Source organism: Paenarthrobacter sp. NPDC057355 (genome assembly GCF_042667405.1).
GTDB lineage: Bacteria > Actinomycetota > Actinomycetes > Actinomycetales > Micrococcaceae > Arthrobacter.
In genome coordinates this window covers 1-57,156 of record NZ_JBHVAL010000016.1, presented here as the reverse complement: position 1 = coordinate 57,156, position 57,156 = coordinate 1, and the positions used below count along the sequence as shown (strand labels likewise).

Here is a 57,156-nt window from a genome sequence, read left to right as displayed (position 1 = left end):
TGGCCTGCGGAGGGTGGCGTATACCTCCCCGTCCTGGTCGATGTCCTGGAAGCTGACATCGAAGACATCCGTGTAGAAGGACCGGGCTGCGACGTCGTCCCGGGTATGAAGCTCGTTCCAGCAGAGGGTGCCGTGCTCGTTGACGCGTTCAGCGCCGATGTGGTTCCCCGCTTGCCAGATGCCGAACACGGCTCCGATGCTGTCCATGGCCAGCGCCATCCGACCCGAATCCATGACGTCGAAGGGTGGCGCGATCACCTGGCCGCCGGACGCAACCACCTTCTTCGCCGTGACATCGACGTCGTCCGAGGCCAAGTAAGTGGTCCAAACGGTGGGAGCCGCCGGGTCCTGCTTCGGTCCGATTCCGGCTACCGCGCGTCCGTCCAGGGTCGCCAGGAGGTAGCCGCCTGAATCCTCGCCGCCGGAGAGGTACTCCCAGCCGAAAAGCCCGGAATAGAAGGCCTTCGCGGCTTCGGGATCTTCCACTCCGAGATCAACCCACATGGGCGTTGCTGCGGGCCAGGCGGAGATTTTGGTGGACATGCGACTCCTTGGATAGGACTGATGGGCACAGCTGCCTCCCCGGTTGCCCCATGCGCTGGGCTTCCGGGGAGGCAGCCACTCTTAAAGTGCGTCAGCTACCCAATTCGTGACACGGTTCAGGCTGCCAGGTCCTCCAGGACGGCCATCGCAGCATTGTGTCCACCGAGCCCGCTTACGCCTCCGCCACGACGAGCGCCTGCGCCACACAGGAAGACCCTGGGGTGCCCTGTGGCCACTCCCCACCGTTCGGCCGGCGAAGTGCGTGGTTCGTCGTCTTCCAGGAAGGGCCACTGCAGGCTCCCGTGGAAGATGTTCCCACCGGACATGTTCAGTGCGTGTTCCAGGTCCAGGGTCGTTTTGGCCTCAACGCAGGGATTTCCGTCGGCATCGGTCAGCAGCAGATCCTCAATGGGTTCGGCCAGGACGGAGTTCAGCGAGGCCAGGACTGCTGCGAGCAGTTCACCCCGCAACTGCTCATTGTTTTCCTCCGTGACCAGCCGGTGGGGAGTGTGCAGCCCGAAAATGGTCAGCGTCTGCGCGCCCGCCTGGACGAGCTCGTCGGAGAGGATGCTGGGATCGGTAAGGGAGTGGCAGTAGATCTCGCAGGGCAGCGGGTCCGGGATGGCACCCTTCAGCGCTGACTGGTAGGCATCTTCCAACTGTCCATAGTCCTCGTTGATATGGAAGGTGCCCCCGAAAGCCGCTTCCGGGGCCACCGACTCGTCGCGGAGCTTCGGCAGGCGGCGCAGGAGCAGGTTGACCTTGATCTGTGCGCCTTCCGGAGCGGCTACGGCATCAAGAGGTTCACCCAACAGGCCTTGCAAAACCCACGGGGACACATTGGACAGGACACGCTCGGCGTCGAAGGCGTGCGATACGCCGCCGCGCTGGAACTGGACCATACCGTCGTCGGATATTGCGGTGACCGTTGCCCCGGACAGCAGGGTGGCGCCGGCCTCGCGGGCCACCCGCTCAAGCTCCCTGGTGACCGAGCCCATGCCGCCCAAGGGGATATCCCAGTCGCCGGTTCCGTTGCCAATCACGTGGTAGAGGAAGCAGCGGTTGGCGTCGAGCGATGGGTCATCCAGGGACGTGAAGGTTCCGATCAGCGCATCGGTTGCCACCAGGCCCTTGACCAGCGGGTGGTTCAGTCGCTCGGAGATGGCCTGGCCCAGGGGGTTTTCGATGTAGGCGTCCCACAGCCCGTCATCGCCGACGAGTTCCCGGGCCTCAGAGCGGGTGGGGAGGGGATCGCAGACCGTGGGAAAGAGGGCTTGGGCCAGTTTTCCGGTCTCGGCGTACAGGCCTTCGAGGGCATCGAAGTCCGATGCCGCGTCATCGGCGACGCGGGCAAAGGAGGCGCGGCTTGCCACCGGGTCGCCGCCGTCGATCAGCAGCCCGGTTCCGGGGTCTGCCGGGTTTGGTGTGTAGGACGAGTAGCGCCTGCGGGCGAGGTCGATCTTGAGCCCCAGTTCGCCGATGATCCGCTGCGGAAACAGGCTGACCAGGTAGGAGTAGCGGGACAGGCGGGCATCCACGCCATTAAAGGCGGCGGCGGAAACAGCTGCCCCGCCGAAGTGGTCCTCCCGCTCCAGGACTGCGACGCTCTTGCCGGCGCGGGCGAGGTAGGCCGCGGCTGTCAGGCCGTTGTGGCCACCGCCGACAATGACGACATCAAACTGTGTTTTTTCCATGGCACGAGGGTAGCCATGCATTGCCATTGCTTACTGAAACTGTTTTTTGAAGTAAGAAATGCTTGGGCTAGCGGCACTGGCGCGGCGGGCAAGCGTAAGCCGCCTGCCCGCCGTCGTGCGTTACTGGACGGTCCGGGTCGCCTTGGGGAGGTTCCCCCGAAGTTCGTCGGCGTTCTGCCGGATGACGTAGGCCGGGCGGTCGCGCTCTACGCGCCAGCTGTCTTCCAGTGGGCCGATGTTGACGGTGTCGAAGCCGAATTCGTCGTAAAGCCTGGTGACGAGCTCGGACGCCTCCGGGAAGTCGCTCGCGGTGGCAAGTGCGCGCCGGTTGTCGGTCCCGGCCGGGGTGCCGTCCGTGGTGATGTCCTTGGCGAAGATGTGGTTGAAGCCCTTGGCCACCTTGGACGTGGGGAGGTGCTTCTGGAGCAGTCCGGACGTTGTGGCCTCGCCGTTGTCGAGCTCGGGAATGCGGCCGTCACGTTCCCAGTAATAGTTGTTGGTGTCGATGACGACTTTGCCTTCGAGCGGTTCCGCCGGGATATCACGGTAGTTCTTGAGGGGAACTGTTACGACGGCGAAATCGCCTGCCGCTGCTGCCTCGGCTGCCGTCGCGGCGCGGGCGCGCGGGCCTAGTTCCGCTACGAGCCCACTGAGCGTTTCCGGACCTCGTGAGTTGCTGATCACGACGTCATAGCCAAGTTCCACTGCCTTGCGTGCAACCTGGCTGCCAATGTGTCCTGCACCGATAATTCCGATTGTTGTCATAGTCACGCCAACAAGAAGTTGCAGACGCCTATTTCCCGCGTTACGGATTATTTCCAGGGGACTATACTAAGTAGTCTTACTAAGCTGTTTTTCATCGAACACGAGGAGGTAGTGATGGCCGGGCGCTTGGAACTGGTGGAAACGCCTGATGGGGGATACCGGGTTTTGATGGTGGACGGCACGGATACCTTGATGGGTCTGTCCAAGCGGTTCTCTTCGGTGGATGAGGCCGTGGGAGGGGTGGCTGCCATCCGTGAAGTAGCAGGCACTGGCCTCCTTCAAACCGGCTCCGCAGAACGGTACGCCGTGCTGATGCTGGAAGAACCCGCGATCGATTCCGCGCTGGCGGACCAGGGTGCACGCAAGCAATCGAAGGTGGTCAGCTGTGAGCAGTGAATCGACCGCAAAGACGCGCGGCGTTCTGTTCGACGTGGACGGCACGCTCATTGATTCGAGCTATTTCCACGCCATGGCGTGGTGGCAGGCTTTCCGGCGCGAGGGGTACGACGTCGAAATGTCGGCAATCCACCGCTGCGTGGGAATGGGCGGCGACCGGCTCATCCAGAGCCTGGTTCCCGAATCCACCGAGGAGCTGCAGGAGGCCTTGAAGTCCTCGCACAGCGCAGTCTTCTCCACATTTTGGCCCGCCCTGCGGACTTTCGACGCCGCCCGGGACCTGTTGGCGGCATGCTCCGAAGCCGGACTGGCCGTCGGCCTGGCGTCCTCGGCGCAGGACCGGGACCTGGAGGTCAGCCGAAAGCTGCTCGACGCCGGTTCCTCCATTGATGCGTGGACCAGCTCCAACGATGCCAAGGAAAGCAAGCCCGCGCCGGACATCCTTGAGGCGTGCCTTGAGAAGCTCAAGCTCACGCCGAAGGACGTGGTCTTTGTGGGCGACGCTGTCTGGGATGTGAAAGCCGGCTCTGCGATTGGAATCCCCGTGATTGCCCTCACCTGCGGGGGAATCAGCGAAGCCGAATTGCGTGACGCAGGTGCCGCGGAAGTCTATGACAACCCGCGGCACCTGCTGGAAAACCTGGAGGCCAGCCTTATCGGGAAGCTGGCCTAGCGTTCGTCGTTGATTCCCTTGTCGCGGCCGCGGCGGTTCCGCAGGGTCCAGATGATCAGCGCGAGGATGATCGCGGCTGCGACGCCCGCCAGGACCCAGGGGACGGCGCTGGTCCGGTTCTGCTCCTGCGGATCGGATTCTCCTGTTCCCGGGTTGGCGGGTCCGCTGCCGGCCGGGTTGGGGGTGCTTGGGGCTCCCGAGGAGGGGGCGGGGTTGGTGGGCTTCTGCGTTGAGGGGCCGGATGGGTTGCTGGGTTCCGGCGTCGGCGTCGCCGTGGTGGCGCCGACGCGGCCCTGCGTCTGGACGGCCGTTGGGGTCGTGGCGTTGGCTGCGACGGCGGTGGAGGCCATGAATCCGGTGAAAAGGGTCAGTGCCAGGGTGGTCGTGGCTAATTTACGAAGCATCGGTATCTCCTGAGTAGGGGGCGTGTTCGCGAATCCTCATACTCGTAAGCATACTGACTAAATTGGTGCAATGGATGTTCCGGGGGTGCCGCCTTCGCCAAAAAGCGGCACCCGTGCCCGGCCTAGCGGCTCAGCTTGTCCGCATCCGGCTCCTGGTCGCCAATGTGGCCCGGAGCGTTGGCCGCCAAGACACGCTGCACGAACGCACTGTATTCCGCCATGTAGTGGCGCAACAGCGCAGCGGTACCTTCATCCCGGACCGAACCGTCGGCGTCGTAAGCATCTGCGACAAAGCGGATGTACGCCTCAGGCGCGTTCAGCTGCGGCGCGTCAAGGAAGCTCAGGACGCTGCGCATGGAGGATTGCATCACCGCCGTGCCGATGCCGCCCGGCGAAGCGCCGATGATGCCGGTGGGCTTGCGGGCGAAGGAGTTGGTGCCCCAGGGGCGGGAACCCCAGTCGATCGCGTTCTTGAGGGCCCCGGGGATGGAGCGGTTGTATTCCGGGGAGACAAACAGAATGCCGTCCGAGGCTGCGATCGCGTCCTTCAATGCCTTGCCCGCGGGCGGGAATTCGGCGTCGTAATCGGAGCTGTAGAGGGGGAGGTCCTTGATTTCGATCTCATGGAACTCGAGTTCGGGTGGTGCCACGCTGATCAGCGCTTTGGAGAGTGTCCGGTTGATCGAATTGCTGGCAAGGCTTCCAACGAAGTAACCGATTTTGAAAGTGTCCATAGCGGCGTTCCTTTCCGACGGCACGGCCGGAACCGGCTCGTCGACGGTGTGGTGGCGGGTTGACCCGCTTCAATCGACCCTAGTGGACTTGCGGATATAGCGCAGCCCCTGGCCTGTGCCCGACGCCGTCTCCGGAGTCACGCCGTGAAGGCCAGATCCTTGGCGTGCAGGGCATGCAGCAGTGGCTTGCCGCGGGCAATTCTCAGGGCCTCTTCAATGGTGCTCGCCGCCATTCTTTCAAGTTCGGTTCCCAACGAACCGGCGATATGCGGTGTCAGCAGCACATTGGGGTGGGAGTAGAAGGCGGAGTCCCGCGGCAGGATCCACGGTGTTGTCACGTCCAGGACGGCGTAGAGGGTGCCCTCCTGGATGCGCGCCAGGAGCGCGTCCTGATCCACCAGCTCGCCCCGCGAAGTGTTGATGAACGTCGCGCCGTCCCGCAGTTGATCGATCAGCCCGGCGTGCAGGAGGTTTTCGGTGGACGCCAACGACGGCGCGTGGAGGCTCACGACGTCGGAGGTCGCCACGAGCTCGTCCAAGCCAACGCGTTCGACGCCGATGGCAGCTGCCGCGGCATCGTCCAGATAGGGGTCGCAGACAACGACGTCGAGGTCGTAGGGTGCCAGGAGGCGGATGACATGGCGGCCGATCTTCGAGGCGCCGATGATGCCCACCCGCTTGCCGTAGTTGCCCATGTCGGGGAACGCGCGGTCCGGTTCCACTGCTTCCTTTTCCAAGTGCAGCTTCCGGGCCAACTGCAGGACCCGCTTGTTGGCGAGCAGGATCATGGCCACCGTGTACTCGGCAACGGGGATGGCGTTGACTTCAGCGGCCGTGCTGACCCGGATGCCGCGTTCCCAGCAGGCGTCCGTTACATGGTGCTTGATGGTCCCGCCGGCATGGAGGATGTACCGGAGCCGGGGTGCGGCATCCAGGACCGGTTGGTCGATGACAGGGCAGTTCCAGCCTGTGATGAGGATGTCCGTGGCCGCCAGGATGTCCCGGGAGCTTTGGCTGGTGAATTCTTCCATGGGCTCTTGGTTCAGGAGGAGGAGGTCCGGGGCCAGCTTGGCAAGGGTGCTGGGTGGAAAGATCCGCGGTGCAACGCCCGGCCCCATGGCCAGGGCGACGTTCAACGGGGTGTGGTTCACTTGACGCTCCCTGCAGTAAGGCCGGATTTCCAGAAGCGCTGCAGCAGGATGAAAGCCACCAACAGCGGAATGATGGACAACAGCGAGCCGGTGATCACCATCGGCGTGAACTCCGGCTGTGGGACCGAATAGCCCTGCCAAATGGAAATTCCCACGCTGACGGGAAGCAGTTTCTGGTCCTGCAGCATCACCAGAGGCAGCATGAAGTTGTTCCACACGCCCACGAACTGGAAAAGGGCGATGGTGATGTAACCGGGCATCATCATGGGCAGTCCCAGGGAGAAGAAGCTGCGGATGGGGCCGGCACCATCCATGCGTGCGGCTTCCAGGGTTTCGCCCGGGACGTAGGATGCGGAATACACCCGGGCCAGATAGACCCCGAACGGGTTGCAGAGCACCGGGATGAGGATGGCCCAAACGGTGTTGGTGATGCCGAAAACCGAAGCCAGAAGATACATCGGCAGGACTGTGGCGGTGTTGGGAATGAGCACGCCCACCAGGACGAAGCCGAACAGGGAGTTCTTGCCACGGAATTGGAACTTGTCGAAGGCATAGCCGGCCATCACGGAGATCAGGCCGCCGAACACCGCCCCAACACCTGCGTACAGAACCGAGTTGGCCAGCCAGCGGAAGAACAGCCCATCATCCTGCCGGGCCACCGCCGCGATGTTGTCGAACAGGGAGAAGTTCCCCAAGGCATAAGCGCTGGTGCCGTAGAGGTCCGCAGCGTTCTTGGTGGATGCAAAAACCAGCCAGAGGACGGGCACCACCATGTAGGCGGAGCCGATGACCAGCAGCCCGTTGACGGTGAATTTGCTGGCAAAGCCCGCATTGTGTGGCTTGCGCTTGCTGTTACGTGGCGTGGGCTGCTGTGCCGTACCCCGGGGGCGGGAAAGTGTGGAGGTGCTCATGACTTGTTCATCCTCGAGCTGAAGCGGGTGACTATGAGGGAAAGGACCGCAGCGAGACCGGCGATGATGATGGAAGCAGCTGCCGCCTGGTTAAGGTTGTGCCTGATGAACGCCGCGTCGTAGGCCCAGAGATTGGGGACCCAGGTGCTGGTCACCGATGCCGTTGCCTTGGAGATGATGGATGGCTCCGTGAAGAGTTGCAGGGTGCCGATGATGGTGAAGAGCATGATGACGCTGAGGGCTGGCAGGATCAGAGGGAACTTGATGCTGACGGCCGCACGGATCTCGCCGGCGCCGTCAACGCGGGCTGCTTCAAGGATTTCCCGCGGAACAGCCTGAAGCGCGGTGAAGAGGATGATCACGTTGTAACCAGTCCACTCCCACACGCCGATGTTGACGATGGAAGGCAGTACCAGGTGCGCGTCCAGGAAGTTGAGTTGAATGCCGCCGCCTTGCAGCACCTGGACCAGGGGGCTGATACCCGGAGTGTAAAGGTAGGCCCAGATCAGGGCAGCGATCACGCCTGGAACAGCGTGGGGGAGGAAGACCAGGAGCTGGAACAGTTTCCTGGCTTTGGCCACTGTGGCATCCAGCAGCAAGGAGAACACCACGGCGCCGCCCACCATGGCCGGGATATAGATCAGGCAGTACAGGGCAAGCCTGCCGATGCCCTCCATGAAGGTCTCCGACTGGAACACCTGAAGGTAGTTCTCCAGGCCGACAAAGACAGTCTTGGGCTCGCTGAACCCGAGCCCGGACTTTTGCTGTGCGTGGAAGCTCAGCACCAGCGAGTAGATCACCGGGGCGATCATGGCGAGGGCAAAGACGGCAAAGAACGGGACCAGGAACAACGCTGCTGTTGCTCCGCCGGTTCCTGCCAGGGCGCGGCCTTGGCGGCGCTTGGTGGGGGCCTGGATGGCCATGGGATTCTCCTAGCTGGCCGGGAGCCTCTTGTGGGAAGCTCCCGGCGAGGTGGCTACTCGGTAACGGAAAGGCCCGATTGCTTGAGGCCGTCAACTGTTGCTGTCTGGGCGGTGTCCACCGCTTCACGGATAGTGCCACCGGTGGTCAATTTGCCGTAGGCGTCCTTGAGGGCAGTGTTGGTGGAATCCCAGTTGGGTCCCCACTGCCACCCCGGCGTGATGGTGCCGTAGGCCTTATCGAAGACGGCGTAGATGTCGTTGCCGAAGTAGCTGGCGTCGTAGGCCTTCTGTGCCACGGGGGTGAGACCCGGGAAGGCCAGGAATGCCGAGCCTGTGTTGCCGCGGGCCTTGATTGCTTCCGGATTGGTGGTGAGGAACTCGACGAACTTCGCGGCCGCTGCCGGGTTCTTGCTGCTCTTGGTCACGTTGAAGCTGGAGCCGCCATAGAAGGCGCCGGCTTCCGAGCCCCAGTTGGGAAGCTCGGCTGCGATCCACTGGCCTTCCTGGCCACTGGCTTCCGTGCGCTTCTGGATGCCGGTTGCGCTCCAGTTCGCTCCCACGACGCCCACCACGTTGCCGTTGGCCAGGTCCAGGCTCCACTCATCGCTGTAGGCCTGGCTGACCTTGACGATCTTTTGGTCGATCAGCTTCTGCCAGTACGTGGCCACCTTCTTGGTTGCCTGGTCATTGATGCCGACCTTCCAGCTTTCGCCCTCAGTGCCGAACCATTTGGCGCCCGCCTGCCACGCCAGGCCGGTGCTCGCAGCTACTTCGTTCGGATTGAAGCTTGCGAGGTAGGCGCCGGGCTGCGCGGCCTTAAGCTTTTTGCCCGCCTCTTCGAATTCGTCCCAGGTTTTGGGGACCTCGACGCCGGCCTTCGCCAGCATGTCTTTGCGGTACCACATGATCATCGGGGCTGCGTCGTAGGGCAGACCGAAGGTCTTGTCGCCGAACTGGACAAGGGCTTTGGTCTCGTCGGTCAGTTTGTCCACTGTGGAGGCCTTGTCGATCAAGCCATCCATGGGAACTACCTGTCCGTTGCTGACGAACTGTGGCAGCTGGGGGTACTCGATAGTGGAGACGTCCGGACCGTTGCCGGCCGTGATCGCGGTGGAGAGCTTGGCATAGCCGCCATTCGCTCCATTGGGGATGGTCTCGAACGTGACCTGGATCTTGTCCTGGCTGGCGTTGAAGGCCGCGGCCACCTTGTCCATGCCGGCAAGCGATGACCAGAAGGTGATGGAACCGCTGGGGTCCTCGGTGGGTGTTGGCGCTGCTGCAGGGGTTGGGCCTGTGCCGCAGGCTGCGAGCAGGAGCGTGCTGGCGGCGAGGCCTGCCACTCCTGCCAAGAGTTGGCGACGCTTCATGGTGTTCTCCTTTGAAGACTTGCGATGCGAAGGGAGGGTCTGTGGTTGGGGCCACATGTCAGTGAATCCATGAAAGCTTCTGGTTCGAACATCTTCAATGTTTCAAACATTTTCAAACATTCAGCTTGGATTGCTATCCGCGTTTTCTTGAGCAGAAGGTAGGCTCTGTCGCGGCCAATTTTGTTTGAACGAACAAAATTGCTGGACGCGACTCTTTATGGCTGCTAGACCTTTCGGACACGTTCCCAACCCACATCTACGAAACAGGGGTTCCCATGGACACATCGAACATCAGCAGAAGGCTGGTCCTGCAGGCGGGCGGAGCAGCGTCGCTCGCTGCCGCGCTTGGATTGGTGGCCGGCCACCCGGCGTCGGCCTCGGCTCAAGACAAGCCCGGCGGAAAGGCGACGGAGATACTGGACCTGGGCCCCGCCGTCGTGCAGTTCTCGCTCATGAGCGGCCTCCTGGTGGGCGACACGCTGTACATCGGTTCGCGGAACCTGGACCCCGTGCGGATCATCGCGTTCCACGTCCCCAGCGGCAAGGTGACCGGACAAACCGAACTCAGCAACGGACACTCAATCCAGACCCTTGCCGCCGATGCCTCGGGCAAGTACCTGTACGCCGGTGTTCTGCAGAAGGATGCGGGGACCAAGCCCAACCTGTTCCGTTGGGACCTTTCGAACCCCTCCAGCAAAGCGACGGAGCTGGGCCGGATTGGAGACCGGGACGTGCGGGACATCAGTGTCGCACCCAACGGCCGGGTCTATGTGGTCGGGGGCGGGAGTCCCACGGCTCCCGCGCTCTGGGAGTACGATCCCGCAACGGCTCAAATCGCCAGCCTGGGAATTCCCGATCCCGGGGCCACGTTGGCGCGGGCCGTCGCGGCCACCGACATCACCGTTTTCTTCGGTGCGGGCAGCACCCTCAACGGTGGCGGAGGGGCCAGCCGGGCGTGCCTGTTCGCCTACGACCGTGGGACCAAGGCCTTCAAAAACGTCACCCCCAAGGAAATGCTGGTTGACCCAAGCATCCGGGACCTGGGCATTGTGGGGGACAAGCTGATCGTTTCCTCTGCTGGCTCGGTGGAGAACTCCAAGGTCGCGGCACTTAGTGTCACCGATCCGGCGTCGTATGCCGTGGTGGTTTCCCAAGGGAAGACCGCCAAGAACTTCGCAGCCCAGGGTGCGAACGTCTACTTCGCCAACGAGACCGGCCTTCTGGCCTACGATCCCGTGGGCAACGCGATCTCTGCCATGCCGTACCGGGGCCCGTCCCTGGGCGAGATCTGGGGTGTCGACGCGCGCGATGGCAAGCTGCTGGTGACTTCCGGTTACGGCTTCGTGGCGGAAATCGATCCGATCACTGGTGCCACGAAAACCACGGACCTTGGCGAGGCCGGAGCCCCGTCCGATCCCCAGACCGTCATGGGCATCGCAGCCGGAGCGGGCTACGTCTACGTAGGCGGCAACGGCGTCATTTCCCGCCGATCGCTCAAGACCGGAGTGGTGACCAACCTGACGGCACCTGGTGAAGCGAAGGATGCCGTGGTGGTGGATGGCGTTTTGTTCACAGGCCAGTACAGCGGGCAGGGTATCTGGAGCTACGATCCCCGTACTGGCAAGGCGATTTCCCAGGTGGCTGAGTTCCCCAAGGAGCAAAACCGGCCGCTGGATGTGTGCTGGGACGAGGTCAACAAGCTGGTTCTGGTGGCGGCGCAGGCGGACACGGAGGGTGGCGGATCGCTCTGGACCTATGACCCGGCTACCGGAAAGAAGGGCTTCTTCGTCAACCCGATCGACAAGGTGCAGTTGCTGCGTGCCGTGGTTTCCCGGGAGGGGATCGCCTATCTGGGCGGTGGCAATCCCGGGCTCGACGGCGCCGGAACCGTAGTGGCGTTCGACCCCGTGGCAGGCAAGGAGCTGTGGCGCTTGGATGCTGGATCGGGAGCCGGCATCTCCGCGCTGGCTGTGCAGGGGAAGTACCTCTACGGCGTGACGCGCAAGGGCGGGCTCTTTGTGATCGACCTGCCCAAGCGGACGGTGGTGCACCGCTCGGATATCTCCGCCGTCAGCTACGGCTTCGCCGCCCTGGTGACCAACCGTGGGATGGTCTACGGCGTCTCCAATACGCACGTCTTCCGTTTCGATCCCAAGACTTTCGCGGTGGCCACGGTCGTGGCGGATATCGACGGCGGCTGGTACAGCGGCTCGCACATCAACAATGACGAGGACGGTTACCTGTACACGATGCGCGGACGAAACCTGGTTCGGATCGACGACCACCCCCGGAAGTAGTCCGTTGTGAGGCCCGCTCTACATCCCACCGCCTCGGGATAGCGCGTAAAGCGGGCCTCACATCGCGTACATTCGGTCACCTATGCTTGTTTGAACTTCTGTTGTTCGAACTTCACTTCGCTCGGAAAGAGAGTCGGCATGCTCAGCGGGGAACGCCATGGGAAGATCCTGCGCGAGCTGGAACTGCGCGGGACGTTGAGTGTGAACGAGTTTGCCGCCAAAACCGGGCTTTCCACCATGACCATCCGCCGGGACCTGACGCAGTTGGCCGGACAAGGCTTGTTGCGTCGGGTCCACGGAGGAGCGGTGAGGAATGCTTCAGAGCGTTCCGGGGAGGCCGAGTACAGGAGGTCCCGGCAGCCCCTTGCCACGCTCGGGCTGATCGTGCCGACCACGGGCTACTACTTTCCCGAGATCATCCGGGGAGCAGAAGCCGCGGCCCGGACGTTGAATGCCCGGCTCATTCTGGGGGTCAGCAACTATTCCGTGGAGGACGAGTACCGGCAACTGCAGCGGGTGGTCGCCAACTCGGTGGACGGCATCCTCCTGGCCTCGGCCGGTCCCGTAGAGCCGGGATCGCCGACGTTCGAGCTGCTTGCAGGGCTCAAGATCCCCGTGGTCCTGGTAGAGCGGTCCAGCCGGGCATTTGAGTCGGTGATGTCCGATCACAGCTATGGCGCAGAGCTGGCCATGGAGCACCTGGCGGTGCAGGGGCACCGCAAGATTGCACTGGCCGTCGCGACCAGCCCTACGGCGCCGTGGCTCAGGGACAGCCACGCGCGAATGGTCGCCAAGCTGGGACTCGAGAGTGACGCGCCCGTCATGGAATATGACCGGCTCGGCCCGGTTGGCGGAAACAACCAGGCCGAGTTCTCGCGGTTCCTGACGGACTGCCGGCGGACGGGCACCACTGCTGCCCTGGTGCTCCCGGACGAAGAAGCCATCACGCTGATCCACCTTGCGGAGGAGTCTGGAATGGACGTGCCGCAGGACTTCGCCATCGTGGCCTACGACGACGAGGTGGCTGAGCTGGCGGCTGTGCCGTTGACCTCCATCGCGCCGCCCAAGCGGGACGTCGGCCATACCGCCGTCACCATGTGCATGGAGCGGCTGGCCGGCAAACAGGGGAGTGGGCTTACCCCGGCGCTGCGGCGGGTAAACCTGGCACCGAAGCTGATTGTGCGGGAGTCGTCGAGGGCGGCTGAAGAGGACTAGGGCACGCGTAGGCCACTCTATTGCCTTCTCAAAGAAGCTTTACTGCATTGACACAAATGCTGCCATGAGAAAGCATTAGAGTATGTCAAGTCTCGGAGGACTCTCAACGGCAAAGGCCGCGGAACGTCTTGGCATTACCCAGGTATCGGTGCGCCAACTTGTGGAATCGGGGCAGCTCGCTGTCGTAGGACGAGTGGGGCGGTCGATTCTCCTCGACCCCGCCTCCGTCGAGCGGCTGTCCGCAGTTGGCACCCGACGCGGCAGGGCGTGGACAGCCAAGACGGCATGGGCGGCGCTCGCAATGTTGTCCGGGCAGAACCCCGAGTGGATCTCGTCCTCGGAGAAGTCACGGCTCAAGAGCAGACTGAGGCAACTCGATGCCGCCGCGGTCTGTGCCCTGGCCCGGCACAAGGACCGCACCGTCCGGTACAGGGCGACAGTGGAAGCACGGGAGCGGCTCAACGACTACCTGATCGCCAGTGGAGCGGCCGCCATGCGAGACGAAGCTACTGCCAAAAAATTCGGAATGGTAGGCGGAAGCGGCCTTGCTGAAGGCTACGTTATGGCTGGCGACGCCAAGGCCCTGGCTGATTCACTAGGCCTCGTCGAGGACCCGTCCGGTAACGCCATCATCCATGAGGTCGAACTGGAACAGCCATTCGCCGAAGGTCGGACACCCGTTGCCGCCATCGCCGTGGACCTGATGGGATCACTGGCAACCCGGGACCGAAACGCCGGACGACGCATCATTGAGGAGCTGCTGCGTGGCTGAGTTTGACCTCGCCGAAGTGGCCAAGGCGGCGGATGGCCGGGAAATCTGGGAGGTCCCCGTACCGCCGGGAGGCTGGGGCGCCCCCTGGCCACAGTGCGTCGAGTTGGCCCAGGCGCTGCCCTCCACCCAGTGGACGCTTGTGGGTGGCCTCATGGTCCAGCTGCACTCCGCGGCCGCCGGCCTAACTGTCTCCCGGCCGACCGCCGATATAGACATCGTTCTGCACATCGAGACCGGAGCAGCAACGACGTCGTCCGTGACAGCAGTACTCACCAGGCTGGGCTACGCACTGCAGAAGTCGATCGACCACGACGCCCCGGCGCACCGCTTTGTCCGCGGCGAAGAGCAGATCGACGTCATGATCGCCGATCACCTGCCAGAGTCCAAGATTCCCACCATCGGCGGCCGCAAGGCTTTCCAGGTCCCGGCCGGTACGCAGGCCCTGAAACGGACAGTCAACTGCCGTCTGGTAGTCGATGACGACGAGCCCGTCCTCCTCAGCATCCCGAATCAGCTTGGTGCCTTGGTCTTGAAAGGCGCGGCCTACCGGGAGGACTCCCGCGACCGTGACCGGCACCTCGACGACGCCGTAGTCTTGTGCGCCACCATCAAGACGCCACTGTCCACTGCGAAAGCGATGGGCGGCAGCGACAGATCCCGCATCCTGACACTGCAAGCCGTTCTTGAAGATCCGGGCCACCGTTCATGGCAACTTCTGGACGAGGTCGACCGGACGCCCGCCATGGACGCGCTGCGCATTCTCGCCAGCAACCCCCAGCAGTTCCTGCCGGTGAACAGGCTCAAGAAGGGATAGACACATCCCCTGCCCAGGAGCCCTCAGTGCTGGCGCTGCAGCGCCGTCTCCACCTCCGGCGCTTCCACACGTCCACGGATGAAGAACAACGACACCAGGCCCACGACGATCACCACGATGTTCCCCAGCCCGGCAATCGCGGTCAGCGCTCCCTCTGACGGGTGCGCAGTCAAGAGGAAGATACTCGGATCCGTGCTGGCGTGCAGCAGGATCGGCACGATCAACCGCCCCGTCAGCCGGTACGCCAGGTACATGCAGATGCCGAACGCAAAGGTGTACAGCAGCTGGAAGAGCGTCACGAACACGGACTGCCCCGACAAGAGATTGCCGGCATGCAGTCCCGCGAAAACGGCGGCGGATATGACGGCGACCATTAGCTCCCGGTACCGTGCCCTGCGCAGCAATTTGATGACGAAGCCGCGGGTCAGAGTTTCCTCCGCGAAGCCGATGAGAAGGCCGGCCAGCAGCCAAGTGGCCACGACGTCCAGCCCCACGGAGCTGTAGTCGATGGTCGCGAAGCGGAGGAGGTTGAACACGAGCACCACAGCAACGGCGATCCACATCCACCCGCGGCCACCGATCGGCTGGCGGGCAAAGAGCTCACGAAGCCAGCCGACGGACCATCCGAAAAGAACCAGCAGGACGCAACCCACCAGGATCGGCAGCGCGTAGGCAACGAGAATGAACCCGGCACCGTCGGGATCGGAGATTCCCGCGAGCAGCGGTCCGAAGGCCAGGGAGCACAGGTTGTAGAGGACAAAGTAGACGGCGGCCAGCAGCACGGCCCGCCACCAGCCGCCCTTTTCCCAAAATGACTGCCATCGCGACGTGCTTGTATGACTCATGGTGGTGCCCCCTTTGAGCGGTTCCCTCTGCTGAAAACCGGTCCTCCAAACTTACCCGAGCCCAATCACTCCGGCGCGGGCCAGCCGGTGGTAGTCGGCGTGCTCCAGCAGGGCCGCTGCTTCCTCGTCCACGATCACCGTTGCGCGTGGGTGGAGCTGGACGATGGATCCGGGGACAGACGATGAAACAGGCCCTTCCACAGCGGCCGCGACCGCCGGTGCCTTCGCGCCCCCGAACGCCAGCAGAACCAGTTGCCCGGCACGCTGAATGGTGCCGAGACCCTGTGTGACGCAGTGGGTGGGCACGTCGTCGAGGGAGCCGAAGAACCTCGCGTTGTCCGCCCGTGTCTGTGAAGCCAACGCCTTGATCCGTGTGGTTGATGCCAGGGAGGACCCCGGCTCATTGAAGCCCACGTGCCCGTTGGTGCCGATGCCCAGGATCTGGATGTCGATACCACCGGCGGCGAGGATGGCGGACTCGTATTCGTCGCCGGAAGCCTCCACATCCGCACCGAAACCCCTCGGGGTATGGATCAAAGAAGGCGTCAACCCCAGCGGCACAACAACCTCCGAGGTAATGACGGATCGGTAGCTCTGCGGGTGCTCCGGTGGAACTCCCAAGTACTCGTCCAAGGCGAAGCCGCGCACCTGTGAAACGTCCAGCCCCAGCTCCCGGACAGCCGCACCCAGGGCAGCATAGGTGGACAGCGGCGTGGAACCCGTGGCCAGTCCGAGGACGGAATCCGGCTTGCGTTGAAGCTGCGAAACAAACAACGCCGCCGCGACGCTTCCCGCCCCTTCCTGGTCACGGACGATGATGACTTCTGCCATGGACTGTTCTCCCTTGTTACTGGTTATTGAGCTTGACGCAGCGTCTGCATCGCCTGCTGGTCATCGATCCGGACCAGGTTGGGCCCCTGCAGCGTGTAGAGGAGGCCGTCCTCGTCCGCGGTGATGTGCGGGCCGCTGTACCAGCCGCCGTTGATGCCGGCCACCACCACCGACACAGCGAAGGTCCTGGGGTCGATGCGGAAAACGGTGGTGTCCGAGACGCCGTACACAATGCCGCGGCTGGCTTGCAGGGCGTCGAAGTCGGTGCAAACGCTGCTGAGGTCGCCGCGGTGGACCACTTGCCGGGTCTCAAGGTCGACGACGAACAGGCCCGCCGCCCGCCGCGACATGCCGTAGAGGTACTTTCCCTGCACAGCCATGGCGGCGATGCCCGCGGTCTGGCCAGGATCGATCCGCCACAATTCCTGGTTGGCTACTGGATCCCAAGCCACCACGGTGCTGCGTGGGCCGTCGGCGTAGATGTTGTCGCCGCCAAGGTATGCCACTCCGTTCCGGGTGGCTACCGCGCGGACCATTTGGAGGTTGTCGATCGGGTTCACCTTGGTGATGACCTGCGTAGTGGCAGGGTTGTAGGCCGCGAAACAGCCACCGCCGCCGGTGTCGTTCTGGGCGCCGGCGATCACCAAACCGTTCACGCCGTCCCAACAAACATCCAACGGCCGGTTCTGGCCGGCCGGAAGCGCGGCAACCTGGTAGGGGAGCTGACCGGTGGTGGGATCGTAGGCAAGGATTCCGCGGGAGTTGTACTGCCCCGTGAACAGCACACCACCCACCACCACGGCATCCTTCGCTTCACCGGTGGCACGAAGATAGGAGACATTGGACGAAGCCAGTTGGTGCCGTGCAATCACGCCGGTCCCGCCGACGTACACATCCCCGGCACCTGCGGCCAGGCCCATGCACAGCTGCGGCCCACCGGGCGCTCCGGCCTCGGTGAGGTCGTGCTTCACCGCGGTCTTGGCCACGGGGTCGATCTCGATCACGTCGTAAGAGGAAACCGTCAGGGCCTTGCCGAGATAGACGTCCAGGCCCCACATGGCGCCCACGTCCTCGGTGAGGATCTGCGTGATCTTCCTGGTGGTCATGTTGTAGGCCCACACTCCGGGTTCCTTGACGAAGAACACCTGGTTCCCCAACTGCCGGAACATGACACCGGTCTTGGCGATGATCGTGTACTTCGTGTGGTCCGCCAGGCTGATCAGGACCGACTTTCCCGGGCCCTTCACGCCGACGCCAAGCTGGCCGTCCAGCACGCTGAGCGACGTCACGGAAACTCCGGCAGCGACCTCGGCCGGGAGGATGTTGGTGAACGCCTTCGTGGTCCGGTCGAAGGCGAACAGCCGGCCCGGACTGGATCCGTTGCCGCCCCCGAGCGTGCTGCCCGTGCCGAAGTACACGTACCCCGCCGTCGCCGCTACGGCCTGCGCGATGGTCGCACCGGGGTCCGGGATGCCCCAACTGGTGGTGGCATTTGTGGCGGGATCGTATTCCCACAGGGACGGCGCAGTCGTCGTGACACCGCCGCCTGCTGCGTACACCTTGCCGTCCGGGGCAACAGAGAGCGCCCGGATATCGCGGTCGCCCGTCTCGCCCACGCCAACCGCCGGAGAGGAGGGCGTGCTCAAGTCCCAGCGGTAGATGTTCGGTTTGCCGTCGATGCCATCCCGCAGCACACCGGCGTAGAGGAACCGTCCCGAAGAATCGGCGGCAAGGGCCTGGATGCTGTAACCCGAGCCCAGATCGGTCCTTGATGTCACCCGTCCAGTGGGCAGGTGGTAGCCGATGATCCGCACTGGATTCAGGTTGCGGGAACCGATGTACACGGTGTCGCCCACCAGGAGCGAACTCATCAAGGAGAACTGCACGACGGCGGGTCCGAGGTCAGTGATCTGCGGACCTGAGGCGTTCAAGGGCCGGGCGGCGTTGGCCGTTCCAGCGGACATGGAAGCGAAGGCTGCGGCAAGTCCGGCAACTCCGCCGGTCTGCAGCAACTGACGACGATTCAGGGAAAAGGACATGGAAGGTCTCCTCGTTGAGTATCCCGTTGGGGGTCCAGGGGGTGGTAGCTTCCGAGACGTTCCGGATACGTTCAGGGCACCTGCGAACAATGTTCCAGCCATCGGCGTGCGAATTCCAGAATTCGAACATTTTCAAACCTCCGTACGCCTATCGCGGCCCCGCCCACGTGCATAAACTCGTGGCAACCACGTTCTGGTCGGTTCCGGAGAGGGGCGGCGTTGAAAGCAGGCATTGCACGCGAGGCGCTCGTCGGCGAGCGGCGGGTGGCGGCCACCCCGGAAACGGTCAAGCAACTGACGGGGCTGGGGCTCGACGTCGAGATCGAGTCAGGCGCCGGCGTCGCCTCCGGCCACAGCGATGCTGACTACCAAGCGGCCGGGGCCGCCGTCGTACCTTCACTCGATCTCGGGACGCTGGACGTCTACTGCCACGTCCGTCCCATGGATCCGACGACGGCGGGAGCCCTCCGCCGGGGCACCGTCAGCGTGGGTCTGGGGTCGCCGTCGTCGGAGTTGCCGACCGTCCGCGCGCTCGCCGCAGGCGGTATCACCTCGTTCGCGCTGGAGCTGGTGCCGCGCATTTCGCGTGCCCAGTCCATGGACGCGTTGACCTCGCAAGCCTTGGTGGCCGGCTACCGTTGTGTGCTCGAAGCGGCGATGCGGCTGCCGCGGTTCTTCCCTCTCTACATGACCGCCGCCGGAACCATCCCGCCCGCCCGGGTGCTCGTGTTGGGCGCGGGTGTTGCGGGGTTGCAGGCGATCGGCACGGCCAAGCGCCTCGGAGCCCGCGTCTCGGCCAACGACATCCGTCCGGCTTCGGCCGACGAGGTCGCGTCCATGGGTGGCACGTTCATCAAACTGGACCTGGAAACCGCCGAAGCCTCCGGTGGATACGCCCGCGAGCTCAGCGCCGACCGGGGTGCGCTGCAACGGGCCCTCCTCGCACCCCACGTAGCCCAGGCGGATGTCCTCATTACCACCGCTGCTGTACCCGGCAGGAGGGCGCCGCTGCTGGTGAGCCGCGAAATGGTGCAGGGCATGCGGGCCGGTTCCGTGGTGGTTGACCTGGCGGCGGAGTCGGGCGGCAACGTGGAGGGCGTCATTCCCGGGCAGGACCAGCACATTCCCACCGCCGACGGCCAGGGCACCATCACCCTGGTTGGCCTCAAGGATCCCGCGTCCGCCATGCCGGCCGACGCGTCCCGCCTTTATGCCAAGAACGTCTCCAACCTGCTCGCGCTCGTCGCGAAGGACGGGGTGGTCGCCCTTGATTTCGAGGACGAAGTGGTGGCCGGGACCTGCTTGACGCACGACGGCGTCATCCGGCACGCGCCGACGGCGGAGGCCCTCGCCGCGCTCGCCGGGGAGACGGCCGGGGAATCACATGGACCGGAAGGAGCGCACTGATGGATGGCCTGAGCTTGCTGACGATCACTGTTCTGGCGGTTTTCGTGGGGTTCGAGGTGGTCTCCAAGGTCTCCAGCACCCTGCACACGCCTTTGATGTCCGGGGCCAACGCCATCCACGGCATCATCCTGGTGGGTGCGATCATCGTGGCGGGACAGGCAACTGACATCTGGGTCCTCGTGGTTGCCCTCTTGGCCGTGGTCCTGGCGACGGCCAACCTCGTGGGCGGTTTCGTGGTGACCGACCGCATGCTGGAGATGTTCCACGGAAGGCAGCGGCCGCCGTCGGACGTTAACCCGGCAGGCAAGCCGGGCCGGACCGCGGGGGAGCGTCGGTCATGACGCTCCTGAATCCGACGTGGACCGCCCTCCTGTACCTCGCGGCGGCGGTGTGCTTCATCCTCGCACTGAAAGGGCTCAGCTCGCCGAAAACTGCACGCAGAGGCAACCTGATTGGTGCATTCGGGGCGCTGGTGGCTGTGTTGACAGTCTTCCTGTCCGTGAAGCTGGACAACATTCCGTGGATTCTTGGGGCGATTGTGGTGGGCTCCGGGATCGCAGCGCCGGTGGCACGACGCGTGCAAATGACCCAGATGCCGCAGCTTGTTGCCTTGTTCAACGGCGTCGGTGGTGGGGCGGCCGCATTGGTGGCGCTGCTCGAGCTGCCCCACACGGAGGACTCGTGGGTGCGCCTGGCCATTGTGTTCACGTTGCTGGTTGGCGCGGTGTCGTTCGCCGGCTCAGCGGTCACTTTTGCCAAGCTGCAGGGGATCATGACCACTCGGCCTGTCACCTTCCCGGGGCTTCCGGTGCTGATGGCCGCGGTGTTGCTGGCCGCTGTTGCTGCCGGCGTGGTGGTTATTGCCAGCGGTGCGCCAGGCTGGGCGTTGGTGTTGCTGTTCCTGGGACTCGTGACCGGTGTCCTGCTGGTCCTTCCGGTCGGCGGTGCCGACGTGCCGATCGTCATCTCGCTCCTCAACGCTTTTACCGGCCTGGCCGTGGCGGCTTCGGGCCTGGTGCTGGGGAATGTGCTGCTTGTGGTTGCCGGAACGTTGGTGGGCGCCTCCGGTACCATCCTCACCCGCGCCATGGCTGCGGCCATGGGTCGCAGCGTCGCCGGCATCCTGTTTGGCGCCTTCAAGGGAGGTTCGACGGCGGGATCCACCGCCGTGAGCGAGCGTCCAGTGCGCTCGTCCAGCGCCGAGGACGTGGCAGTGCTCCTTGGCTATGCGCAACGGGTGATCATCGTGCCCGGCTACGGTTTGGCTGTGGCCCAGGGACAACACACGGCAGCGGAGCTTGCGTTGGCGCTGGAATCGCGCGGAACGGAAGTGGATTTCGCCATCCACCCGGTGGCCGGACGCATGCCGGGACACATGAATGTGCTGCTCGCTGAGGCGAATGTGCCGTACGAGTCGCTGAAAGAAATGGGCGACATCAACTCCGAGTTCAAGACCGCCGATGTTGCCCTGGTTGTCGGCGCCAACGATGTGGTGAATCCGGCTGCCAAGACCACGTCCGGCTCGCCGATCTACGGGATGCCCATCCTGGAGGTTGCCGATGCCCGGCAAGTGGTGTTCCTCAAGCGCTCCATGCGTCCCGGCTTCGCGGGCATCGAGAACGATCTCCTCTACGAACCCCAAACGACGCTGTTGTTCGGCGACGCCAAGGACTCCCTGACCAAGGTGCTGGGCGCCGTGAAGGCGCTGTAGAACCCATTTAGTTGTGAACGCAAATTAAATACCTCTGCAAATCGCGTCACGCTTTCCGCGTTGACGGCACACCTTCTGTAAAGGGTTTTTAGACGCGAGGGGTGATCCGGTGCAAGAGGGTGCGAAAGAATCGCTGTTCGGGGTGCGCTTTGATCAGGGGTCCGGAAAACGGGTGTACGACTGGAAGTTGCTTGCCGGCCAGACTGTCCAGATCCTTCGCGGGAAGGAAATCGTGGATGAGGGCATCGTGGATGCCGTGACTTTTGACGGCACGGTCCTGTGGCTCCGGCAAAGGGGTGCCATCGGCCGGAGGATGGTGCTGAAGGAGCGGGGCACGGGTATAAGGGTGCGGCTCCTCAGGTAGGGCCAGGCTATTGCGTCCCGCCAGTGTCGACGCTTTCGGAGTGATGGGTCATCGGCATATGGTGAAAGGTAAGAAGCATCCTGTCTTTTGCCAATGCACTCCGAATCGAGGGTTGAGAAAATGACCGTGAAACTCAACAAGAAGGCATTCGAGAACGCGAAGCACCTGATTCGCGACGGCAAGGCTGTCAAGGACGAACGCGATGACTGGAGCGAGCACGCACCCTCCACGAGGGAGGAGAACGCCTTCCTGGACAAGCACGACTTCGCTGACTACGGCAAGTGGTACCTCGGCGTCGACGACGAGCACCCCGACGACCAAAAGGGCCACTACAAGTTCCCGATCGGCGACTTCAAGAAGATCCACCGCTGCGGAGTGATCTCCGCTGAAAGCCGCGCCGGCCAGAACGACTACGACGACATCCGGGACGCCCTGGGCAAGCTGCTCGAGCTGATTGACAAGGACTGAGCAGATCGCGAAGGAGTTGCCCGAGGGCGCCCCGACGCCCTATGCCAGCAGCCGGCCCCACTTCGGGTCCAGCAGCGGCGCCCCCGCCAGCTTCAGGGCGTGCCAGAGGGTGACCGCCACGGAATCGAGAACGGGTACTCCGGTGCGGGCCTCCACCTCCGCCGTGATGTTGGCGCCGTACAGGTTGGTGCAGAGGTATACCAACGCATCGGGATGGGCTGCGGCCAGTTCAAGGGAGCCGGGCAGCATCTCCTGGTCCGTCACCCGGGCAAAGGATTCGTTGTCGCTGAGATCCAGGTGCCTGTGGTCGATCGTCTTGATGCCCTCGCGGTCGTAGGAGGTGATCACGGCGTCGTTCACGTCGGCGGTGTACGGGGTGAACAGCCCGATCCGCTCGGTGTCGAATGCCTCAAACGCGGCCAGATAGGCGAGTGTCGACGTGGTGGCGGGGATGCCGGTGGCTTCGGTGATCTCCCGGACGATCGCGTGGTCGTGTCCCGCTCCGAGCCAGGATCCGGACGTCCCGTTCCAGGCGATGACGTCCACATTTGCGGTGGCGAGGAGCTCCGCGGCGTCGCGCATCACGGTGGCATCGAATTGCTTGTCCGAGGAATCATCCAGGGCAATGCGCGTGACGGGGATACGCGTGGAGTGGACGGTGACATCCCGGCGCTCGCCAAGGATCCGGTAGGTCTGCGGTTCAAGGCAGGTATTGGAGGACGGCACAATCATGCCGATGCGGGTGGGTCGGTCAAGGGTAGGCATGAGGACTCCTTAGCGGGCTGTCGAAGGAACGGGGATGGGCGCGGACAGGGCATCACGGTGTTCCATAAAGCCGTTCCGCTCGACGAAACGGCCCACGGGACCGGGATCGTGGAAGCCCTCGGTATCGAGGACCACGCGTCCGGCGGAAACCACGACGGCGGGCCAACCGTTCAGCGCCTTCCCCTCGAAAGGCGAGAAATCGGTCCCCATGTGCAGCGCACCGCCGTCGACCGTTTGTTCGGTGGTGGGATCGAAGATCACCAGGTCGGCGTCGAAACCTTCGACGATGGCGCCCTTCAACGGGAGCGCGTTGATGCGGGCGGGCCCGGCGGAGAAGACCTCAACGAAGTCCTCCATGGAGCCACCGGCCTCGGTGACCAAGGCGGTGAACGTGACAGGCATGCGGGTCTCGACGCCGGGCAGGCCGTGGGGCATGAACCGGATGTCGTCCGTGCGTTCCCGCTTCTGGGAGAGGTCGTAGCAGGAGTGGTCTGAGGAAACGGTGTGGATGGCACCGGCAGCCAGGCGGTCTTTCAAAGCAGCTACAGTCTCGGCGCTGCGCATGGGCGGGCAGCAGGCATACCACTCAGGGAAGGTTGAGCCGTAAACGGTGTCGTCCAGCGTGAGGTAGTGCGGGCACGTTTCGGAGTATGCCTCCATTCCCCGCGAACGCGCCTCTGAGACCAGATCCACCGCGCCGGGCGTGGACTGGTGCACGAAATACACGGGAGCTCCCGTGTATTCGGCCATGGCCAGGGTTTCCTTGACGGAAATCTCCTCGGCGAGCTCGGGCCGCGTGCGGTGCAGGTGCTCGATCCCGATGAGTCCGTCAGCGGCGTGCTCTTCCGTGCAGTCGGTGATGATGGCGTCGTGCTCGGCGTGGATGTAGGTCAGGCCGTCCAACCGGACCATCTCGCGCATGACCTTCAGGATGGTGTCGTTGTCCGCCATGGTCGATCCGCGGTTGGTGGTGTACATCTTCACCGAGCGGATACCCTCGGCAGCCAGCTGTTCCAATTGCCACGGCACGGTCTCGTCCCAGGAGATCACCGAGCCGTGGAGGGCTACATCGCAGCGGGATTCGGCAGCGAGGCGCTTCTTGTTGAGGGCGGCATCGAGCGGGGTTTCCTGGGCATCGCGGGGAATCCCGAAGTCGATGATGGTGGTGGTTCCGCCCCACAAAGCGGCTGTGGAGGAGATGTTGTAGTCGTCCAAGGTCCGGAAACGGCCGGTCACCTGGGCCACGTGGCAGTGTCCGTCCACGCCGCCGGGAATCACCAGCATGCCTGCCGCATCGACGGTACGAACTGCGGCGGGTACGGGGTCGGTGGCGTCGAGCAGGGCGGTGACTTTACCGGCGTCGACGACGACATGGGCGGCCTGCCGCCCGAAGCTGTTCACCACGGTGCCGTTGGCGATCACGAGGTCTGGGAGTTGGGACATCGTCGTCCTTCTTTCTGAAGAGTCTTAGGCCGTGGGGGAGAGCTGGGCCGATTGCGCGGCCGTCAGCGCGGCGTCGAGGTTGGCGGAGAGGCCGCGTCGCGCCTTCACGGGCGGAGCCGCGAAGGAACCACCGCGGTGAACGCCGGACTTCAGTGACACCACGGCTTCGGCCATGCGGATACCGGCGGAAATGCCGTCCACCACGGGCACGGGGATCTGGCCTTCGAGTTCACGGGCGAGCCCCGCGAGCGGCGCACCTGCCAGGATGACGACGTCGGCTCCGTCCTCCGCGACTGCCTGCCGGCTCAGTGCCAGGAGGGTTTCCTTGAAGTCGGCCTGGACTGATCCGATGGAATTAAGGGATTGGTTGATGGAGCGGATCGAGGCGAGCCGCCCTCCGAATCCAAACCGTTCCACGCAATCGCGGTACCAAGCCTGGATGCGGTCCGAGATGGCGATGATGGAGAATCTCTGGCCCTGCAACGCTGCGGCGCAGAGCGCGGCCTCGGTGATCCCGATGACCGGGACGTCCACGAGTTCCTTCAGGGCAGGCATGCCCGGGTCGCCGAAAGCGGCCACTACTATGCCGTCGACGGCGTTACCGGCACCGGCGTGCGCAGCTGATGTGCCGCCGTCGTGCGCATATTCGGCGATCAGCTCCGCAACCGCACCTGCGGCGATAAGTGACTCGAAGCGCGTCTCGATGTACTCGACCCCGTGCCCGGCGGTCCGGACGATCAATTCGGTGTCGGCGCTGGCGGAGCGGAGCGCCTCGGCCTCGATGAGCGCGGTGACGTCGTCGCTGATGTTGGGATTGATGACCAGGAGTTTCATGGTTTCTTCCGTAGCTGGGGCTCCGTGGCGCTGTAGTCCTCGGGGAACTGATCGCGGTACTTGCCAACGTGCGACGCCGATTGGGCGGCAGCGCGGTCGGCGTCGCCGCTGGCGATCGCCGCGTAGAGTTCGCGGTGTTCGCGGATCAGTTCGGGGAGGTCGCTGACGTGGCGGAAGAGCCAGTGCATGCGGCCTTGGAGGGGTTCGAGCGCGGAGCGGAGAAAGTCGTTGTTGGCGATGCCGGTGATGGCATCGTGGAATTCGCTGTTGGCGCGGTGGGCTTCCAGGACCGAGCCTTTGGCGAGGAAGTGCTCGGCCTGGTCGAGCAGCCCGGCGAGGTGTTGAAGGTCCTCCGGCGTGGCGCGCTTCGCGGCGAGCCGGCAGGCCAGGACCTCCAGGGATTGGCGGACATCGAACAAGTCCTCAACATCCTTGGGGCTCAGGCCGCTCACTTCGGTGCCCCGTCCCGAGCGGTCCCGGATGAGGCCTTCCTGCCGGAGCATCCGGAGGGCTTCGCGGATAGGCAGGCGGGAAACGTTGAACTCGGCAGCGAGGTCCCGCTCCACCAGCCGGGTACCGGGCGCATAGTGGCCTTCGAAAATCCGGGTACGGAGCGTGTCACGCACGGATTCCCGGAGGGGGCGGTCCGTGGTGTTCGTGTCTTCTGCGGTCAGCATGTCAGCTCCATTTCCGTGATGTGTAAGGCGATGCGCCCGGCCCGGCGGTGTCCGGCGTTGGGTGGTTCAGGACCCTCGGCCGGCCCGGTGAGTGCGAGTCAGACCGGGAGCCGCTTGTTGTAATCCAGGGCCAGGACGGAGACGCCCATGACCACTGCGGACCCAACAAAGTAGATCAGTGCCCAGGTGTAGGAGCCGGTTGCCCCGACAATCAGGCCTACCACAATCGGGGTGACGAACCCGGCAATGTTGCCGCTGAAGTTCATCGCTCCACCGAGGACGCCGGCGTTGGTGCGACCGCCGAGGATGGACGGGATGGACCAGAAGAGGCCAACCCAGCGGAGGAAGAACAGGACCACGGAAAGGAGCACGACGGCGGTGATGGGGTCAGCGACGACGGTGACGCCAACCAGGCCGCCCACCACGACGACGCTGGAGATGCCCAGGAGCGTACGCATGACCTTGTTGGCCGAGGCGCCTGCGGCACGCCACTTGTCCGCAATGGTGCCACCGAGGATTTCCCCGACGAACCCGGCACCGAAGATCACGAACGTGGACCAGCCGATGGTCTTCAGGTCGAAACCCTTTGCCTGTGCAAGGTAGAGCGGGCCCCAGGTCAGCAGGCCGTAGAACACGCCGTTGAAGCCGAGCCAGCCGAAGCACATGGCCCAGAAGGAGCGGAACTTCAGGTAGGGGAGGAGGGCGCGCTTGCCCTGTGCGCCTTCGCGGGCGGCTTCTGCGTCTTCCTCAGCGTGGGAAGCCTCGATGTAGTCTGCCTCGGCGTTGTTCACGCCCTTGTGCTGGCGGGGGTTGTCACGGATGTACCACCAGACGGCCAGCCCCATAAGGATGGTGGCTGCGCCGGCGATGATGAAGGCCATCCGCCAGCTGCCTGTGGACGCAATCAGCCAGGTGATCAGGATGCCGCCCAAGCCGGCACCCAGGGGTGCGCCGGCGTCGAGGATGGTGGCACCGCGGCCACGTTCCTTCTTGTGCATCCAGATGGCGTTGAGCTTGCCGCCTGCGGGCATCACGCCGGCTTCGGTGACGCCGATGCCCAATCGGGCGATGAACATGCTCAGGAATCCTCCGGCGAAACCGGAGGCCGCGGTGGCCGCACCCCAGCCGACACAGGAGGCTGTGACCACCTTGCGGGGACCGAACTTGTCGATCAGCCAGCCGACGGGAATTTGCATAAGGGCGTAGGTCCAGAAGAACGCCGAAAGCAGCAGGCCCACGAGTTCGGGTGCCAGGTTGAATTCTTTTTGGATGATGGGGAGCGCGACGGAAATGGAGCCGCGGTCGATGTAATTGACCGCTACCAGGACCAGCAAGAGGATGAACAGCTTCCAGCGGACGTTCGTGCGTCGCTGCACGCTGTCCTTGCCGGGTTGTTGCTCGCTGTCCTGGGTTGCCAATTGGGTGTTTTCGAGAGACACAGCTTCTCCTTCAGTAGGAGTCGACGGGTGGGATGTCTTTGGGGCTTTTGGGGGGATGAGCCGGGCGGGATACCGCTGCAGCCTGACCCGTGCCGGCGGCAACTGTTGCGGTCCCTGCCCGTTGATTGAGCCGGGCCGCAGCCGGTGCAGGATCTTTTGGGATCCCGTTTTGGGATCCCAAAATCAAAGTTAGATGTGACGGGCGGCACTGTCAAGGGGTTTGGTATACAAATACTGCCGACGGATTGTGACCAAGGCCGATTCGCAACTGCGCTACTTTCCCGGTTGTGCCGGCCTGAGAGGTGTCCGACATGGGAAAACCCGACGCTCCCGCGAAGAGAGCGCCGGGCTGTGAGCCAGTTAGCGGTGGGGCAGGCTGCGGCTTGGGATACCGCTACCTGCTGGCAGCTCTCTCGGATTCCGGGCTGTATGCCAGGATTTCCGCCAGTTCAGCCAACCTGTGGGCCCGGGCCGACTCTGCCGGAGTGAACGGTTCACCGGGGCGGGAGAACAAGAGCGGGCCATGCCAGGCGGTGGGAATCTTGAGGATGTCTGCAGAACGTCCGACGCCGGTGCTCACCCCGGATGGCCGGTGTTCCGACCCTGACGGCACCACTTTGGCGGACAAGAGTTCGGCCACGGCCAGGGGAAGTTCCTGCGGATTGCCGGCAATGCGCGCCGCGAGGCTGAGGGCCATGGTTTGCCCGTCCGCCATGGCCAGCGCAGTGGTGGGCCAAACGCGGGACTCACGCCCGCCGCCGTCGTGCATTGCCTGAAGCAGTTCCTGTTCGGTGAGATGCCCCGGCGCGGACAGGACAAATTCGTCCATCACGCTGCCGGGTAGCCCGGCGCCATCCATGGGGTGGACGTGGATGCTGAGGATGTTGGTATCCAGCTTCGCGAGGGACTGCGTGATCTTTTGCAGCGAGCCGGGCTGGTCGCGCAGAAGGGTCCGTGCGCGCCAGAGGGCGGGAGCTGTCTGCAGTTTGTGGCGGTGTTTGAGCGCCGGGGCATGCAGCCAACGCCGCAACACTTTGGCAGCAGACGGCTCGGCCACCCAGATCACCAGGACAGTCGCGGTGACGGTCAGGAGCAGGACCTTGGCTACATACGGCAGATGGGTCTCCACCACTGCCGCGTGCACCAAGAGCTCGATGGGCAGCATGACGGCGATGTTGGCCAGGGTGAGCCGGGCCTTGGGAGGTTCAGGCAGCTGGCCGCAGACCTCGCAAAGGAGGTCGGCGGTGACGGGAGAGCTCGCGTTGGGCTTCATGAACCCATGCTGCCGTCCGGGTGTTTCGCCTGCGTTGCCCCTGCGTCACGGTCTCGCGGCGGGTCCGCCTAGCGAACGGAGTCCTCGTCCAGGTCGCGGTTGCCGCCACGGGCTGCTGCGGCGTCCTTGAGGAGGTCCCGGATTTCGGCCAGGAGCGCGGTGTCCGCCGGAATCGGCTCTTCCTCGGGCTCTGCGGTGGCCAGGCGGTCCTTGACCATGGAATTGATCTTGTTCATGGGGGCTACAAAGATGAAGTAGACCACGGCGGCGGTGATCAGGAAGGTCACCAAGGCCGTCAGGACTGCCCCAATGTTGACGAACGTAGCCTCTTTGTCCGGCCAGATCCGGAAGCCCAGTCCATCCGCGTTGACGCCACCGGCCGCGGCAATCACCGGGTTGATGATGTTGTTGGTGAAAGCGGCTACCAATGCTGTGAAGGCACTGCCGATAACGACCGCGATGGCCAGTTCGATCACGTTGCCGCGGAGAATGAAGTCCTTGAAACCCTTAAACATGGAGTGTCCTCTGGTCGGTACGGGGCGTATGGCCTGAGCAGAGTTCAAACTACCATCCGCACGTGTCAGTGGGATGTCACGTCGGTTGCCGCTGTGATCGCCTGGGTAGCTGACGACGGCGGCCCAACCACCTTTCGGCGGCGCCCATGGCCCTCGTTGCCAGCACCCAATAGCCGACGCCCGCGGCAAGCGATGCCACGACGGCCAGGCCGAGGGCGAGCTCAGGTGCCAGACCGGAATCGGCCTCGACGATCAGGGGATAGACGAGCCAATGGGTCACGTAGATATACAGGGAGGAACTGGCCAGCATTGCCGTGAGCCGATGCAAACCCCGTGGCACAGGCAGCGTCGCTACCCATAGCAGCACGAGGAAGCCGACCAGGACCGTGGTGCTGCGGAGCTCGTTTGTGAAGAAGCCCGGGATGGTCAGGAAAGCGGCGGCTGTGGCTGCCGCTCGTTGCCACCATTTCCTGGACAGCGCGGCCACCCAGCCGAGCGCGAAGAGCCACAGCACCGGGCCTTGGCCGGGATACGGCAGCTCAATGATGTCGAAGCGTTGCAACAGGTCCACGCCCCCAAGCACCAAAGGGAGCAGCCAGGGCCACCTGCGCTGTGCCCTGTCCAAGGCCGGAATGGCCAGGAGGGCAGCCACGCCCAGGAGGATGTGGACCAGGATTTCAATGAACCAGAACCGTGACATATCGGTCCACCCCTGCGGGCCCACCAAGGTATTGAGCAGGAAAATGTTGTGCCAGCCGTAATCGTCCGTCATTGCGAAGGCTGCGCTGATCACCACAATGCTGGGCAAGGCGATGCGGGCTACGGCCTTGAGCTGGCGTCTTAGCCGTTGCTGACGGGAGCCGGCCAACTGGAAGCGGGCAAAGTTGTATCCGGCGACGGCTAACAGGACGTGGGCGGTCCCTTCCCAGTCGAAGAGTCCAACATGCGTGGACACGATGAAGACGATGGCGACGGCGCGAAGGACGATTCCGGTTTCCATGCGGGCCGTGAGCTTTTTGGGACGCCGTTTTCGTCCGGGGCCGGTTGAAGCCTTCTGTCCGGCGGACCCGACGTTGGGCCGGGCGCCGTTCGTCCGAGCAGCACCGGTGACTTCGCGTTCGACGGCGGGCGTCAGTTCGCAGACGGGCATCAGGTGCCATCCGTGGGGGAGGTAGCCGAGGGCACGCTCCAGCCTGACCGAGGCGGCGACGTAGGACAGTGAGTCTCCGCCCAGGGAAACGAAAGTGTCCGTATCCGCCACGTCCTCCCGTTCCAGCACGTCGATGAAGATCCTGCGCGCATCATCCGGCGACTCTGCGGCGGAAGGTCCGGGGCCGCCGTCGTGCTTCTCTCCGGGCGGGGTGGTCGATCCCGGAGGCGCGTCGGCATCCGCTTGGGCGAGGGCGAGGATGGCCTGGTAGTCCGTTTTTCCGTTGGCCAGGCGGGGGATCGCTTGCACAGAGAAGAGCTTCAGTGCGGCCCGGGGGATCCCCAGATCCTGCGCTGCGGCCTTGGCAATGAGGGACAGCTCGTGGCTACCCTCCACGACCGCTGCCAGTCCGTCGTCGGAACCCGCTACGGCGGCCGTCAAGCCATAGTCCGCCAGCATCCGTTCAACCTGCCCCAGATCGATCCGGAGCCCCACGATCTTGACGAAGCGGCTGCGCCGGCCGACGATTTCGTAGAGTCCGCCGGGTCCGAGCCGGGCGAGGTCGCCGGTTCGCAGTTCCGTGACGTCCCGGCCGCGGGCAAGGTCCGCCGGGTGCTCGGCGTAGCCCAGCATGACATTGGGCCCGGAATAGACCAGCTCGCTGTCATCGAGGCCGGGTACTGGTTCCAGCCGGAAGGATCCCCCGGAGACGGGTACGCCGATGGCATGGGGATGCTCCGCGGCCTTGTCCGGCGGGAGGTACGCCATCCGGGCCGTCGCTTCGGTTTGGCCGTACATGACGAAGAGATCCCAGCCGCGTTCCTGTCCGAGCTGGGCGTAGGCGCGCACCCTGTCAGGAGTCAAACGCCCACCGGCCTGGGTGATGTACCGCAGGCTGGGCAGGTCCATGCCCTCGAAGCCCACGCGCTCCAGAAGATCGAAGGTGTAGGGAACCGCGGCGAACGATGTCATGGATTCGCGCCGCATCAGATCCCAGAAGCACGGGTCCACCACGGACAGATCGGTGAGCGCTATCGACGCTCCCACCAGAAGGTGGCTGTTCACTACGCTCATGCCGTAGCAGTAGGACAACGGCAGCGTCGTTGCTGCCCGGTCGTCCTTGCGGAGGTGCAGGTACTGGGCGATGGCGGCCGCGTTTGCCTGGATCGACTCTGCCGAGATGCGCACGAGTTTCGGGGCGCCGGTTGAGCCGGAGGTACTCAGCAACAAAGCAAGCTCCGGGTGGAGTTCGTGGCCGCTGTGCTCCCGGCGGATATCCAGCCTGATGTCGCCGTCCACCGACCGCGCCACGATATCCGGGTCATAGGCCGCAACCAGCGATTCCGCGGCCTGCCCGCCACCGGAGGGGAGGATCAGCAAGGGCTGGCCGGACGCCAGAGCCGCGAGGTACACGGTCAGGGAGGGCAGCGTGTTTTCTGCTTCGAGGGCGATAAGGCGCCGGCCGTCGCCAAAGGACCTGGCCATCTCCTCGACCCGGGCCGCCAACTGCGCGTAGGTCACTGTTTGCCCGGGGAGGCGTACTGCAGGCCGTTCTCCGAAGGATGCCAGGCGGGCGGCAAAGGCGACTCCGGCCAAATCCGGCTGAATACTCACCCGAAAAAGTTAGAAGGTATGGCTAACCTAACTCAAATGGATTAGGCCGCGCGCCGGAAAGATGACGTTGGGGGGATGTGAGCGAGGGATGGGGAATGGGGGGTGGGATGTGAGCGAGCGTCGGTATTGCAGACGCTCGCTCACATCCCACGCCCTTTTTGGGGACGCTCGGTCAGCCGAACAGCGCCCGCGTGTGGTCGTTGAGGAACATACCGCGGGGGTCGAACTCTCGCCGGACCTGGAGGAAGGTGTCCAGTTCCGGGTAAAGGCGTTCCAGCCGGCTCCGCGTCATGAAGTGGATCTTGCCCCAGTGGGCGCGTGGCTCGAACTCCTGCAGCACGGCGTCGGCGTCCCGGAAGAACTGCCAGTAGTCGGTGCCTGGCTTGGTGGTGAGCGTGATGACGGTGCTGTCACGTCCTTGGAACTGGGACATGTAGGCGTCGTCGGCCTTCACCCAACGCACTTCCACGGGGTACTTCTGGTCAGGGTGCTTGCTGCGGATCAGGTCCTGGATGACTTCGACGGCGGCCAGGCCGTCTTCGCTGCGGACGAAGTACTCAAGTTCGTGGAATTGGGTGGTGAAACCGCCCGGGTAGATCCGGTAGGAGCGGTCCAGCCGGGCGCCTTCAACGGTCGAGATCCGCGACTCGTCCGGGATCGAAGCCTCGTTGTACCGCTTGGTGTAGCTGCGGTTCCCCATGCGGTGGTCCGGAGATCCGGGCAGATCCAGGAGCTCGCACGAATCGTCCTCGGGGCACCACAGGAAGGAGTAGTGTCGGTTGGAGTCTATGTCGTCCTGCCAGGTGGCGGCAGTTTCGGACCACGTGGGATAGGTGATCTGTTCCTGGAGGTAGTACTTGTCCTCCACTTCCAGTTCCACCTCGAGGAAGACCCCCAACGTGCCCAACGCTGTCTGGGCGGCCCGGAGTTCGCGAAGCTGGCCCTCGCCGATCTCCACGATCTCGCCGTAGCCGTTGATCAGTTTCACCCAGCGCAGCTTGGACGAGAAGCTGCCAAGGTCCTTGCCGGATCCGTGGGTGCTGGTAGCCAATGCACCTGCGACTTGTTGCTTGTCGATGTCCCCTTGGTTGCTGAGCGCCAAGCCCTGCTCCCAGAGCGGGTCGCCGAAGGCGTTGATGGTGGTGCCGGCCAGGGCCCGGGCCCGGCGGTTCAAGCGATCGGTTCCGGTGATGCCGGAGAGCTGGGACATGTCCATCAGGACCCCGCCGGTCTGCACCAGGGGAGATGATGAGTGTCCCGAACCGACCGCCCGCACAGGCAAGCCTTCACGGATGGCGAACCGTACGGCGTCGAGTGCTTCCTGTTCGTTCCTTGGCTGGACGGTGAAGGCGGGCGTCGAGGTTTGGTTCCCGCCCCAGTTGGTCCACGGCACCTCGGTCTGGAAAGGCGCCGACGGCGTGGCGGCAGGGGGCGCCGAGGGAACGGTGGGGTTCACAGTGGTCATTTCACAAAGCTCCGTTGCTTCTTTGGTTTCGCGTGGTGGGGCTTACGCGCCGTGGTTAATCATGACGTGCTTGGTCCGGGAGTAGTCATCCAGGGCGTAGAGGGAGAGGTCGCGGCCGTAGCCGGATCCCTTGAATCCGCCCCAGGGCACTTCGTTCGCCAGTACCAAGTGGGCGTTGACCCACACCGTGCCGAAGTCCAACTGCTTGGGGACGCGCAGGGACAAGCTCGAATCGCGCGTCCATACCGAGGCGGAGAGTCCGTAAGGGCTCTCGTTGGCCCGACGGACCGCTTCCTCAGTGGTGCTGAAGGTTTCCACTGTGACAACCGGGCCGAAGATCTCATGGGTAGCTATCGGCGCCCCGGCCGGAACGCCGGTGATGACGGTCGGTTCGATGAAGAAGCCGGTCCCTTCAAGGGCGGAACCACCAACGGCGATGGTCAGGCCCGCGGAACGGGCTTCTGCCAGCGCTTCCTTGACGCGCTCAAAGTGCGGCCGGGAAATCATGGGGCCCATCTCCACCGCCTCCCCGGCATCCGGGGCACCCACCACCAGCGAGCCCACCTCTTCAGCCAGGTATTGCGTGAATTCCTCGGCTACCGACTCGTGGACCAGCACGCGGCAAGCAGCACCGCAGTCCTGCCCGGCGTTCCAGTACCCGGCGTTTCGGACGCCGGCAGCGGCAGCCTGGAGATCGGCGTCGGGGAAGACCACCACGGGTGCCTTGCCGCCGAGCTCGAGGTGGACGCGCTTGACCGAACGTGCGGCTGTCTTAGCCACCGCCTGCCCGCTGACGACGCTGCCGGTCAGGGCTACAAGGGCGATATCCGGATGCTCGGAAAGCCGCTGGCCCACTGTCCGGCCTTGACCGGTCACGACGTTGAGGATGCCGTCCGGGATGCGTCCGGCCAAGAGTTCAACGAGCTTCAGCGTGGAGAGCGGCGTTTGCTCCGAGGGCTTCATGACAATGCTGTTGCCGGCAGCGAGGATGGGCGCGATCTTCCACGCAGCCATGAGGAGCGGGTAGTTCCATGGAGTGATGACGCCAACCACTCCCACGGGCTCGCGCAGGATCACGGAGGTGTGATCCGTCGCGTAGTCGCCGCCGGCCATGGAGGTCAGGGTTCGCGACGCGCCGGCCATGAACCGGAAGGTGTCGATGGTGCTGGTCACGTCGTCTTCGGCGACGGCCCGCGGTTTCCCGGTGTTGGCCGACTCGATGACTTCGAACGCTGCCCGGTTGTCTTCAATGATGTTCGCGATGAGATTCAGGACGTCGGCGCGTTCCTTGGGGGTGGTGGCACCCCAGGTTTTTTGGGCTTCGACGGCGGCTGCCACCGCGGCGTCCACATCGGCTGCGGTGCCCGCCTGGACTGAGGTGATGATCTCCTCGGTGGCGGGGTTTACGACGTCGATCAGGTTGCCGGAAACCGTGGCGGGAACGAACGATCCGTTGATGAAGTGCCCGGTGGGCGGCAGGATCGCGGAGACATTGGAGGTGCCTTCGGCGCGGTGGACCGTGAACGTTTCGGACTGGATGGTGGTCATGATGCTTCGCTTTCAGATGAGGTCAGGTCAGATGAGGTCAGGGGTGAGGGAGTTGGCGGGAAAGGGCGCGGCTTCTGTCTTTTTGCCGAACAGGCGGGCCGCGACGTAGTACAGCGGTGCAACGACCACCAGGCCGACGATCCAGGAGATGTCGACGCCTCCCATCGCTTCGGCCAAGGGGCCGGTGTAGATAGCGGTTGCTGAGAAGGGCACCTGGATCAGGGCGCCTGCGATGTACGAACCGATGGCGACCCAGTTGAACCGCCCGTACACGCCGCCGTCGCGCTTGAAGAAGTCCTCCACGCGGTAGTCGCCGTGCCGCAGCAGGTAGTAATCCACCAGGTTGATTGCGGTCCATGGGACCAGGACGTACATCAGGAAGGACAGGAAGTTGGTGTAGAAGAGGATGAAGTTGTCGCGGGCGAACAGTGCGATGGAGACCGCCAGGACAAAGAGCACGACGGCGGCGACGCTGCGGGTTTTCGCGCGGGGAAGCCACGTGGGCTTGAAGGTTTGACCTATGGTCAGTGCGCAGAGGACGCCGCAGTAGAGGTTCATGGCGTTCGAGGCAGCCACGCCCAGGCAGAAGATGCCCACGATGATCAAGGTCCACGGCTGGAGCAGGGTTCCCAGGCTGCCGACGATTTCAACGTCGCCGGCGCTCATCGCCACGGCGAGCGTGCCCACCAAGGCGCCCAGGATCATGGGAAACAGCGTTCCCAGGACGCAGCCGGAGTACGAAGCCCAGAAGGCCGGTGCCGACCCCGTGCCCTGCGGCATGTACCGCGAGTAGTCCGAGACATAGGGCGCGTAGGCCAGTTGCCACAAGGCCGAAACCGAAATGGTGCCCATGAAGCCCACCCAGTTGAAGTCGCCTTGTTCCAGGAAGTTGGCAGGCAGCCCGTCCACCATCAGGATCCAGCCGAAGGAGAGCAGCAAAGCCAGGCCGGCCGCGACGCTCAGCACCCGTGCGTAGGCATGGATGAGGCGGTACCCGAAGATGGTGGCGATCACGCTGACCACGCCGATGATGATGATGCCTCCGTCGACACTGATGGCGGGACTCACTGCCGCCATTGCTTCGCCGCCGAAAACGAGGTTCGCTGCAAAGAAGCCCACATACATGACCACTACGATCACGACGATCAGCAAGGCTCCGAACGAACCGAATTGGCCGCGGGTCTGGATCATCTGGGCAACCCCAAGCTGGGGGCCTTGAGCCGAGTGCAAGGCCATGAAGATGCCGCCCAGCAGGTTGCCGATGATGATGCCCACGATCGCCGGCACGAAGCTCAAACCGAACACCGTGGTGGCGAGTCCGCCGGTCACGATGGTCATGATCATGATGTTGGAACCGAACCAGATGGTGAACAAGTCCCGGGCCTTGCCATGACGTTCGTTGAGGGGAATCGGCTGGATGGTCTTGTCCTCAAGCCGTGGAACTTCGGTTGCCTGTTTCGTGGAGGACGGCGTACTCATGACGCGCTCCGGGACACCGATTCGAGTTCGCGGAGCTCCGTGGCCTTGCTTCGGTTGACCATCAGGGCCAGCAGGTCGAAGACAAGGGTGGCCGCAGCCACGGTGGTGATGTCGGCGTGATCGTAGGCAGGAGCCACTTCCACCACATCCGCACCGACGATGTTGATGCCGTCCAACCCCCGCAGCAGGGCGAGCAGCTCGCGTGAATGCAGGCCGCCCATCTCAGGGGTTCCCGTGCCGGGAGCGTAGGACGGGTCCAGGACATCGATGTCGATCGAGACGTAGACAGGGGTGTCGCCAAGGCGTTCCTTGACCCGCTCAATGGCGGCCGGCACGCCGATGACGTCCAGGTCCGAGCATCGGATGATCTGGAAGCCGAACTCGTGGTCCCGGAGGAAGTCGTTGCGGTCATAGACAGGGCCGCGGATACCAACGTGCATCGACTTGTCCTCCACAAGAAGGCCCTCTTCGAAAGCGCGGCGGAAGATGGTGCCGTGCGTGATCGGCTGGTCGAAGTACGTGTCCCAGGTATCCAGGTGGGCGTCGAAATGCAGGAGTGCGACCGGCCCGTGGACCTTGTTCAGTGCCCGGAGCATGGGAAGGGCAATGGTGTGGTCGCCGCCGATGGACACCAAGCGCTTGGATTCGCTGATGAGCGGCAGGGCCTGCTCCTCGATTTCGCGGACGGCGCGGGTGATGTCGTACGGGGTGCAGGCGATGTCGCCTGCGTCAACAACCTGCGCTTCGTACACGGGCTCGACGTCGAGCTCCGGGTGGTAGCCCGGGCGCAGGAGCCGCGATGCCTCGCGGACCGCGGCAGGACCGAAACGGGCGCCGGGACGGAAGGAGGTTCCGCCGTCGAACGGCACACCGACAATAGCGATGTCGTAGTCCGGAACGCAGTCGATCTGGGGAAGTCGGGCGAAGGTGCCGAGGCCGGCGTAACGGGGAACTTTTGTCGCGTCCACGGGGCCAATGGGCTGGTGCGTTGTCATGGCTGGGTCCTTCGGGTAGCTGGGGCGCTCGCCGTTGAGCGGGAAGTGCATAATTCAATTCTTGGTGACGCGGATCACCCCGGATAGCGGTACATTGACTACAAATAGCCGAGGCACTTAGACAAACGTCTAAACGCCGCTCAGAGACGGCCGTCCGCGCCGAAAAGGAAGCGAAATATGGCCATCACCGTCGCCGAACTCGTGGCTGAACCGCAGCTCGGCCTCACCCTCCTGGCAGGCGCTGCGGGTGTAAACAATCGAATCACCTGGGCGCACACTTCGGATCTTCCGCGCTTGTGGGAGTGGGTCACCGGCGGGGAGCTCATGATGACCAACGGGCTGTCCATCCCGCCGGATGCTGAAGGGCAGGTGGCGCTCGCCGAGGCATTGGTGGACGCGGGTGCCAGTGCGTTGGCGATTGGTGAAAAGATGCACGCGCCGCCGCTGACGTCTGGGTTCCTGGCTGCCTGCGAGCGGCTTCCGCTTCCCCTCCTCAACATCCCCTACCCGCTGCCGTTCATCGCCATTGCCAGGTCCGTGGCTGAGTCCTCGCTCCTCGAAGAATCCCGCCGCCTCCGCCAGACGGCACGCGTCTACGACCTCCTGCGCACCGCCGGTGCGTCGGAGGATCACTGGCAAAGCCTGGTGCTTCGGCTCGCGACGGAGCTCGATTCCGAGCTGTTCGTGGTGGACCGGCGTTGTCTCCATCCCTGGCATCCCGAGGGCCATTCCCTGCCGAAGTTCCTTGTGGAGGAATGGTCGCCGCAACCGGGCCGGGTGACTGTTGCGGGCAAGAACTTCCAGTGGCACCGGATCCGCGGCCGTCACGTGCTCACCATGGACATCCCCACCCACGCGAATGCGCTTCTGGTGGTGCTGCCCGGCAGCGAACCGCACCCTGACGCCGTCGTCCTTCTGCATGCCGCAACGGTGCTGGGACTCCAGCTGGCGCGGATCGTGCTCTCGCTCGAAGGTCGGCACCGGCTTGCCGGCGAGTTCCTCCTGCAGGCCCTCGATGGGCGGCTCGGAACGGGCGAGATCGAGCGTCGGTTGACGGCTTTCGAGGTACCTCCCCAAAAGTTCGTGGTCGCCTCGATGGCGGCGGACGACGGCGACAGGCTGGCCAACGTGCACGTCGAACTCTGGCGGCACGGCGTCCAGGCGGCCTCCTTGCGGCGGAACGACCGGTTGCATGTGGTGGTCGCCTCGGATGTCGCGGACGGCTTGTTGGTCCACTGCGCCGGGCCGGAAAGCGTCATCGGCGTCAGCTCGCCGGCCGCCGTCGCCGGGCTCCAGCAGGCCTTGCAGGAATCGCTGTGGGCGCTGGGTTCGGCCAAAGCCAACAAGCTCGGGCTGGCCCGGTACGCGGAGGGTCCCAGCTGGCTTGGACTGACGGGATTCGAGGAAGGAACCGCGTTGGTGCAGCGTCTCCTGGGTCCGGTTTTTGAGTACGAGCAGCGCCAGGACGGCGATCTGATGGTCACGTTGAGAACCTATTTGGACTCGCAGCGCTCATGGCAAAAAACCGCGTCCGCGCTCTTCACGCACCGGCAAACCATCATCTACAGAATCCGGAAAATCGGCGAACTGACGGGGCTGGACATGGGTGAGACGTCCACGTTGGCACAGCTCTGGCTTGCCTTGCAGATCCACGAGGCGATGCATGGCTGATCGCTGTGGGAAAGGTCGCGCCTTGCACTTTTTCGCAGCCACCCGCTATGGTGTGAAGCGTGTCACTGACGTGGCGCAATCGCTTTTGATCTGCGGCGGGAGAGTCCTGCCGGGTACATCCAGTCAGGCGCCGTAGGAGCAAATCCTCCCCAGGAATCTCTCAGGCCCATGTACCGCCGCGGCGAGGCAACTCTGGAAAGCAGTCCGGGCAACCGGGCTCACCGACGGTGCAAGTGGGCAACCAAGTCCACGGAATCTCTCAGGTCCAATACAGAGCGGGGAGGAACCCATATTCAACGTGGCGTCCCTTGGGCGCCTGAATCCTGGAGTTCCTCGTGACTGTTCAATCCTCCCCAACCGCTTTCGCGGACCGGCATATCGGCGCCCGTCGCCAGGCCGATGTTGACACCATGCTCAAGGCGATCGGCTATGACTCGGTTGATGGCCTTGTGGACGTTGCTGTCCCCGATTCCATCCGCCAGTCTTCGCCCCTGACCCTGCAGAAGGCGCTGAGCGAGACGCAGGTCCTGGCCGAGCTCCGCAAACTCGCGGCGAAGAACAAGACCGCCGTGCAGATGATCGGCCAGGGCTACTACGACACCATCACCCCGCCGGTGATCCGCCGCAACATCCTTGAAGCCCCGGCCTGGTACACCGCCTACACGCCGTACCAGCCCGAGATTTCACAGGGCCGCCTTGAGGCGCTGCTGAACTTCCAAACCATGGTCCAGGACCTCACCGGGCTCCCGATCGCCAACGCTTCGCTGCTGGATGAAGCCACTGCGGTGGCCGAAGCCGTGTTGCTGATGCGCCGGGCCAACAAAGCTGTGAAGGACGGCAAGACCGTCCTGGACGCCGACCTCCTCCCGCAGACCATCGCCATCGTCAAGGGCCGGGCCGAGGCGCTCGGCTTCGAGGTCCTCGTGGCTGACCTTTCGGCCGGATTGCCCGACGGCGACATCAACGGCGTCGTCCTCCAGCAGCCCGGCGTTTCCGGCCGGGTCTTCAACCACGCCCCCGTGATCGCTGCGGCGAAGGAACGGGGCGCGCTGGTCACCGTCGCGGCCGATCTGCTGGCGCTCACCCTCATCACGCCCCCGGGCGAACAGGGCGCGGACATCGCCGTCGGAACTGCGCAGCGCTTCGGTGTCCCGCTGTTCTTCGGTGGCCCGCATGCCGCTTACATGGCCGTCCGGAACGGCATGGAGCGCACGCTTCCCGGCCGCATCGTGGGTGTCTCCAAGGACAACGCGGGCGTGCCCGCGTACCGCTTGGCGCTGCAGACCCGCGAGCAGCACATCCGCCGCGAGAAGGCCACGTCCAACATCTGCACCGCGCAGGCATTGCTGGCCATCGTTGCCTCGATGTACGCCGTCTACCACGGCCCGGATGGCCTGAAGGCGATCGCCGAAACTGTCCACGGCCACGCCCGTGTGCTGGCTACTGCCTTGCAGAAGGCAGGCCGCGAACTGGTCGCCGACTCCTTCTTCGATACCCTCACCGTCCGCGTCCCAGGCAAGGCGGACAAGGTGATCGGCGCTGCCGAAGCACGCGGCATCAACCTCCGCTACATCGACGCCGACACCGTGGGTGTTTCCGTTGATGAAACCACGACGCCGGAGGTCCTATCCGCTGTCGCCGTCGCCTTTGGTGCGGGTCCCGTAGGGGACGCCGCCGGGTTCGAGCTGGCTTCCGACGTAGTCCGCACCTCCGACTTCCTGCAGCACCCGGTGTTCAACACGCACCGTTCCGAGACGCAGCTGTTGCGCTATATCCGCAAGCTGTCCGACCGGGACCTGGCCCTGGACCGCACCATGATTCCGCTGGGTTCGTGCACCATGAAGCTCAACGCCACCGCTGAAATGGAGGCTATTTCCTGGCCGGAGTTCGCCTCGATCCACCCGTTCGCGCCGGATCACCAGACTGAGGGTTGGCGTGAGCTGATCACCGGTTTGGAAGCCGACCTGACGGAGATCACGGGCTACGACCAGGTCTCCATCCAGCCCAACGCCGGTTCCCAGGGTGAGCTTGCCGGTCTCCTCGCGATCCGCGGCTACCACCTGTCCCGTGGCGATGACCAGCGCAACGTCTGCCTGATCCCCGCCTCCGCGCACGGCACCAATGCTGCCTCGGCTGTGCTGGCGGGAATGAAGGTGGTTGTTGTTGCTACGGCTGCCGATGGCACGATTGACCACGCCGACCTCGCCGCGAAGATCGAAGCCAACCGCGACGTGCTTTCGGCCATCATGATCACGTACCCGTCCACCCACGGTGTCTACGACGCCGACGTCGTTGAGGTGTGCGATGCCGTTCATGAGGCCGGTGGCCAGGTGTACGTGGACGGCGCGAACCTCAACGCGCTGGTCGGTTTGGCCCAGCCGGGCAAGTTCGGCGGCGACGTCTCACACCTGAACCTGCACAAGACCTTCTGCATCCCGCACGGTGGCGGCGGCCCGGGCGTTGGTCCCGTTGCAGCCAAGGCACACCTGGCACCCTTCATGCCGGGCGACGCGAACAACGCTTCCTCCTCGGAAGGCGGCGTGGCGATCTCGGCTTCCCGGTTCGGTTCCGCCGGCGTGCTGCCGATTTCCTGGGCCTACGTGAAGCTCATGGGCGGCGAGGGACTGACCGAGGCCACCAAGTCTGCGCTACTGGCTGCGAACTACGTTGCTTCCCGGCTGGACGAGCACTTCCCGGTCCTTTACACGGGCGAAGGTGGACTCGTGGCGCATGAGTGCATCCTGGACCTCCGCGAACTCACGGCCCGGACGGGTGTCACGGCCGAGGATGTGGCCAAGCGCCTCATCGACTTCGGCTTCCACGCTCCGACGTTGGCCTTCCCCGTTGCCGGCACGCTGATGGTGGAGCCCACGGAGTCCGAGGACCTGGCCGAGATCGACCGCTTCATCGAAGCCATGATCACCATCCGGGCCGAGATCGAGCAGGTTGCTGCCGGGGACTTCTCCGTGGAGGACTCCCCGCTCCGTAACGCGCCGCACACGGCAGCCGCCGTCGTCAGTTCCGCATGGGAGCGCGACTACCCGCGCGAGCAGGCCGCCTTCCCGGTGCCGAGCCTCAAGCAGGACAAATACTTCCCGCCGGTCGGCCGCATTGACGGTGCTGCGGGCGACCGCAACCTGGTCTGCTCCTGCCCTCCGATCGAAGACTTCGAGAACTAAAGGATCCGGATCATGTCTGAGAACTACACCGCTCTCTACGAGCAACACAAAAAGGCCGGCGCGTCCTTCACGGACTTCGGCGGCTGCCAGATGCCCCTCAAGTACGAGTCCGAGTTGGCTGAGCACCACGCCGTACGCCAGGCCGCCGGGCTGTTCGATCTCTCCCACATGGGCGAAGTCTGGGTGACCGGCCCCGAGGCAGCCGCGTTCCTGGACTACGCGTTGGTTGGCAAGTTGTCCGCGATCGCCGACGGCAAAGCCAAGTACTCGCTGATCTGCAACGCCGACGGCGGCATCATCGACGACCTCATCACGTACCGCCGCGCGGAACACAAGTTCCTCGTGGTACCGAATGCGGGCAACGCTGCGGTTGTTGCCTCGGAGTTGAAAAAGCGTGCGGCAGGATTCGATGTTGTTGTCGAGGACGCCTCCGCTGAGACCTCCCTGATCGCTGTCCAGGGCCCGAACGCGGAGGCCATCCTGCTGGGCCTCGTCCCCGCCGAGCAGCATTCTTTGGTGACCGAGCTGAAGTATTACGCGGCTGTTGAGGTGACCATCAGCGGACAGGACCTGCTGCTGGCCCGCACCGGCTACACGGGCGAAGACGGGTTCGAGATCTACGTCCCGAACGCGGACGCTCCCTCACTGTGGGAGGCACTGCTTGAAGCCGGCGAAGGCCACGGGCTTGTCCCCGCCGGCCTGGCCGCCCGCGACTCCCTCCGCCTTGAAGCCGGCATGCCGCTCTACGGCAACGAACTCTCCCGGCACGTCAACGCCTACGCAGCCGGGCTCGGCCCCGTGGTGGCGCTGTCCAAGGAGGGCGACTTTGTCGGCAAGGACGCGCTGGCCGCGATCAAGGCCGCAGGTGTTGGCTCCTCGATCGGGCAGAAGCTGGTAGGCCTCAAGGGCGCCGGACGTCGTGCGGCCCGCGGTCACTACTCAGTCCTCAAGGACGGTTCGCTGATCGGCGAGGTGACCTCGGGGCAGCCGAGCCCGACGCTCGGTTACCCGGTCGCCCTGGCGTATGTCGACGTCGAGCATTCCGCCGTTGGCACTGTGGTGGACGTTGACCTCCGAGGCAAAGCCGAACCGTTCGAAGTAGTTGCCCTGCCGTTCTACAAGCGGACCAAGTAGCCCGGCGGTGCCGACTTCCTCTGCATGCTCGGTCGCGAAAGCGCCCGCTGGGCGGACGCGACGCTCCCTTGGACGCATGCTGCCGGAAGCCGACACCACAGAGGCCGGCGCGCTGTTTGAACCCCTAAGCGCTGGGCATGGGTCAACCTGCCGCGGGTGAGCTTGAAAAGTTTTCAGTAAATGAGAGAAGGAATTGATATGAGCAAAGTTGTTGCCGAACTGAAGTACTCGGCTGAGCATGAATGGGTTGCCGTCGATGGTGGCGGCCCGGTGGGCATCGGCATCTCCGCCGTTGCCGCCGACGCCCTGGGCGACATCGTCTACGTGGACCTGCCCGAGGTTGGCTCCACTGTGACCGCGGGGGAGACCTGTGGCGAGGTGGAGTCCACCAAGTCCGTGTCCGACCTCTACTCGCCCGTGACCGGTGAAGTGACCGAGATCAACGACGTCGTCGTCGCAGATCCGGCCCTCATCAACAACGACCCCTATGGTGCGGGCTGGCTCTTCAAAGTCGCCGCCACCGAAGAAGGCCCCCTCATGACGGCCGAGGAATACGCAGCAGCCAACGGAGGCGAACTGTGAACCCGGTATCCGTGACTGAATTCGAGCAGGTCGTATCGCCGTCGCTGGACGCCCAGCTGTCGGAGCTGGACCCCGAGATCGCGGCAAAGATCGACGACGAACTGGGTCGCCAGCGCGGTGGCCTGGAAATGATCGCCTCCGAGAATCACACCGCCGTGGCAGTGATGCAGGCGCAGGGTTCGGTGCTGACCAACAAGTACGCCGAGGGCTACCCGGGCAAGCGCTACTACGGTGGCTGCGAACACGTGGATGTCATCGAGCAGCTCGCGATCGACCGCCTCAAGTCGCTCTTCGGAGCCGAGTACGCCAACGTGCAGCCGCACTCCGGCGCACAAGCCAACGCCTCGGTGATGCACGCCCTCATCAAGCCGGGCGACACCATCATGGGCCTCAACCTCGCCCACGGCGGCCACCTCACGCACGGCATGCGGATCAACTTCTCCGGCAAGCTCTACAACGTGGTCCCGTACGGCGTCCGGGAGGACACCCACACCGTGGACATGGCCGAAGTCGAGGCCTTGGCCCAGGAACACAAGCCTGCTTTGATCGTGGCCGGCTGGTCCGCATACGCGCGGCAGCTGGACTTCGCCGAATTCCGCCGGATCGCGGACTCCGTTGGCGCGTACCTGATGGTGGACATGGCACACTTCGCGGGCTTGGTTGCTGCGGGCCTGCACCCCTCGCCCGTCCCGCACGCGCATGTCACCACGTCCACAACGCACAAGACCCTTGCCGGTCCGCGTGGCGGCATCATCCTCTCCAACGACGCCGACATCGCCAAGAAGATCAACTCGGCTGTGTTCCCTGGTCAGCAGGGTGGACCGCTGGAGCACGTGATCGCGGGCAAGGCCGTCGCATTCAAGATCGCCGCCTCCGAGGAGTTCCGTGAGCGGCAGTCCCGCGTCCTGGCAGGTGCCCGCATCCTCGCCGAACGCCTGGTCCAGCCGGATGTCGCCGCGGCAGGCATCTCCGTGGTCAGCGGCGGCACCGACGTGCACTTGGTCCTGGTGGACCTGCGCAACTGCGAGCTCGACGGCCAGCAAGCCGAGGACCGCCTCGCCGCGATCGACATCACCGTCAACCGCAACGCCGTTCCGTTCGACCCCCGCCCGCCGATGGTCACTTCCGGTCTGCGCATCGGCACTCCTGCCCTGGCCACGCGCGGTTTCGGCGACGCGGCCTTCCGCGAGGTTGCGGACATCATCGCCGAAGCGTTGATCGCCGACGCCGGCACGGACCTCAGCGGGCTGCGTCACCGCGTCGAAGCACTGGCTGAAGCGCACCCGCTGTACCCGGGAGTCGCGAACCTGGGCTAAGCGCTTGGTTGCGCTGGCCGTTGGGGCCGGCATCCTCCGCGTGCTCGGTCGCGGAGACGCCCGCTGGGCGGACGTGACGCTCCCTTAGACGCACGCTTCCGGATGCCGGCCCCAAAGGGCCAAGGGTTGGCTCCTCCGGGTTGGGGACAGGACTCGCGGGCTCGTTTGTTTGAGAAATGGGACCACCTGCCGAGGGTGGGCTCATATTGATCTACCCGGGTGGGGCATTTGCTGGGAACGGATGCCCCACAGCAATACCGGGTTGGAGGTTCGCACTGGGACCTCCGGGGGCTGGGCCGCCTTGGCTCGGGATTGGCCCAGCCCCCACCTTTTTGTTTGTTCTTTACTCCTCCCTGAAAGGGATCACGGACATGGCTGTTGGTGTTTTCGATCTGTTCTCCGTGGGTATTGGCCCGTCGAGTTCGCATACGGTGGGGCCGATGCGCGCCGGGGCGGTGTTTGCCCGGGAACTGCGTGAATCCGGCGTGCTTCCTGCGGTGGCGTCGTTGCGGGTGGACCTGTATGGGTCCTTGGCCGCGACGGGCAAAGGCCATGGCACGTTCACTGCCACACTGCTGGGTCTCGAAGGCTACGAACCGGAGTTGATCCTGCCTGATGAGGTGGAAGAACGCCTCGCGTCGATCGAGGAAACCGGCAAGCTCAACCTCGCCGGTGAAGTCCTGCTGCCGTACGGCGTGGAGGATATGGTGTTGCATCCGTTGACGGTGTTGCCGCGGCATACGAACGGGATGAAGTTCGTGGTCTCTGATGCTGAGGGGGCGGTGCTGAAGGAGGCGACGTTTTTCTCGGTGGGTGGCGGGTTCATTGTCCGTGAGGGGGAGGAGAACGCGGCGCAGGCTGAGTTGGAGGAGTCCAAGGCGGAGTTGCCGTTGCCGTTTAGGACGGCGGCGGAGTTGTTGGGCCGGTGTGCTTCGAAGGGGTTGGGCATCAGCGGGATCATGATGATCAATGAGCGGGCGTCCCGGTCGGAGGAGGAGATCCGGGAAGGGCTGTTGCATATTTGGTCGGTGATGGAGGCTTGTGTTGAAACGTCCCTGAAGCGTGAGGGGGTGCTGCCGGGCGGGTTGCGGGTCCGTCGTCGTGCTCCTGACTGGTTGGAGCGGCTCCTGAAGGAGGACGAGGACCGGAACGATCCGAAGTATTGGCAGGAGTGGGTGAACCTGATCGCGTTGGCGGTCAATGAGGAGAACGCTTCCGGGGGCCGGGTGGTGACGGCTCCGACCAATGGTGCGGCGGGGATCATTCCGGCGGTTTTGTATTACGCGTTGAATTATGCGCCGGGCATGGACAAGGCCACACAGCAGGACAAGGACGATGTGGTGGTGCGGTTCTTGCTCGCTGCGGGTGCGGTGGGGGTTTTGTATAAGGAGCAGGCGTCGATTTCGGGTGCTGAGGTGGGGTGCCAGGGCGAGGTGGGGTCGGCGTCGTCGATGGCTGCTGCGGGGTTGGCTGAGGTGATGGGTGGTTCCCCGGCGCAGGTGGAGAACGCGGCGGAGATCGCGATGGAACACAACCTGGGGCTGACGTGTGATCCGATTGGTGGGTTGGTGCAGATTCCGTGTATTGAGCGGAACGCGATTGCTGCGGCGAAGGCGATCAACGCCGCGAAGATGGCGTTGTGGGGTGATGGGACGCACCGGGTCTCGTTGGATGAGGTCATCGTGACCATGCGGGAAACGGGCAAGGACATGTCCGATAAGTACAAAGAAACAGCGATGGGCGGACTCGCCGTCAACGTCGTCGAATGCTAGGCAAGGAAGCACATCACATGACTCTGGCACCTGAAGGCCGTAAGTTGCTGCGTGTTGAGCAGCGTAACTCGGCGGTTCCTGTTGAGCGTAAGCCTGAGTGGATCAAGGCCAAGGTCCAGATGGGTCCGGAGTTCGTCGGGTTGAAGAACCTGGTGAAGAAGGAAGGCCTGCACACGGTGTGTGAGGAGGCCGGGTGCCCGAATATTTTCGAGTGCTGGGAAGACAAGGAAGCGACGTTCCTGATCGGCGGGTCCGAATGTACCCGGCGCTGTGATTTCTGCCAGATCGATACCGGCAAACCCTCCCCGCTGGACCGTTTCGAACCCACCAAGGTCGCCCGCTCGGTGCAGGCCATGCAGCTGCGCTACGCGACCGTGACCGGGGTGGCCCGTGACGACCTCGAAGACGAGGGCGTGTGGCTGTACGCCGAAACGGTCCGCAAAATCCATGAACTGAACCCCGGCACCGGGGTGGAGCTGCTGATCCCGGACTTCTCCGGCAAACCTGAACACATCGCCGCGATCTGCGACTCCAAACCCGAAGTGTTCGCCCACAACGTCGAGACCGTGCCGCGGATCTTCAAGCGGATCCGGCCCGCGTTCCGGTACGAACGGTCCCTGGATGTCATCACCCAGGGCCGGGACCTGGGCATGGTGACCAAGTCCAACCTGATCCTGGGCATGGGCGAGACCCGCGAAGAAATCTCCGATGCCCTCCGCGACCTGCACGCCGCCGGGTGTGACCTGATCACGATCACCCAGTACCTGCGCCCATCCGAACGGCACCTGCCCGTGGACCGCTGGGTCAAGCCCCAGGAATTCGTGGACCTCCAGCACGAAGCCGAAGAGATCGGCTTCCTCGGCGTCATGTCCGGGCCCCTGGTCCGCTCCTCCTACCGCGCCGGCCGGCTCTGGGCCACCGCCATGCGCAAAAAAGGCTGGGACATCCCCGAAGCCCTCGCCCACATCGAGTCCTCCGGCACCACCCGCCAGGAAGCCTCCACCATCCTCGCAGCCCACAATTGAACCAGCACAACTGAACCAGCCCTACAGAGATTCCTGCGGGCGGTGGCCGGCCTGGCCAAAAAGCAACTTTACGACGGCGGTCGGTCGCCTTAACAAGGCGACCGGCCGCCGTCGTGGTTTAAGACAGGGTGGCGAAACCATCGAACACCAGCGCAATTTTTGCTCAAGATGAGCACAATGTTGGCGCAGCAACGCGGGACTGCCCAGCGGGGCCTACGCTGAGGCAGTGTCCACTCCTTGGACACTCCAGGAGAAGGCGAGTACTGCCTGTCCCGCCATGGCTGGGATGACAGCAGCCTTACTAAGTAGTCGGGGCCGAGAAGGCGAGTACCCGCATCCCGGAGGTGGGTATTCAGGAGCCCCTGTTCGAACGCAAAAGTGAGGTATTCCAATTCCTAGCCACCGGACTTGCCATGGCTGAACCATTGGGTGCATCGCTTCATCCGCCAGCAACGGCCGGATGCTGGGGGTTGCACAGCGGCTCCCCGGACCAGATCAACCAAGGAGTCACATCATGCGCAAGCTTTCCAAGAAGAGCCGGATCACCGCCGCGGTCGCAGGCGTCGCACTGGTAGCAGTGGGTGGCGGCGCCGCCTACGCCTACTGGACCACCACGGGCTCAGGTAGCGGAGCTGCTACCAACTCGGCCGGCGGCGGAACCGTCACCCTCCACGCCAACTTCGCGGGCGGCCTCGCTCCGGGAAACTCCGTCCCCGTGACGTACACCGCTGACAACTCCACCACCTCAGGCACTGTGGTCGGAAACCTGACCGCCAGCGTGACCACCAACGTGGACGCTTGTCTGCCTGCCTGGTTCGAGGTCACTGCCGTCACGTCGAACAGCTCCGTGGCAGCAAACACCACTGGTACGCAGGTGGGCACCGGAATGCTGAAGTTCAATGACAGCACCACCGTCAACCAGGATGCCTGCAAGTCGGCCATCGTGACGATCACCGTCGGCAGCGTCTAAAAACCTCGACGCCGGGGTCCGCCTTGTGATGGCGGACCCCGGACCATTGTTTTCCACGCATCTTCTCCAACGCACCCCAAGCCAACGTCCGAAAAGAGCTTCCATGGACCACCGCCCAGAGCGCACCGTACCGTTCCACCGAGGTGGAGTCCTGCGTGCGTTGCTGCTGGCCTTGCTGGTGGCCTTCACGCCGGTTGCGGCCTTGGCTGCCAGCAACAGCCAGGGAAGCAGCAAGGCAAGCGGCCAGGGAGGTGCCGGAAAAGCGCCGGCTGGGATCAGTGTGGCTTTGTCCCCGTCGAGCCGAACGGTTGACCAGGGACAGTCCGCCACGTTCACAGTGTCGGCCACGTCAACAGGTGGATTCGCCGGAACTGTGACGTTCACCATCAATGGACTGCCGGCCGGGGCCACCGCCACTTTCGCGCCGGTGTCGGTTTACCTCGCCTCCGGAAGTACCGCCCAGGGAACCCTGACGGTTGGCACTGCCACCACAACGCCGGTCGCCAAGACCGATTTCACCGTCAAGGCAAGCAGCGGCACAGTCGTATCCAACACGGCACCTGGCCAATTGCAGGTCCTGGAAGTCAAACGGAATTTCGGCGTATCAGGGGCCGTGAAAGGCTTGCTCGCCCCCGGTGTTTCGAGGTCACTGGAGCTGCAGATCTCCAACCCGGAGAAAAAGAGCATCGCCGTGACCAATCTTTCCGTCTCCATCAGCCAGGTGGTCCGCACCCAGGCAGCCATTGCGGCCAACCTTCCCTGCACTGCGGCGGACTACAAACTCACCCAATACTCCGGCGCGTATCCGCTGGTAGTGGACCCGGGTGTTCGAACACTCTCAGCGCTCGGAGTCCCGGAATCAAGCTGGCCGCGGATTACGATGCACGACACCTCACAGCTCCAGGATGGTTGCAAGGGCGCCACTATCCAACTCACGTACTCCGGAACGGGACAAGGCAACTGACATGAAGACGACAGTCGGAAAACCCCGCATCCCCGCAACCGGTCGACTCGCACGAACAGCCGCAGCCACTGTTGCCCTGTGCGTTCTGGGTGGGGTTGGAACGGCCTACGCCTACTGGACCGCCACAGGTCTCGGGGGCGGATCCTCGACCAACGGCACGATGCAGGACGTCACGGTGAGCGCACTCGTCCCGGGGGACACCTTGCAAACCACTTTGGTTCCCGGTGGAACCGCCGATGTCCTGGTGCGGGCCACGAACCCCAACCCCCACGCTGTCACCATCCATGGATTCGCGGCCAACGGAGCTGCCGTCGCCGACGCTTCCCATGCCGGCTGCACCACTACCGGGGTAAGTTTCACGCCGCCCGCCGCACCACTGAACCCGCCGATCACCATCCCGGCGAACACCTCCATCCTGGTGACCCTGCAGGGTGCGGCCAGCATGGGCACAACCTCGATGTCCGCCTGCCAAGGCGCCCAATTCGCCATCCCCGTAACGCTGGAGGTACGGAAGTGAGCCAGGACCGTCAGCCTTCGCGCATCACCATGGGACGGTGGAACCGACTCGTGGTCATTGCGTTGGGTATCCTCCTTGTTTCCTTTGGCGGCCCTGCGGCGAGCGCATTCTGGGGCTCCGTCAGCAGCGGCACCGGGGCAGTGAAAGCCGATTCCGTGGTCCAAGGGGCCAAGCCGACCACCAGCGTGTCCGGCACCAACGTGACGGTCAACTGGACGGCCAGTACGACGGCGGCAGGCAGGTCTGTGACCGGGTACAGCATCGGACGCTACAGTTCAGCCACCGGCGGTACGCGCGTTGCTGCGACCGGAACCTGCCAGGGTATGATCGTTGCTCTTTCGTGTGCAGAGGCAAGTGTCCCGGCCGGGACCTGGTACTACACGGTGACACCCGTGCTGTCCCTGTGGCAGGGCGTCGAAAGTCCCCGCAGTGCCGGGACAACGCCTGTCACGGACACCTCGCCGCCCAACGCCCCGGTGATTAACGCCGTCGCCCTGATCAATGCGGCCCTGGCGGACAAGGTTCCGGTGAGTGGCACAGCAGAGGCCAACTCGTCGGTCACCCTCACTGTTTCAGGTGCAGGTGGCCAGCCGATATCGCAGACGTTGCCGGTGAATGGTTCGGGGAACTGGACGGGCTCGACCGTTGATGTCAGGAACTTTGCCGACGGCACCATCAACTACTCGGCCAAAGCCACGGACGCGGCCGGAAACGTCAGCGTCGCCGGTACAGCCAGCTCTTCCAAGGACGCGACAGCTCCGACGGTGGCGAATGTGCAGCTTGGCAATGGGACCGGCGGCACGGTGGGCAAGATCGACAAGGGCGACACTGTGACCATCACATTCTCCGAGCCACTCATGGCCAGTACCATCTGCAGTGCGTGGACCAGCAACACCGGCCAGACCCTGAGTGGTGACAGCCAAGTCAAGGTCAATATCTCGACGGGCAGCGTGATGACCTTGTCCACTCCCGGATGCGCATCCTCATCGGTCGGAAGCGTGACGCTTGGAGCCTCGTACAACAATGGCTCCACAGTCCTGACATACTCGGGCGACTCCAAGCTTGTATGGAACCCAACGAACAAGACGCTGACCATCACCCTGGGGGCAACGGTGACGGGAACTCCGAGCAATGCCAACCGCAATCCGTTCGCCGCCGTTTACACACCGGTTGGAGAGCTGACTGACGTGGCGGCCAATCCGCTGGGTACCGGTCCGGTGTCAGGAACTCCGTCCCGCTTCTAGGTGATGCGGAGCACTATCTGCCCCATAACCCGCAGTAGCCCAGAGGCCCGGGCGTAACCTTGAGAGCGGACGCCAGCGCCGCCGTCGTACGTTTGATCCTGCGACGAAAGGCGAACCGCCCCTTGAAGGCTGTAGCGGAAATTTTCACGATGGGTCCTGGAAACAAGGACCACCATCCCGCCCTCCGCTGCGCAGTTGGTGTGTTCGTCCCACTGATCACGCTGACGCTGATCGGACGCCTGGATCTCGCAGTGTTTGCTTCGTTTGGTGCCTTCACGGGCATTTACGGGCGCAACGAACCCCATAGCGTCCGGTTCCGGAGCCAGTTGCGGGCCGGTGGCTTCATGCTTTTCATCATTCTCCTGGCCACGATGACCGCCCGTCTTGCCGATGTGTGGGGCATCGAAAATGTGGCTTATTCATGGCTTCTGACCGCCGCCACAACCCTGGTTGCGGGCGTGTGTTCGGTGGTGGTGGCTGCCTGGCGCCTCCGGCCCGGCGGCTCCCTCTTTCACATTTTCGCCTTTGCTGCCATCGCCTCGATCCCGGCCCAGCCCCCGCTTGGCGAAGCCCTCCTGGTTGCTGTGGGGACCACGGTTCTCTGCCTTGCGATCGGTATGTCGGCCCGGGTGGTCAGGAGCCATCGGAGTCCGTGGAAACGTCCTCCGCGCATCAGGCACACTCCCGCTGAACGCCGGGCGATCTGGTTGGAAGGCGGCGGCTATTTGGTGGCCGCCGGCCTGGCGGGAACCATCGCCACACTGGTGGGGGAGCGGCTCGGCTTTGGGCACACCTACTGGGCGATGGTGGCGGCGGTGGTCCCCTTGGTGGGCCACTCAACCCGGCACAGGGTTAGCCGCGGCATCCAAAGAATTGCCGGAACCGTTCTTGGGCTCGTGCTGTTGGCGGGCATCTTGTGGCTGAATCCCGCGCCCTGGGCCATGGTCCTGGTGATTGCGGTGTGCCAGTTTGGTGCGGAGATGTTCATCGCCCGGCAGTACCTCGTGGCGCAGGTGTTCGTCACACCGTTGGCGTTGTTCGCCACGCTGCTCGCCGCTCCGGTGGATCCCGCTCTGTTGCTGCGCGACCGGATTGTTGAGACCGTCATTGGTGCCTCCGTCGGGGTCGCAGTGGTGCTTGCTCCCGCGCTCTGGCGACGTTCAAGGGCTCGTCAGCACGCCCTCTAGGGTGTTGTTTTAATCACTCGGGCAGCACAAATCCTGAGGATCGCCTAGAATTATTTGGTTAGACAAGCAAGATACATGTCTACCGAAGGACTGGTGATGACCGAGACTAGTGAGCGTCAAGGCTATTGGTACGGGCTGGAGAGCCGCAAGCAGATGGGTGCCGTGGACGTCCTGAACGCACTTAGGGACTACCGCACCGCAGAAGCCGACATGAGGCGCCGCACGCGCGCATCCATGGGCATGGGGGAGACCGATCTGCTGGCCTTGCGGTATCTTCTTGAAGCCGAGCGGGCGGGGCGCGACGTCGGACCCAAGGAACTTGCCGTCCGGCTCGGCGTGACATCGGCGTCCATGACTTCGCTCGTGGATCGGCTCGTGCGGTCCGGATACGTTACCAGGGAGCCACATCCCACTGATCGCCGCGCCCTCATCCTGCGGCCTACCCCCGGCTCTGACCAAGAGGTGCGCAGCACCCTGGGCGATATGCATGCCCGGATGATGGAGGCCGCTGAAACCATGAGCGGCGAGGAGACTGCCGTGGTAGTGGAGTTCCTCAGGCGGATGAGAAGGGCTATAGACGGGATCGCCGCCTCCTGACGGGAGCCGGCCAAGCCGCCGCCTGAATCCACCGCGCTCTGGAGCGGCTGCCATCGGATTGGTTTTCACGCGGACTGGACATTATTCATAAGTACACATATAACTAGATAGCCAAGCTACTTACTAGTGAATGTGTGGAAGAACGATGACAGTTTCGCTGCGTGAACCAAGCTCCGCACCAGTGGCTGAAACCGCCGTGGAAGATCTCACGGATCAACTGGTTCCCATGGGACCGGTTCACTGCGGGTCGCACATGGCTATCTCCGCCGGGCCGGCCTACGACGCCATGAAGTGGGTCTCCGTGGAACCCATCTGGCCGGAATGGGCCTGCGGATGCGGATTCCGGATGGACATCGATGCCCTGGATCCCGTAAGCGCCGTATGGATCGCGGCACTTCGCAGGCAGAGCCTCCAGCACGAGCTGGCCATCTCCCAGAACACCCTCGCGCTGGCCTTCAAGAAAGCCGTTGACGCCGGAGTCAACCCTCTTGCCCTCGCAGAAGTAGCGGGAGTTCCCGCTGCCGAAATCGAAACCCTCCTCGGGTGACAACGCTCGACGTTGCGGCTGTCCGCGCTGATCGCGGAGCCGCAAGTGAAGCCGCGGCGCGACCGGAAGTGGTGTTGCAACGTGAAGCCGCGGCGCAACCCGAAGTAGTGATCGCTGGCCGGTACCGTCTTGCCGACCCCCTCGGTGGCGGCTCGGAGGCCTACGTCAAAGAGGCGCTCGATCTCCACACAGGTAATGCCGTCGCAGTCAAGATCTTCAGGAACCCCGATCCAGTCAGCGATGTCCCTTTCCGCAGGGAAGTGGGTATCCACGGGCGCTTACGGCACAAGAACATCGTCCGGGTCCTCGATTCCGGCGCCACCGGGGATGAGCACGGCGGGGGGAGCCGCAACTTCCTGGTGATGGAGTTGGTGGAAGGAAAGGACCTGCGGAGCATCCTGCACCAGCAGCCGGCCTCGCCGCGCGAGACAGCGGAGTGGATGGGCGGCATTGCACGAGCACTCGCCTACATCCACCGCAAGGGGATTGTTCACAACGACATCAAGCCCGGCAACATCCTGGTGGACTTCGCAGCGGACCCGGGTGGCCCCGGCGTTGCGCAGTTGACCGACTTCGGCATCGCCATCACCGGCGGTCCCTCCACGGCGTCCTCGTCTTCGGGCACCCCGCATTACCTCAGCCCGGAAGAGGTCCGTGGCGGAACGTCCACAGCTGCCAGCGATATCTATTCGCTCGGTCTGGTCGCCCTCGAGTGCCTGACCGGGACGAAAGCATTTCCTGGCCCTCCCCTTGAGTCCATGGTTGCAAGGACCCTCGGGGAACCCCGAATTCCCGGCACGGTCCGGCGGCGCTGGTCCATGGTGCTCCATGCCATGACCGACCCCGAACCTGCCGGCAGGCCGTCTGCCAGCCAGGTTGTCGGAATGTTCCGACGACTCAGCTGGTAGCCATCAATCAGGTCAACGTCCCGGCATGCATCTTTATGCCGGATCGGGACCTCCTTACGAAAGAGAGAATGGAAAATGGGCATCATCGGTTGGATTGTTTTGGGCTTGATTGCTGGAGCCATCGCCAAGGCCATCAAACCCGGCCGGCAGGGCGGTGGCTGGATCGCCACGCTGCTGCTCGGCATCGTAGGCGCCATCCTGGGTGGTTGGATCGGCAGCGCGCTCTTCAACGTCGGAATCAACGAGTTCTGGTCGCTCTCGACGTGGCTCCTCGCCATCGGCGGCGCCTTGCTGGTCCTCATCATCTGGGGACTGCTGACGCGCAAGAAGGCCTAGCTTTCCAGGAAGGCCCTGGCTCCGCGGTTTGCGCCGCGGGCCAGGGCCTTTTCTTGCTTCTGGGGGCTTTTTACGGTCACAAATACCCCGTAGGGAGGCGACTGCGGGCGCCGTCAACAGTTTCGCTACGCTACTCGAAGTCACCACACTTCCGCACGCCAAGGGTCCCCAATGACGCACTCTTCAGCCGGCACACCTGCCGCCGCAGCCCCTGAAACAGCAGGCTCGCCTGAAACGACTCCGGCTCCTGAAACCGCATTGGCTTACGGCGCGGCCGGCACAGCGTTGGGGGCGTTCGGCATGGCTGCGGCAGTTGGCCTCTTGTCCTTGTTTCTGCACTTCCTGGCGCAACAACCATCCGGGACGGTTTCGCCCCAGGCTGCGCCCAACGACTCCGTGCCTTCCAGCCTGCGATGGTTCCTCGGCGACATGACCGAACCCTTGTTCTACAAGTCGGAAGTGGCGGCACTGGGGCTGCTCGCCGGTGCCGCGTTGGCTTGGCGGCTTGCCCGCGCCGGCAAGAGATGGGCGGGCCCGCTGACCTACGACACCGGGCTCTGGCCTTGGGCGCTGGGCTCGGCGTCGCTGAGCCTGCTGCTGTCCAACCTTGCGTTCGGATGGATGCTCGACGACGGCTGGCAGCCGACGTTTGTGCCTTTCGTTTGCGTCGCGCCCGCCATGGTCCTCCTCTACGGTGCGGGATGGCGCACTTGCGTCACGGGGGCAGTGTTGGGGGCCGGCATCGTGACGCCTTTGGCCTTGTTCTTCATCCCTGTTCTGTCCACTCCGTTGGGCTTGCCGCCGGTCGTCGGCAGCGTCCTGGCAATGGCGATTGGCTCGGCCATCGCCTTTTCGATTGCCCGGCACCTGCCCTGGCTTGCCCTGCGGAAACCGCAGCCAGCACCGGCAGGTGACCACTCGCCGTCGGACGCTGAACGACCAGTCCTCAATGACGCCGTCCGGGCCGCACGCCGCGTCCTCAAGGACTTCACGGAAACGCACTTCTTCGCCAACGAGCTGGCTGCTCTGGGAGTGATCGTGGGCGTGTCCGCGGCGTTCGTGATCGATCCAGGACTGCCGTCGTACGGTTCCGCCTTGCTGCCCCACATCCTGTTCGCGCAAGCCCTGACTTCGGCCGTGGGGATCGTCCTGTGGCGGCGCTGGTACCGGGACGAAGGCTGGGCCGCGACGTACGCATCCGTGGTGTCGGTGGCTCCCGCTGCCGTCCTCGCCTCGGGAGGTTCCTGGACGGGGATCATCGGCGGCGCAGTACTGGGGGCCTTGCTCGCCCCGCCGATCGCCCGGGCGATCTCCTCGCGGCTACCGGCCGGATTCCACCCGGTGATCGGCAATACTGCCGCAATGGCGTTGTCGACGGCGGTTGCCTTGCCGGTGCTGGGGCTGGTGAACGCCTGAGCATTGCGGCGGACAACGTGATGGCGGCCCGTTTCCTGCCGTTCAAGGGCTCAAATGGGTGTTTCACATGGTGCTGATGGTGCTGAGGAGATCTTGAGGTTTTCCTGAGGAAGTGTTGCGGGTTTGCAGGATTTGTTCTTGATCCAGGCCCGGCAAAGTAATTCCTGTCAGCCGAACAGGCTGAAACAACAGGCCGGCCGGTCTCACGGTGGCCACAGGAAAGGAACACTGATCCCCATGGCCATCAGCCTCAAAACCACCACCGGCAAA

The 57,156-nt window shown here is 64.1% G+C and carries 53 protein-coding genes and 1 riboswitch (1 of these 54 only partly in view); of the genes, 28 read left to right on the top strand and 25 right to left on the bottom strand.

The window, feature by feature from the left end; translation table 11 throughout:
- From ACFUOZ_RS16320 to ACFUOZ_RS16310, 3 genes are all read right to left on the bottom strand, one after another.
- A protein-coding gene (locus ACFUOZ_RS16320; protein ID WP_377549989.1) for a VOC family protein crosses the window boundary here: on the bottom strand, positions 1-543 show its 5' portion. Its footprint begins 231 nt before the window's first position; only the first 543 of its 774 coding nucleotides appear in the window; the start codon lies at positions 541-543; its stop codon lies off the left edge, out of view.
- A gap of 116 nt (positions 544-659) precedes the next feature.
- Positions 660-2,237 carry a phytoene desaturase family protein gene (locus tag ACFUOZ_RS16315; protein WP_377549987.1) on the bottom strand — a complete coding sequence of 526 codons (1,578 nt, stop codon included), beginning with the start codon at positions 2,235-2,237 and terminating at the stop codon, positions 660-662.
- A gap of 120 nt (positions 2,238-2,357) precedes the next feature.
- Positions 2,358-3,002 (bottom strand): NADPH-dependent F420 reductase, encoded by a 645-nt coding sequence (locus ACFUOZ_RS16310; RefSeq protein WP_377550089.1) that lies wholly within the window; start codon positions 3,000-3,002, stop codon positions 2,358-2,360.
- 114 nt (positions 3,003-3,116) lie between these two features.
- Here ACFUOZ_RS16310 and ACFUOZ_RS16305 point away from each other — a divergent pair, with 114 nt between their 5' ends.
- Positions 3,117-3,398, top strand: a complete 282-nt coding sequence (locus ACFUOZ_RS16305) for a hypothetical protein (protein ID WP_377549985.1) — start codon at positions 3,117-3,119, stop codon at positions 3,396-3,398.
- Positions 3,388-4,071 carry an HAD family hydrolase gene (locus tag ACFUOZ_RS16300; protein WP_377549983.1) on the top strand — a complete coding sequence of 228 codons (684 nt, stop codon included), beginning with the start codon at positions 3,388-3,390 and terminating at the stop codon, positions 4,069-4,071. The genes ACFUOZ_RS16305 and ACFUOZ_RS16300 overlap by 11 nt, the downstream gene beginning before the upstream one ends.
- On the opposite strand, the gene ACFUOZ_RS16295 is transcribed toward ACFUOZ_RS16300, so the two are convergent.
- The 6 genes from ACFUOZ_RS16295 to ACFUOZ_RS16270 all read right to left on the bottom strand — a co-directional run bounded on the left by ACFUOZ_RS16295 (position 4,068) and on the right by ACFUOZ_RS16270 (position 9,561).
- Complete coding sequence (locus ACFUOZ_RS16295; protein ID WP_377549981.1) at positions 4,068-4,475, bottom strand: hypothetical protein; 408 nt, start codon at positions 4,473-4,475, stop codon at positions 4,068-4,070. The genes ACFUOZ_RS16300 and ACFUOZ_RS16295 overlap by 4 nt on opposite strands.
- Positions 4,476-4,597: 122 nt before the next feature.
- Positions 4,598-5,209 carry an NADPH-dependent FMN reductase gene (locus tag ACFUOZ_RS16290; protein ID WP_377549979.1) on the bottom strand — a complete coding sequence of 204 codons (612 nt, stop codon included), beginning with the start codon at positions 5,207-5,209 and terminating at the stop codon, positions 4,598-4,600.
- A gap of 137 nt (positions 5,210-5,346) precedes the next feature.
- Positions 5,347-6,360 (bottom strand): hydroxyacid dehydrogenase, encoded by a 1,014-nt coding sequence (locus ACFUOZ_RS16285; protein ID WP_377549977.1) that lies wholly within the window; start codon positions 6,358-6,360, stop codon positions 5,347-5,349.
- On the bottom strand, positions 6,357-7,271 hold the full coding sequence (locus ACFUOZ_RS16280; RefSeq protein WP_377549975.1) for a carbohydrate ABC transporter permease: 915 nt from the start codon (positions 7,269-7,271) through the stop codon (positions 6,357-6,359). Before ACFUOZ_RS16280 ends, ACFUOZ_RS16285 begins: the two co-directional genes overlap by 4 nt.
- On the bottom strand, positions 7,268-8,194 hold the full coding sequence (locus ACFUOZ_RS16275) for a carbohydrate ABC transporter permease (protein WP_377549973.1): 927 nt from the start codon (positions 8,192-8,194) through the stop codon (positions 7,268-7,270). The genes ACFUOZ_RS16280 and ACFUOZ_RS16275 overlap by 4 nt, the downstream gene beginning before the upstream one ends.
- A 53-nt stretch (positions 8,195-8,247) precedes the next feature.
- Positions 8,248-9,561 carry an ABC transporter substrate-binding protein gene (locus tag ACFUOZ_RS16270; RefSeq protein ID WP_377549971.1) on the bottom strand — a complete coding sequence of 438 codons (1,314 nt, stop codon included), beginning with the start codon at positions 9,559-9,561 and terminating at the stop codon, positions 8,248-8,250.
- Between the two features lie 275 nt (positions 9,562-9,836).
- Here ACFUOZ_RS16270 and ACFUOZ_RS16265 point away from each other — a divergent pair, with 275 nt between their 5' ends.
- From ACFUOZ_RS16265 to ACFUOZ_RS16250, 4 genes are all read left to right on the top strand, one after another.
- A complete protein-coding gene (locus tag ACFUOZ_RS16265) occupies positions 9,837-11,858 on the top strand; it encodes a PQQ-binding-like beta-propeller repeat protein (protein WP_377549969.1) in 2,022 nt (673 codons plus the stop codon).
- 138 nt (positions 11,859-11,996) lie between these two features.
- Entirely contained in the window at positions 11,997-13,073 is a 1,077-nt protein-coding gene (locus ACFUOZ_RS16260; protein WP_377549967.1) for a substrate-binding domain-containing protein, read from the top strand.
- An 82-nt stretch (positions 13,074-13,155) separates the two neighbouring features.
- On the top strand, positions 13,156-13,845 hold the full coding sequence (locus ACFUOZ_RS16255) for a DNA-binding protein (protein ID WP_377549965.1): 690 nt from the start codon (positions 13,156-13,158) through the stop codon (positions 13,843-13,845).
- On the top strand, positions 13,838-14,659 hold the full coding sequence (locus ACFUOZ_RS16250) for a hypothetical protein (RefSeq protein ID WP_377549963.1): 822 nt from the start codon (positions 13,838-13,840) through the stop codon (positions 14,657-14,659). Before ACFUOZ_RS16255 ends, ACFUOZ_RS16250 begins: the two co-directional genes overlap by 8 nt.
- 23 nt (positions 14,660-14,682) lie before the next feature.
- Here ACFUOZ_RS16250 and ACFUOZ_RS16245 read toward each other — a convergent pair whose 3' ends face one another.
- From ACFUOZ_RS16245 to ACFUOZ_RS16235, 3 genes are read right to left on the bottom strand one after another with little or no spacing between them, the layout of a single operon-like run.
- Complete coding sequence (locus ACFUOZ_RS16245; protein WP_377549961.1) at positions 14,683-15,504, bottom strand: CPBP family intramembrane glutamic endopeptidase; 822 nt, start codon at positions 15,502-15,504, stop codon at positions 14,683-14,685.
- A gap of 51 nt (positions 15,505-15,555) precedes the next feature.
- A complete protein-coding gene (locus ACFUOZ_RS16240) occupies positions 15,556-16,335 on the bottom strand; it encodes a glucosamine-6-phosphate deaminase (protein WP_377549959.1) in 780 nt (259 codons plus the stop codon).
- Positions 16,336-16,358: 23 nt separating this feature from the next.
- Positions 16,359-18,374 (bottom strand): hypothetical protein, encoded by a 2,016-nt coding sequence (locus tag ACFUOZ_RS16235; protein ID WP_377549957.1) that lies wholly within the window; start codon positions 18,372-18,374, stop codon positions 16,359-16,361.
- Positions 18,375-18,593: 219 nt separating this feature from the next.
- On the opposite strand from ACFUOZ_RS16235, the gene ACFUOZ_RS16230 reads away from it, so the two are divergent.
- From ACFUOZ_RS16230 to ACFUOZ_RS16210, 5 genes are all read left to right on the top strand, one after another.
- Positions 18,594-19,781: an NAD(P) transhydrogenase subunit alpha gene (locus ACFUOZ_RS16230; protein ID WP_377549955.1), complete on the top strand. Its 1,188-nt coding sequence runs from the start codon at positions 18,594-18,596 to the stop codon at positions 19,779-19,781.
- Positions 19,781-20,122 (top strand): NAD(P) transhydrogenase subunit alpha, encoded by a 342-nt coding sequence (locus tag ACFUOZ_RS16225; protein WP_377549953.1) that lies wholly within the window; start codon positions 19,781-19,783, stop codon positions 20,120-20,122. The genes ACFUOZ_RS16230 and ACFUOZ_RS16225 overlap by 1 nt, the downstream gene beginning before the upstream one ends.
- Positions 20,119-21,492, top strand: coding sequence for an NAD(P)(+) transhydrogenase (Re/Si-specific) subunit beta (locus ACFUOZ_RS16220; RefSeq protein WP_377549951.1), 1,374 nt, complete (start codon positions 20,119-20,121; stop codon positions 21,490-21,492). The genes ACFUOZ_RS16225 and ACFUOZ_RS16220 overlap by 4 nt, the downstream gene beginning before the upstream one ends.
- A gap of 142 nt (positions 21,493-21,634) precedes the next feature.
- Entirely contained in the window at positions 21,635-21,856 is a 222-nt protein-coding gene (locus ACFUOZ_RS16215) for a hypothetical protein (RefSeq protein WP_377549949.1), read from the top strand.
- Between the two features lie 120 nt (positions 21,857-21,976).
- Entirely contained in the window at positions 21,977-22,324 is a 348-nt protein-coding gene (locus tag ACFUOZ_RS16210; RefSeq protein WP_377549947.1) for a hypothetical protein, read from the top strand.
- Between the two features lie 39 nt (positions 22,325-22,363).
- Here the strand turns inward: ACFUOZ_RS16210 and ACFUOZ_RS16205 are convergent, their stop codons facing one another.
- The 12 genes from ACFUOZ_RS16205 to speB form a co-directional block, all read right to left on the bottom strand.
- The gene (locus ACFUOZ_RS16205; RefSeq protein WP_377549945.1) at positions 22,364-23,089 is read right to left on the bottom strand and encodes an aspartate/glutamate racemase family protein; all 726 of its coding nucleotides are present in this window, start codon (positions 23,087-23,089) and stop codon (positions 22,364-22,366) included.
- 9 nt (positions 23,090-23,098) lie between these two features.
- Positions 23,099-24,532, bottom strand: a complete 1,434-nt coding sequence (locus ACFUOZ_RS16200) for an amidohydrolase family protein (protein WP_377549943.1) — start codon at positions 24,530-24,532, stop codon at positions 23,099-23,101.
- Between the two features lie 24 nt (positions 24,533-24,556).
- Positions 24,557-25,366: an aspartate/glutamate racemase family protein gene (locus ACFUOZ_RS16195; RefSeq protein WP_377549941.1), complete on the bottom strand. Its 810-nt coding sequence runs from the start codon at positions 25,364-25,366 to the stop codon at positions 24,557-24,559.
- Positions 25,363-26,043, bottom strand: coding sequence for a GntR family transcriptional regulator (locus ACFUOZ_RS16190; RefSeq protein ID WP_377549939.1), 681 nt, complete (start codon positions 26,041-26,043; stop codon positions 25,363-25,365). The genes ACFUOZ_RS16195 and ACFUOZ_RS16190 overlap by 4 nt, the downstream gene beginning before the upstream one ends.
- A gap of 98 nt (positions 26,044-26,141) precedes the next feature.
- A complete protein-coding gene (locus ACFUOZ_RS16185; protein WP_377549937.1) occupies positions 26,142-27,482 on the bottom strand; it encodes an MFS transporter in 1,341 nt (446 codons plus the stop codon).
- A 394-nt stretch (positions 27,483-27,876) separates the two neighbouring features.
- Positions 27,877-28,755 carry an amino acid-binding protein gene (locus ACFUOZ_RS16180; protein WP_377549935.1) on the bottom strand — a complete coding sequence of 293 codons (879 nt, stop codon included), beginning with the start codon at positions 28,753-28,755 and terminating at the stop codon, positions 27,877-27,879.
- Between the two features lie 68 nt (positions 28,756-28,823).
- Positions 28,824-29,270, bottom strand: coding sequence for a large conductance mechanosensitive channel protein MscL (gene mscL, locus ACFUOZ_RS16175; protein ID WP_377549933.1), 447 nt, complete (start codon positions 29,268-29,270; stop codon positions 28,824-28,826).
- 76 nt (positions 29,271-29,346) lie between these two features.
- A complete protein-coding gene (locus ACFUOZ_RS16170; protein WP_377549931.1) occupies positions 29,347-32,034 on the bottom strand; it encodes an AMP-binding protein in 2,688 nt (895 codons plus the stop codon).
- A 172-nt stretch (positions 32,035-32,206) separates the two neighbouring features.
- A complete protein-coding gene (locus ACFUOZ_RS16165) occupies positions 32,207-33,499 on the bottom strand; it encodes a D-arabinono-1,4-lactone oxidase (protein WP_377549929.1) in 1,293 nt (430 codons plus the stop codon).
- A gap of 42 nt (positions 33,500-33,541) precedes the next feature.
- Positions 33,542-35,047, bottom strand: coding sequence for an aminobutyraldehyde dehydrogenase (locus ACFUOZ_RS16160; protein WP_377549927.1), 1,506 nt, complete (start codon positions 35,045-35,047; stop codon positions 33,542-33,544).
- A 27-nt stretch (positions 35,048-35,074) separates the two neighbouring features.
- A complete protein-coding gene (locus tag ACFUOZ_RS16155; RefSeq protein WP_377549925.1) occupies positions 35,075-36,526 on the bottom strand; it encodes a purine-cytosine permease family protein in 1,452 nt (483 codons plus the stop codon).
- Complete coding sequence (gene speB / locus ACFUOZ_RS16150) at positions 36,523-37,521, bottom strand: agmatinase (protein WP_377550087.1); 999 nt, start codon at positions 37,519-37,521, stop codon at positions 36,523-36,525. The genes ACFUOZ_RS16155 and speB overlap by 4 nt, the downstream gene beginning before the upstream one ends.
- A gap of 177 nt (positions 37,522-37,698) precedes the next feature.
- Here speB and ACFUOZ_RS16145 point away from each other — a divergent pair, with 177 nt between their 5' ends.
- From ACFUOZ_RS16145 to ACFUOZ_RS16065, 17 genes are all read left to right on the top strand, one after another.
- Positions 37,699-39,192, top strand: a complete 1,494-nt coding sequence (locus tag ACFUOZ_RS16145; RefSeq protein ID WP_377549923.1) for a PucR family transcriptional regulator — start codon at positions 37,699-37,701, stop codon at positions 39,190-39,192.
- Between the two features lie 86 nt (positions 39,193-39,278).
- Positions 39,279-39,378: riboswitch (glycine riboswitch) on the top strand.
- 149 nt (positions 39,379-39,527) lie between these two features.
- Positions 39,528-42,371: an aminomethyl-transferring glycine dehydrogenase gene (gene gcvP / locus ACFUOZ_RS16140; RefSeq protein WP_377549921.1), complete on the top strand. Its 2,844-nt coding sequence runs from the start codon at positions 39,528-39,530 to the stop codon at positions 42,369-42,371.
- 12 nt (positions 42,372-42,383) lie between these two features.
- Complete coding sequence (gcvT, locus tag ACFUOZ_RS16135; RefSeq protein ID WP_377549919.1) at positions 42,384-43,505, top strand: glycine cleavage system aminomethyltransferase GcvT; 1,122 nt, start codon at positions 42,384-42,386, stop codon at positions 43,503-43,505.
- Between the two features lie 198 nt (positions 43,506-43,703).
- Positions 43,704-44,087, top strand: a complete 384-nt coding sequence (gcvH, locus tag ACFUOZ_RS16130; protein ID WP_377549917.1) for a glycine cleavage system protein GcvH — start codon at positions 43,704-43,706, stop codon at positions 44,085-44,087.
- Complete coding sequence (gene glyA, locus ACFUOZ_RS16125; protein ID WP_377549915.1) at positions 44,084-45,403, top strand: serine hydroxymethyltransferase; 1,320 nt, start codon at positions 44,084-44,086, stop codon at positions 45,401-45,403. The genes gcvH and glyA overlap by 4 nt, the downstream gene beginning before the upstream one ends.
- 371 nt (positions 45,404-45,774) lie before the next feature.
- A complete protein-coding gene (locus tag ACFUOZ_RS16120) occupies positions 45,775-47,175 on the top strand; it encodes an L-serine ammonia-lyase (RefSeq protein WP_377549913.1) in 1,401 nt (466 codons plus the stop codon).
- Between the two features lie 17 nt (positions 47,176-47,192).
- On the top strand, positions 47,193-48,200 hold the full coding sequence (gene lipA, locus ACFUOZ_RS16115; protein ID WP_377549911.1) for a lipoyl synthase: 1,008 nt from the start codon (positions 47,193-47,195) through the stop codon (positions 48,198-48,200).
- 514 nt (positions 48,201-48,714) lie between these two features.
- On the top strand, positions 48,715-49,170 hold the full coding sequence (locus tag ACFUOZ_RS16110) for a hypothetical protein (protein ID WP_377549909.1): 456 nt from the start codon (positions 48,715-48,717) through the stop codon (positions 49,168-49,170).
- A 103-nt stretch (positions 49,171-49,273) separates the two neighbouring features.
- A complete protein-coding gene (locus tag ACFUOZ_RS16105) occupies positions 49,274-50,134 on the top strand; it encodes a hypothetical protein (protein ID WP_377549907.1) in 861 nt (286 codons plus the stop codon).
- 1 nt (position 50,135) lies between these two features.
- Positions 50,136-50,651 (top strand): hypothetical protein, encoded by a 516-nt coding sequence (locus ACFUOZ_RS16100; RefSeq protein WP_377549905.1) that lies wholly within the window; start codon positions 50,136-50,138, stop codon positions 50,649-50,651.
- Positions 50,648-51,895 carry a hypothetical protein gene (locus ACFUOZ_RS16095; protein ID WP_377549903.1) on the top strand — a complete coding sequence of 416 codons (1,248 nt, stop codon included), beginning with the start codon at positions 50,648-50,650 and terminating at the stop codon, positions 51,893-51,895. The genes ACFUOZ_RS16100 and ACFUOZ_RS16095 overlap by 4 nt, the downstream gene beginning before the upstream one ends.
- A gap of 122 nt (positions 51,896-52,017) precedes the next feature.
- The gene (locus ACFUOZ_RS16090; protein WP_377549901.1) at positions 52,018-53,082 is read left to right on the top strand and encodes an FUSC family protein; all 1,065 of its coding nucleotides are present in this window, start codon (positions 52,018-52,020) and stop codon (positions 53,080-53,082) included.
- A gap of 75 nt (positions 53,083-53,157) precedes the next feature.
- Positions 53,158-53,679 carry a MarR family winged helix-turn-helix transcriptional regulator gene (locus ACFUOZ_RS16085; protein ID WP_377549899.1) on the top strand — a complete coding sequence of 174 codons (522 nt, stop codon included), beginning with the start codon at positions 53,158-53,160 and terminating at the stop codon, positions 53,677-53,679.
- A gap of 145 nt (positions 53,680-53,824) precedes the next feature.
- Positions 53,825-54,226, top strand: coding sequence for a hypothetical protein (locus ACFUOZ_RS16080; RefSeq protein ID WP_377549897.1), 402 nt, complete (start codon positions 53,825-53,827; stop codon positions 54,224-54,226).
- Positions 54,223-55,134: a serine/threonine-protein kinase gene (locus ACFUOZ_RS16075; protein ID WP_377549895.1), complete on the top strand. Its 912-nt coding sequence runs from the start codon at positions 54,223-54,225 to the stop codon at positions 55,132-55,134. Before ACFUOZ_RS16080 ends, ACFUOZ_RS16075 begins: the two co-directional genes overlap by 4 nt.
- A gap of 75 nt (positions 55,135-55,209) precedes the next feature.
- Complete coding sequence (locus ACFUOZ_RS16070; protein WP_281453319.1) at positions 55,210-55,470, top strand: GlsB/YeaQ/YmgE family stress response membrane protein; 261 nt, start codon at positions 55,210-55,212, stop codon at positions 55,468-55,470.
- Between the two features lie 171 nt (positions 55,471-55,641).
- Positions 55,642-56,886, top strand: a complete 1,245-nt coding sequence (locus ACFUOZ_RS16065; protein WP_377549893.1) for a hypothetical protein — start codon at positions 55,642-55,644, stop codon at positions 56,884-56,886.
- A 63-nt stretch (positions 56,887-56,949) separates the two neighbouring features.
- Here the strand turns inward: ACFUOZ_RS16065 and ACFUOZ_RS16060 are convergent.
- The coding region (locus ACFUOZ_RS16060) for a hypothetical protein (protein WP_377549891.1) at positions 56,950-57,156 on the bottom strand (207 nt) is incomplete at its 5' end.

Coding starts and splice junctions, on each gene's coding strand:
- lipA (WP_377549911.1), top strand. CDS start 47,193: ATGACTCTGGCACCTGAAGGCCGTAAGTTGCTGCGTGTTGAGCAGCGT.
- ACFUOZ_RS16245 (WP_377549961.1), bottom strand. CDS start 15,504: ATGAGTCATACAAGCACGTCGCGATGGCAGTCATTTTGGGAAAAGGGC.
- ACFUOZ_RS16080 (WP_377549897.1), top strand. CDS start 53,825: ATGACAGTTTCGCTGCGTGAACCAAGCTCCGCACCAGTGGCTGAAACC.
- ACFUOZ_RS16235 (WP_377549957.1), bottom strand. CDS start 18,374: ATGTCCTTTTCCCTGAATCGTCGTCAGTTGCTGCAGACCGGCGGAGTT.
- ACFUOZ_RS16280 (WP_377549975.1), bottom strand. CDS start 7,271: ATGAGCACCTCCACACTTTCCCGCCCCCGGGGTACGGCACAGCAGCCC.
- mscL (WP_377549933.1), bottom strand. CDS start 29,270: ATGTTTAAGGGTTTCAAGGACTTCATTCTCCGCGGCAACGTGATCGAA.
- ACFUOZ_RS16065 (WP_377549893.1), top strand. CDS start 55,642: ATGACGCACTCTTCAGCCGGCACACCTGCCGCCGCAGCCCCTGAAACA.
- gcvH (WP_377549917.1), top strand. CDS start 43,704: ATGAGCAAAGTTGTTGCCGAACTGAAGTACTCGGCTGAGCATGAATGG.
- ACFUOZ_RS16145 (WP_377549923.1), top strand. CDS start 37,699: ATGGCCATCACCGTCGCCGAACTCGTGGCTGAACCGCAGCTCGGCCTC.
- ACFUOZ_RS16210 (WP_377549947.1), top strand. CDS start 21,977: ATGACCGTGAAACTCAACAAGAAGGCATTCGAGAACGCGAAGCACCTG.
- ACFUOZ_RS16100 (WP_377549905.1), top strand. CDS start 50,136: ATGAAGACGACAGTCGGAAAACCCCGCATCCCCGCAACCGGTCGACTC.
- ACFUOZ_RS16310 (WP_377550089.1), bottom strand. CDS start 3,002: ATGACAACAATCGGAATTATCGGTGCAGGACACATTGGCAGCCAGGTT.
- ACFUOZ_RS16240 (WP_377549959.1), bottom strand. CDS start 16,335: ATGGCAGAAGTCATCATCGTCCGTGACCAGGAAGGGGCGGGAAGCGTC.
- ACFUOZ_RS16275 (WP_377549973.1), bottom strand. CDS start 8,194: ATGGCCATCCAGGCCCCCACCAAGCGCCGCCAAGGCCGCGCCCTGGCA.
- ACFUOZ_RS16105 (WP_377549907.1), top strand. CDS start 49,274: ATGGACCACCGCCCAGAGCGCACCGTACCGTTCCACCGAGGTGGAGTC.
- ACFUOZ_RS16200 (WP_377549943.1), bottom strand. CDS start 24,532: ATGTCCCAACTCCCAGACCTCGTGATCGCCAACGGCACCGTGGTGAAC.
- ACFUOZ_RS16155 (WP_377549925.1), bottom strand. CDS start 36,526: ATGAGTACGCCGTCCTCCACGAAACAGGCAACCGAAGTTCCACGGCTT.
- ACFUOZ_RS16190 (WP_377549939.1), bottom strand. CDS start 26,043: ATGCTGACCGCAGAAGACACGAACACCACGGACCGCCCCCTCCGGGAA.
- ACFUOZ_RS16195 (WP_377549941.1), bottom strand. CDS start 25,366: ATGAAACTCCTGGTCATCAATCCCAACATCAGCGACGACGTCACCGCG.
- ACFUOZ_RS16085 (WP_377549899.1), top strand. CDS start 53,158: ATGTCTACCGAAGGACTGGTGATGACCGAGACTAGTGAGCGTCAAGGC.
- ACFUOZ_RS16305 (WP_377549985.1), top strand. CDS start 3,117: ATGGCCGGGCGCTTGGAACTGGTGGAAACGCCTGATGGGGGATACCGG.
- ACFUOZ_RS16110 (WP_377549909.1), top strand. CDS start 48,715: ATGCGCAAGCTTTCCAAGAAGAGCCGGATCACCGCCGCGGTCGCAGGC.
- ACFUOZ_RS16225 (WP_377549953.1), top strand. CDS start 19,781: ATGGATGGCCTGAGCTTGCTGACGATCACTGTTCTGGCGGTTTTCGTG.
- speB (WP_377550087.1), bottom strand. CDS start 37,521: ATGACAACGCACCAGCCCATTGGCCCCGTGGACGCGACAAAAGTTCCC.
- ACFUOZ_RS16290 (WP_377549979.1), bottom strand. CDS start 5,209: ATGGACACTTTCAAAATCGGTTACTTCGTTGGAAGCCTTGCCAGCAAT.
- gcvT (WP_377549919.1), top strand. CDS start 42,384: ATGTCTGAGAACTACACCGCTCTCTACGAGCAACACAAAAAGGCCGGC.
- ACFUOZ_RS16255 (WP_377549965.1), top strand. CDS start 13,156: ATGTCAAGTCTCGGAGGACTCTCAACGGCAAAGGCCGCGGAACGTCTT.
- ACFUOZ_RS16220 (WP_377549951.1), top strand. CDS start 20,119: ATGACGCTCCTGAATCCGACGTGGACCGCCCTCCTGTACCTCGCGGCG.
- ACFUOZ_RS16295 (WP_377549981.1), bottom strand. CDS start 4,475: ATGCTTCGTAAATTAGCCACGACCACCCTGGCACTGACCCTTTTCACC.
- ACFUOZ_RS16270 (WP_377549971.1), bottom strand. CDS start 9,561: ATGAAGCGTCGCCAACTCTTGGCAGGAGTGGCAGGCCTCGCCGCCAGC.
- ACFUOZ_RS16265 (WP_377549969.1), top strand. CDS start 9,837: ATGGACACATCGAACATCAGCAGAAGGCTGGTCCTGCAGGCGGGCGGA.
- ACFUOZ_RS16160 (WP_377549927.1), bottom strand. CDS start 35,047: ATGACCACCATCCAGTCCGAAACGTTCACGGTCCACCGCGCCGAAGGC.
- ACFUOZ_RS16180 (WP_377549935.1), bottom strand. CDS start 28,755: ATGAAGCCCAACGCGAGCTCTCCCGTCACCGCCGACCTCCTTTGCGAG.
- ACFUOZ_RS16205 (WP_377549945.1), bottom strand. CDS start 23,089: ATGCCTACCCTTGACCGACCCACCCGCATCGGCATGATTGTGCCGTCC.
- ACFUOZ_RS16260 (WP_377549967.1), top strand. CDS start 11,997: ATGCTCAGCGGGGAACGCCATGGGAAGATCCTGCGCGAGCTGGAACTG.
- ACFUOZ_RS16315 (WP_377549987.1), bottom strand. CDS start 2,237: ATGGAAAAAACACAGTTTGATGTCGTCATTGTCGGCGGTGGCCACAAC.
- ACFUOZ_RS16120 (WP_377549913.1), top strand. CDS start 45,775: ATGGCTGTTGGTGTTTTCGATCTGTTCTCCGTGGGTATTGGCCCGTCG.
- ACFUOZ_RS16165 (WP_377549929.1), bottom strand. CDS start 33,499: ATGACCACTGTGAACCCCACCGTTCCCTCGGCGCCCCCTGCCGCCACG.
- ACFUOZ_RS16070 (WP_281453319.1), top strand. CDS start 55,210: ATGGGCATCATCGGTTGGATTGTTTTGGGCTTGATTGCTGGAGCCATC.